Origin of the sequence: Bacillus sp. ISL-34 (genome assembly GCF_018613325.1) — a bacterium.
Taxonomy (GTDB): Bacteria; Bacillota; Bacilli; order Bacillales; family DSM-1321; genus Peribacillus.
In genome coordinates this window covers 230,686-271,428 of the sequence record NZ_JAGGQJ010000005.1, presented here as the reverse complement: position 1 = coordinate 271,428, position 40,743 = coordinate 230,686, and the positions used below count along the sequence as shown (strand labels likewise).

At 40.9% G+C, this 40,743-nt stretch carries 37 protein-coding genes, 4 tRNA genes and 1 rRNA gene; 31 read left to right on the top strand and 11 right to left on the bottom strand.

The window, feature by feature from the left end; genetic code table 11:
* The 10 genes from J7E52_RS07345 to dnaA all read right to left on the bottom strand — a co-directional run.
* Positions 1-108 (bottom strand): 16S ribosomal RNA (locus tag J7E52_RS07345); the annotation flags it as partial.
* A gap of 326 nt (positions 109-434) precedes the next feature.
* Positions 435-617, bottom strand: coding sequence for a hypothetical protein (locus tag J7E52_RS26850; protein ID WP_286197538.1), 183 nt, complete (start codon positions 615-617; stop codon positions 435-437).
* A gap of 8 nt (positions 618-625) precedes the next feature.
* Positions 626-1,141, bottom strand: coding sequence for a hypothetical protein (locus tag J7E52_RS07340; RefSeq protein ID WP_286197537.1), 516 nt, complete (start codon positions 1,139-1,141; stop codon positions 626-628).
* A gap of 224 nt (positions 1,142-1,365) precedes the next feature.
* Positions 1,366-3,915, bottom strand: a complete 2,550-nt coding sequence (gene gyrA / locus J7E52_RS07335; RefSeq protein ID WP_214744511.1) for a DNA gyrase subunit A — start codon at positions 3,913-3,915, stop codon at positions 1,366-1,368.
* Positions 3,916-4,003: 88 nt separating this feature from the next.
* On the bottom strand, positions 4,004-5,929 hold the full coding sequence (gyrB, locus tag J7E52_RS07330; protein ID WP_214744554.1) for a DNA topoisomerase (ATP-hydrolyzing) subunit B: 1,926 nt from the start codon (positions 5,927-5,929) through the stop codon (positions 4,004-4,006).
* Positions 5,930-6,004: 75 nt separating this feature from the next.
* The gene (gene remB, locus J7E52_RS07325; protein WP_214744509.1) at positions 6,005-6,268 is read right to left on the bottom strand and encodes an extracellular matrix regulator RemB; all 264 of its coding nucleotides are present in this window, start codon (positions 6,266-6,268) and stop codon (positions 6,005-6,007) included.
* 12 nt (positions 6,269-6,280) lie between these two features.
* A complete protein-coding gene (gene recF / locus J7E52_RS07320; protein ID WP_214744507.1) occupies positions 6,281-7,399 on the bottom strand; it encodes a DNA replication/repair protein RecF in 1,119 nt (372 codons plus the stop codon).
* A gap of 21 nt (positions 7,400-7,420) precedes the next feature.
* Positions 7,421-7,633 carry a S4 domain-containing protein YaaA gene (yaaA, locus tag J7E52_RS07315; RefSeq protein WP_034316192.1) on the bottom strand — a complete coding sequence of 71 codons (213 nt, stop codon included), beginning with the start codon at positions 7,631-7,633 and terminating at the stop codon, positions 7,421-7,423.
* Between the two features lie 219 nt (positions 7,634-7,852).
* Positions 7,853-8,989 (bottom strand): DNA polymerase III subunit beta, encoded by a 1,137-nt coding sequence (gene dnaN, locus J7E52_RS07310; RefSeq protein WP_061440298.1) that lies wholly within the window; start codon positions 8,987-8,989, stop codon positions 7,853-7,855.
* 192 nt (positions 8,990-9,181) lie between these two features.
* Positions 9,182-10,531, bottom strand: a complete 1,350-nt coding sequence (gene dnaA / locus J7E52_RS07305; RefSeq protein WP_214744505.1) for a chromosomal replication initiator protein DnaA — start codon at positions 10,529-10,531, stop codon at positions 9,182-9,184.
* 930 nt (positions 10,532-11,461) lie between these two features.
* Between dnaA and rpmH the strand changes: the two genes are divergently transcribed.
* The 11 genes from rpmH to J7E52_RS07250 all read left to right on the top strand — a co-directional run bounded on the left by rpmH (position 11,462) and on the right by J7E52_RS07250 (position 21,845).
* The gene (gene rpmH / locus J7E52_RS07300) at positions 11,462-11,596 is read left to right on the top strand and encodes a 50S ribosomal protein L34 (RefSeq protein ID WP_034316183.1); all 135 of its coding nucleotides are present in this window, start codon (positions 11,462-11,464) and stop codon (positions 11,594-11,596) included.
* Between the two features lie 80 nt (positions 11,597-11,676).
* Entirely contained in the window at positions 11,677-12,033 is a 357-nt protein-coding gene (rnpA, locus tag J7E52_RS07295; protein ID WP_063234313.1) for a ribonuclease P protein component, read from the top strand.
* 175 nt (positions 12,034-12,208) lie between these two features.
* Positions 12,209-12,997: a YidC family membrane integrase SpoIIIJ gene (gene spoIIIJ, locus J7E52_RS07290; protein WP_063234312.1), complete on the top strand. Its 789-nt coding sequence runs from the start codon at positions 12,209-12,211 to the stop codon at positions 12,995-12,997.
* Positions 12,994-13,614 carry an RNA-binding cell elongation regulator Jag/EloR gene (jag, locus tag J7E52_RS07285; RefSeq protein ID WP_214744503.1) on the top strand — a complete coding sequence of 207 codons (621 nt, stop codon included), beginning with the start codon at positions 12,994-12,996 and terminating at the stop codon, positions 13,612-13,614. The genes spoIIIJ and jag overlap by 4 nt, the downstream gene beginning before the upstream one ends.
* A 345-nt stretch (positions 13,615-13,959) precedes the next feature.
* Positions 13,960-15,345 (top strand): tRNA uridine-5-carboxymethylaminomethyl(34) synthesis GTPase MnmE, encoded by a 1,386-nt coding sequence (gene mnmE, locus J7E52_RS07280; protein WP_214744501.1) that lies wholly within the window; start codon positions 13,960-13,962, stop codon positions 15,343-15,345.
* Between the two features lie 21 nt (positions 15,346-15,366).
* Complete coding sequence (mnmG, locus tag J7E52_RS07275; protein ID WP_214744499.1) at positions 15,367-17,253, top strand: tRNA uridine-5-carboxymethylaminomethyl(34) synthesis enzyme MnmG; 1,887 nt, start codon at positions 15,367-15,369, stop codon at positions 17,251-17,253.
* A 30-nt stretch (positions 17,254-17,283) separates the two neighbouring features.
* A complete protein-coding gene (rsmG, locus tag J7E52_RS07270) occupies positions 17,284-18,000 on the top strand; it encodes a 16S rRNA (guanine(527)-N(7))-methyltransferase RsmG (RefSeq protein ID WP_214744497.1) in 717 nt (238 codons plus the stop codon).
* Between the two features lie 355 nt (positions 18,001-18,355).
* On the top strand, positions 18,356-19,216 hold the full coding sequence (noc, locus tag J7E52_RS07265; protein ID WP_214744495.1) for a nucleoid occlusion protein: 861 nt from the start codon (positions 18,356-18,358) through the stop codon (positions 19,214-19,216).
* Positions 19,217-19,475: 259 nt separating this feature from the next.
* Positions 19,476-20,237 carry a ParA family protein gene (locus tag J7E52_RS07260; protein ID WP_034316249.1) on the top strand — a complete coding sequence of 254 codons (762 nt, stop codon included), beginning with the start codon at positions 19,476-19,478 and terminating at the stop codon, positions 20,235-20,237.
* Entirely contained in the window at positions 20,230-21,090 is an 861-nt protein-coding gene (locus J7E52_RS07255; RefSeq protein WP_214744493.1) for a ParB/RepB/Spo0J family partition protein, read from the top strand. Before J7E52_RS07260 ends, J7E52_RS07255 begins: the two co-directional genes overlap by 8 nt.
* A gap of 53 nt (positions 21,091-21,143) precedes the next feature.
* On the top strand, positions 21,144-21,845 hold the full coding sequence (locus tag J7E52_RS07250; RefSeq protein ID WP_214744491.1) for a DUF554 domain-containing protein: 702 nt from the start codon (positions 21,144-21,146) through the stop codon (positions 21,843-21,845).
* 54 nt (positions 21,846-21,899) lie between these two features.
* Here J7E52_RS07250 and yyaC read toward each other — a convergent pair whose 3' ends face one another.
* Positions 21,900-22,535, bottom strand: a complete 636-nt coding sequence (gene yyaC / locus J7E52_RS07245) for a spore protease YyaC (protein WP_214744489.1) — start codon at positions 22,533-22,535, stop codon at positions 21,900-21,902.
* A gap of 391 nt (positions 22,536-22,926) precedes the next feature.
* On the opposite strand from yyaC, the gene J7E52_RS07240 reads away from it, so the two are divergent.
* The 20 genes from J7E52_RS07240 to J7E52_RS07145 all read left to right on the top strand — a co-directional run bounded on the left by J7E52_RS07240 (position 22,927) and on the right by J7E52_RS07145 (position 40,737).
* Positions 22,927-23,763 carry a mechanosensitive ion channel family protein gene (locus tag J7E52_RS07240; protein ID WP_214744487.1) on the top strand — a complete coding sequence of 279 codons (837 nt, stop codon included), beginning with the start codon at positions 22,927-22,929 and terminating at the stop codon, positions 23,761-23,763.
* A gap of 20 nt (positions 23,764-23,783) precedes the next feature.
* The gene (locus J7E52_RS07235; RefSeq protein ID WP_034316158.1) at positions 23,784-23,981 is read left to right on the top strand and encodes a DUF951 domain-containing protein; all 198 of its coding nucleotides are present in this window, start codon (positions 23,784-23,786) and stop codon (positions 23,979-23,981) included.
* Between the two features lie 167 nt (positions 23,982-24,148).
* Complete coding sequence (ychF, locus tag J7E52_RS07230) at positions 24,149-25,249, top strand: redox-regulated ATPase YchF (RefSeq protein WP_214744485.1); 1,101 nt, start codon at positions 24,149-24,151, stop codon at positions 25,247-25,249.
* Between the two features lie 195 nt (positions 25,250-25,444).
* Positions 25,445-25,729, top strand: coding sequence for a 30S ribosomal protein S6 (gene rpsF / locus J7E52_RS07225; RefSeq protein WP_034316153.1), 285 nt, complete (start codon positions 25,445-25,447; stop codon positions 25,727-25,729).
* A 68-nt stretch (positions 25,730-25,797) separates the two neighbouring features.
* Positions 25,798-26,325, top strand: coding sequence for a single-stranded DNA-binding protein (gene ssb, locus J7E52_RS07220; protein WP_214744483.1), 528 nt, complete (start codon positions 25,798-25,800; stop codon positions 26,323-26,325).
* Between the two features lie 48 nt (positions 26,326-26,373).
* Entirely contained in the window at positions 26,374-26,613 is a 240-nt protein-coding gene (gene rpsR / locus J7E52_RS07215) for a 30S ribosomal protein S18 (RefSeq protein WP_034316147.1), read from the top strand.
* A 235-nt stretch (positions 26,614-26,848) separates the two neighbouring features.
* Positions 26,849-27,796 (top strand): YybS family protein, encoded by a 948-nt coding sequence (locus J7E52_RS07210; RefSeq protein WP_214744480.1) that lies wholly within the window; start codon positions 26,849-26,851, stop codon positions 27,794-27,796.
* Between the two features lie 41 nt (positions 27,797-27,837).
* Positions 27,838-29,808: a DHH family phosphoesterase gene (locus tag J7E52_RS07205; RefSeq protein WP_214744478.1), complete on the top strand. Its 1,971-nt coding sequence runs from the start codon at positions 27,838-27,840 to the stop codon at positions 29,806-29,808.
* Positions 29,805-30,254, top strand: a complete 450-nt coding sequence (rplI, locus tag J7E52_RS07200) for a 50S ribosomal protein L9 (RefSeq protein WP_214744476.1) — start codon at positions 29,805-29,807, stop codon at positions 30,252-30,254. Before J7E52_RS07205 ends, rplI begins: the two co-directional genes overlap by 4 nt.
* A 139-nt stretch (positions 30,255-30,393) precedes the next feature.
* Positions 30,394-31,758, top strand: a complete 1,365-nt coding sequence (gene dnaB, locus J7E52_RS07195; RefSeq protein ID WP_034316139.1) for a replicative DNA helicase — start codon at positions 30,394-30,396, stop codon at positions 31,756-31,758.
* A 290-nt stretch (positions 31,759-32,048) separates the two neighbouring features.
* Positions 32,049-33,341, top strand: a complete 1,293-nt coding sequence (locus tag J7E52_RS07190; RefSeq protein WP_076368493.1) for an adenylosuccinate synthase — start codon at positions 32,049-32,051, stop codon at positions 33,339-33,341.
* Positions 33,342-33,613: 272 nt separating this feature from the next.
* Positions 33,614-33,689: transfer RNA gene (locus J7E52_RS07185), tRNA-Lys, on the top strand.
* 8 nt (positions 33,690-33,697) lie between these two features.
* Positions 33,698-33,769 (top strand) — tRNA-Glu (locus tag J7E52_RS07180).
* A gap of 23 nt (positions 33,770-33,792) precedes the next feature.
* A tRNA-Asp gene (locus J7E52_RS07175) sits at positions 33,793-33,868 on the top strand.
* Between the two features lie 29 nt (positions 33,869-33,897).
* A tRNA-Phe gene (locus tag J7E52_RS07170) sits at positions 33,898-33,970 on the top strand.
* A 407-nt stretch (positions 33,971-34,377) separates the two neighbouring features.
* The gene (locus tag J7E52_RS07165; protein WP_214744474.1) at positions 34,378-35,796 is read left to right on the top strand and encodes a peptidoglycan DD-metalloendopeptidase family protein; all 1,419 of its coding nucleotides are present in this window, start codon (positions 34,378-34,380) and stop codon (positions 35,794-35,796) included.
* 280 nt (positions 35,797-36,076) lie between these two features.
* Positions 36,077-36,784 carry a response regulator YycF gene (gene yycF / locus J7E52_RS07160; protein WP_034316131.1) on the top strand — a complete coding sequence of 236 codons (708 nt, stop codon included), beginning with the start codon at positions 36,077-36,079 and terminating at the stop codon, positions 36,782-36,784.
* 5 nt (positions 36,785-36,789) lie between these two features.
* Positions 36,790-38,622 carry a cell wall metabolism sensor histidine kinase WalK gene (gene walK, locus J7E52_RS07155; protein WP_214744472.1) on the top strand — a complete coding sequence of 611 codons (1,833 nt, stop codon included), beginning with the start codon at positions 36,790-36,792 and terminating at the stop codon, positions 38,620-38,622.
* Positions 38,619-39,956 carry a YycH family regulatory protein gene (locus tag J7E52_RS07150; protein WP_214744470.1) on the top strand — a complete coding sequence of 446 codons (1,338 nt, stop codon included), beginning with the start codon at positions 38,619-38,621 and terminating at the stop codon, positions 39,954-39,956. Before walK ends, J7E52_RS07150 begins: the two co-directional genes overlap by 4 nt.
* Complete coding sequence (locus J7E52_RS07145) at positions 39,943-40,737, top strand: two-component system regulatory protein YycI (protein ID WP_214744469.1); 795 nt, start codon at positions 39,943-39,945, stop codon at positions 40,735-40,737. Before J7E52_RS07150 ends, J7E52_RS07145 begins: the two co-directional genes overlap by 14 nt.
* The last annotated feature ends 6 nt before the right edge of the window (positions 40,738-40,743 follow it).

Sequence of the window (40,743 nt, the reverse complement as noted above, 5' to 3'; positions counted from 1 at the left end):
CAGTCCTCTGCTAATCTCAGGGAGCAAGCTCCCATCGATTCGCTCGACTTGCATGTATTAGGCACGCCGCCAGCGTTCGTCCTGAGCCAGGATCAAACTCTCCGAAGAAATGTTTGACTTGCTCATTTGCTTTTTTGATAGTGTGTGCTCACTTAAAATTTAACGTTGGCGCTTTGTTTTGTTCAGTTTTCAAAGAGCAATTTATGTCGTTCGTTTGGAAACGACTTTAATAATATATCAACTATATTATTTTTTGTCAACAACTTTATTCTTTCGCTGTCGACTTAGTTATTATATCTAGTATCAGGAATAAAAGCAATAGTTATTTTAAAATAAATTATTTACATGAAGTCATAGAGTTAAAATACTATGACTGCACCCCTGATCAAGAAGAAAAGGCTTACCTTTTTGGGAGTAAACTTTTTCCTTGAACATTATAGTATTTCCTCTATATATAATTCCCGGTTAATCCCTAAATTGATAATTTGCTCACTATCCATCACCTTTATGACCGGTCTTGTTTGCGAGCCGGCACCAATAAAAATGATTTCAGCAATGAATCCATTGTTCAGTTTGACCCTGCTTCCTATGGAAAAATTAGCGAAGCTTGATAACAATGTTTTAACTACCCCAATATCAAATTCACCAAAATCATCATGTAAAATATTTCTAATACCTTAAACGGTGATTGTTTCTCTCTATATGCCCTTTCGGAAGTCATGGCGTGAAATACATCTGCAACAGAGTGGTACAGCATCAAAATGTTTCCTGGTTCCTCTAAAGCCTTGTCCATGAGGGGAATCATGATTGAACGAACCATGACCACCTCGACTTTACTGCCCGCCTGCCAATTTTTAAATAATCGTTTATATGTTTGTACTGACTTAAGATACAAATCCGTAAAATCAGATGACTCTTCCATTTCATCCAATTCTTGATCTATTGATTCTTTCGGCAGAAATTTCTTTCCATCAATCAAAGTTTCATCAACGCTTACCTCTGTTATTAAAATGGCTTGCAAAGCTTCAATTAATCGTGTGGTCAATATTGTTTTTTCATACATTATGGGGCGTTTTGAAAGACCTCTACTCTCTTTTGAGAGGATGCAGCCTTCGATTAAATAGCGAGTTTTCACTAGCAAAACGTTTCACCTCGGAAGTATTTTGAGTATCTTTTTTACTTAAAAAACATGGTGAAAACTATCTTTATTATGTAAATACCTAAAAAAATCAATTTATTAGCAAGATTATCCGAAAGAGGTAAGTCTTTTAGCCCATATATGAACACTCTTGATATCATTTTGAATTTCAGCTTATGCGCAAAAAAAGACCCAGCTTAATTGCTGGGTCCTTTTTTATGAAAAGATTATTCTTCCGTATCTTTTTCAGTTTCTTCATTTTCTTCAATCTCAGTAGGTTCAGGATCAGAATCCGGATCTAGAGTCGTGACGGTTTCTATTTCCATTTCTTCTTCTTCTTCTTCTCTTCCTACGATGGCTACCGTCGAAACATATTCATTATCTGCTGATTCGAGTCGGATGAGCTTAACACCCTGTGTATTACGGCCCGTTTTAGAGATGCCTTCGACTTCCATTCGGATCAATACACCAGCTGCTGTGATCAGCATCAAATCTTCATCTTCACCCGTAACAGTTTTCACGGCTATAAGTTCACCATTTTTCTCAGTGACATTACATGTTTTTATTCCTTTGCCTCCACGGCTTTGAATACGGTACTCTTCCGCAGAGGTCCGTTTTCCATACCCGTTTTTCGTAACGATCAGGACTTCTTCATCGTCTTCAAGAATTTCCATGCCGACCACTTCATCATTCGACCTTAAGGAAATCCCTTTCACTCCGGCTGCAGTACGTCCCATTGTCCGTACATCCGTCTCAGGGAAACGAATCATCATCCCGGATTTCGTTCCAATTATGATCTGTTTCTCCCCATTCGTAAGACGGACAGAAATCAATTCATCATCTTCACGTAAACCAAGAGCAATTAAACCATTATTACGGATATTTGCAAAAGATGACAAAGGTGTACGCTTCGATATCCCATGTCTGGTCGTAAAGAATAAATACCAATCGTCAGCAAATTCCTTCACCGGTATGATTGCATTGACCCACTCGCCTTTATCGACTTCCAACAAGTTGATAAGCGGCAATCCTTTTGCCGTTCTACCATATTCAGGTATTTCATAACCTTTGGAACGATAGACTTTACCTTTGTTGGTGAAGAATAATAGAGTGTCATGAGTCGAAGTGGTCAACAAGTGACCGACAAAGTCATCTGTATTCGTTCCCATACCCTGTATTCCGCGCCCCCCGCGTTTTTGACTGCGGTACGTGGTTGCAGGCAAGCGTTTAATATAACCGTTATGCGTAAGTGTCACGATTATATTTTCCTCAGGGATTAAATCCTCATCTTCCAGGCTTTCAAAGCCGGCTAATGTGATTTCTGTTCTCCGTTTATCGTCAAAACGTTCTTTAATTTCAAGAAGCTCTTCACGAATAATTTCAAGAACCTTTTCCTCATCAGCAAGAATCGCTTTATATTCTGCAATTATAGCCATTAATGCCTGATATTCATCTTCAATTTTTTCACGTTCCAGACCAGTCAATCGCTGTAAACGCATATCCAGGATAGCTTGCGCCTGTTTTTCGGAAAGTGAGAATTGTGTCATTAAGCCTTCACGGGCAATTTCTGTCGTTTGGGACCCGCGGATCAACGTAATGACCGCGTCCAAATTATCAAGTGCAATGCGTAAACCTTCTAAAATATGGGCACGGGCTTCCGCTTTCCGTAATTCAAATTCAGTCCTGCGCCGGATGACTACCTGCTGATGCTCCAAGTAGTAGTGCAGGCATTGTTTTAAATTCAGCACTTTAGGTTGACCGTCCACCAAAGCAAGCAGATTGATTCCGAAGGTGGTCTGCATCGCGGTATGTTTATACAGGTTGTTTAAAAGAACATTTGCGTTAACATCCTTGCGGAGCTCCATGACAATACGCATGCCATTGCGGTCGGACTCATCCCGTAAATCGGTAATGCCTTCGATTTTCTTATCTCGAGCAAGTTCTGCAATTTTTTCAATCAATCTCGCTTTATTCACTTGATAAGGGATTTCCTTAACAAGGATTACCTGTTTTCCATTGGGTTTCTCTTCAATCTCGACTTTCGCCCGTTGAATGATTGACCCTTTTCCGGTTTCATAGGCCTTCCTGATTCCGCTTCGGCCTAAAATTAAACCGGCTGTCGGAAAGTCCGGGCCAGGAATATATTCCATCAACTCTGGAATTGTAATCTCAGGATTCTTGCTCAAAGCCAATACGCCGTCAATTACCTCACCTAACTGATGTGGCGGAATATTGGTTGCCATCCCTACTGCTATACCTGATGAACCATTCACTAACAAGTTCGGGAAACGTGCAGGCATAACGGCTGGTTCTCTTTCTGAACCATCGTAGTTATCCTGGAAATTAACCGTATCTTTATTTAAATCGCGAAGTAACTCCATCGAGATTTTCGACATTCTCGCTTCTGTGTACCTCATTGCGGCAGCTTGGTCACCATCGACTGAACCGAAATTCCCATGGCCATCTACAAGCATATAGCGATAGTTAAAAGGCTGCGCCATCCGTACCATCGTTTCATATACAGCTGAATCACCATGCGGGTGATATTTACCGATTACTTCCCCGACAATACGTGCTGATTTTTTAAATGGTTTATCCGAAGTCATTCCAAGATCATTCATTGCATAAAGAATTCTTCGGTGTACCGGTTTTAAACCGTCCCTTACATCAGGCAAAGCCCGCGACACGATAACACTCATCGCATAATCCAAAAACGATGTCCGCATCTCGGTACTTATATTTATTTCTTTTACACCTGATCTTTCATTTTCTGACATGGAGCCAACCTCCTATTAAAAGCATATAAAATTTAACTGTTCGTGCACTATGTAAAGAACAGGATGTAAAAAGCATCCTGTCAAAAAATCAGATATCAAGATTTTTTACATAAATTGCATTTTCTTCAATGAAGTTACGTCGCGGTTCGACCTTGTCGCCCATCAGCATCTCGAAAGTTTCATCTGCCTCGGCAGCATCTTTCAAACTGACTTGAAGCAGCGTTCTCGTTTCAGGGTTCATGGTCGTTTCCCACAATTGCTCCGGATTCATTTCCCCCAGCCCTTTATAACGCTGCAGATTAGGCTTTGGAGTACTTGGCATACTCGCCATGATTTCTTCAAGCTCACGGTCATTATAGGCATAATCGACTTTTTTCCCTTGCTGAATCTTGAAAAGTGGTGGCTGAGCAATATATATATATCCATACTCGATAATTTTTCGCATATAACGGTAGAAGAATGTCAACATCAGCGTTCTGATATGGGCGCCATCGACATCCGCATCGGTCATGATAACAATTTTATGGTATCTGGCTTTTTCAATATTGAATTCATCACCAATGCCTGTTCCAAGTGCTGTGATGATCGTACCTATTTCTTCATTATGCAGGATTCTGTCCAATCGCGCTTTTTCGACATTCAGGATTTTACCCCTTAGCGGCAAAATGGCCTGGAAATGGCGGTCCCGTCCTTGTTTAGCCGAGCCTCCCGCCGAGTTTCCTTCAACGATGTACAACTCGCTGATAGCCGGATCCTTCGATGAACAATCTGCCAATTTCCCCGGTAGATTGGATACTTCCAAAGCACTTTTCCTTCGGGTCAATTCACGTGCTTTCTTCGCTGCCATACGGGCTCTAGCCGCCATTTGCCCTTTATCTACAATTTTCCGGGCCACTGCAGGATTTTCATATAAGAAGGAATCAAGCCGTTCCGAAAGAATGGAATCAGTAACCGTTCTTACTTCAGAGTTTCCGAGTTTGGTTTTCGTCTGACCTTCAAATTGTGGTTCAGGATGCTTAATCGAAATGATTGCCGTTAAACCTTCCCGGACATCTTCACCTGAGAAATTGGCATCCGCTTCTTTTAAAAGACCATTTTTCCGTGCATAATCATTGATGACACGGGTCAAAGCAGTCTTGAACCCAGATTCATGCGTCCCGCCTTCATAGGTATGAATATTATTGGCAAAAGAAAAGACATTACTGATATAGCTGTCATTATATTGCAGAGCTAATTCAACAGAGATTCCATCTTTCTCGCCTTCCATGAAAATCGGTTCCTCATGCAAAACCTCTTTTGAACGGTTCAAATGCTCGACATAAGATTTGATACCGCCCTCATAGTGGTATTCCCTGATTTTCTCTTCTTCTTCACGTTTATCTTCAATGATCAGTTTTAAGCCTTTATTCAGGAACGCAAGCTCACGGATACGGGTTGCTAATGTATCGAAATCATATTCCAAGGATTCCGTGAAGATTTCACCATCAGGAACGAAGTGTACAGTCGTACCGGTATGATCGGTTTCCCCGATAATTTTCAAATCTTCTTTAGGGACCCCCCGGTTAAATTGCTGATAATGGATTTTACCTTCACGATGAACGTAAACTTCCAACACCGTGGATAAGGCATTAACTACTGAAGCCCCCACACCATGCAGACCACCGGAGACCTTATAACCTCCGCCGCCAAATTTTCCGCCCGCATGAAGGACCGTCATGATTACTTCTACAGCCGGGCGTCCCATTTTTTCGTGGATGCCCACTGGAATTCCCCGACCATTATCGACTACGGTTATGCTATTGTCTTCTTCGATCGTCACTTTGATTTCCGTACAGAAACCAGCTAGTGCCTCATCAATACTATTATCGACAATTTCCCAAACAAGATGGTGAAGTCCTTTTGCAGAGGTAGTGCCGATATACATCCCCGGGCGTTTACGAACTGCTTCTAAGCCTTCTAAAACCTGTATCTGATTCTCATCGTATGCCTGAGCTTGTACTTCTTTTTGTTCCATTGTCATACGTATCACCTACACTTTTCTTTTGGCATTTATCAATTTTTAGGAGTAATAATAACGTTTAGCTACAATTCAAAGAACATCTATATCATCGATTAAGAGCGATGGCTGAAGTGAACGCTTTTTCAAAGTGGACGACGCAAGCGGTGAGTAATATACCTGTTTGTCCGTCACTACAATCGATTTAACCGAGTTTTTTGCTAAATGGTAAGTTACATCAGACTTTTTCTCCAAAAATTCACTCATGATTGGAGAGGCCTGAAGCAGCTTCTTATCTAAAATGGCTATGACATCATCCGTTTTCACAAGAATGTCTTCACCAATGTGGAGATACATACATTCACCTCATCATTTAACCTTTTTTATACTGCCTTGACTAACATAAAAGGTGGACGCTTCTCTTAGGGTTTGATGATCGATTCCATCAACGGAGGGTGTCGTCACGAATGTTTGCACTTTCCCTTGTATCGTATTCAGTAAATGGGATTGACGGAAATCGTCAAGTTCCGATAACACATCATCCAATAATAAAATGGGATACTCGCCGATTTCTTCATGGATCAGCTCAATTTCGGCAAGTTTCAAAGACAGGGCCGTCGTACGCTGTTGTCCTTGTGAACCATATGTCTGGACATCACGGTCATTCACAAAAAAAACCAGGTCGTCACGATGAGGACCTACCAGTGTTACACCCCGTTCAATTTCCCTTGTTTTTATTTTATCAAATTTTTCTGTGTATACTTCTATCATTTTCGTCAAATCCATAGATTCTGATACATCAAGCGACGGTTTATATTGGATTTTCAATACTTCTAGATTTCTGGAGATCCCCGAATGAATCGGCTCTGCCCATTGCTGGAGCTTTAAAAGAAACTCGTATCTTCTTTCGACAATTTTCGCTGCATACTGAATAAATTGATCGGTCAGCACGTCAAGCATCGTCGTATCCGTTTGTTTCCGGGTCTGCAGAAGCTTTAAGTAATGATTTCTTTGTTGAAGTATTTTATGATATTGGCTCATATCATGAAGGTATACGGGAGAAACCTGGCCAATTTCCATATCTATAAAACGGCGTCTGACTAGAGGACTTCCCTTTACAAGGTTAAGATCCTCAGGCGCAAACATGACCACATTCATATTTCCGACATATTGACTCAGCTTTCTTTGTTCAATATGGTTGCACTTCGCCTTTTTCCCTTTTTTTGAAATGGTCAGCTCAAGTGGTATTGAGGTATTTCTCTTTCTAACTCTTCCCTCTATTTTAGCATACTCTTCATCCCAGCGAATAAGTTCTTTATCATTTGAGGTCCGATGAGATTTTGCCATTGCTAAAACAAAAATGGATTCCATGACATTTGTTTTTCCTTGAGCATTTTCGCCGAGGATTACATTGACTTTATTCTCAAAAGTCACATTCAATTCGGTATAGTTGCGGTAATTTTTCAAACTTATATTTTCAATATACATATTCCGCTCTTCCCTTATGTTTTAGCTTGTAATTGTGTAGGTGCCAAATCCAGGAATTTCTATTTTATCACCTGATCTTAATTTCCTGCCTCTTCTCACGTCTAATTCGCCATTAATGTAAACCTCGTATTCACTCAAGAACCATTTCGCCATTCCGCCGCTTTGGATTAAATCGGCCAATTTCAAGAATTGTCCAAGCGTAATATATTCAGTATTGATTTTTATGGAGTCCATTTCATGCTTCACTCATTTCTAAGTAGTCTTTAATATTTCATTTTACTAAATTAATCCCATTAAGACAAAGTATAGCTTTTTCAGTTCTTGTTTTTGACGATTCAGAGTTCCGTACAGCATTAAAAAACGCTAAAAACCCTTTGGAAACCTATATTTAAATATAAAAAAATTAAAGACCTGCTATACAAGCCTTTAATTTTTTTGAAATATTATTTTAGCTTAATAAGTCCTTACCGGGAGTATTAATTGCAGCATGGAATCATCATGTAGCGGACGAATGACAAACGGACGCATTGCACCAGTGAAATTAATTTTTATATCGGAACCTTCCAATGCCTTTAGAGCATCCATTACAAATTTGGCACTGAATGAGATCTTCAGGTCTTCACCTTCAATGGCTTCTGCCTGAACCTCTTCAATTACTTTACCAATTTCAGGAGTATTGGAAGAGACTTCGATTATACGGCCTTCCAGGGTTGTCAATTTGACGACATTATTTCTTCCTTCTCTCGCCAATAAAGAAGCCCTGTCGATCGCTTGAAGAAAATCCTTGGTGTGAACAGTTACATCGGTTTTGCTATCTGATGGAATCAAGCGTGATGTATCAGGATAATTCCCTTCAAGCAATCTTGAGAAGAATAATAAATTCTCAGCTTTGAAAAGTACTTGGTTTTCGGTAATGACGATTTCAATGAGTTCGTTTGTATCATCAAGGATTTTACTTAACTCATTCAGACTTTTACCTGGGATGACAACGCTATAGGTCCCGGTAATTTTATTTTCTATTTTGGCTGTTCTCATTGCAAGCCTATGACTATCTGTTGCAATACAGGTCAATTCGTCATCTTGAACCTTCAAGTTTACACCTGTTAAGATGGGGCGTGTTTCTGACGTGGACACCGCAAAGCCAGTTTGTCTGATAAGGGTCTTTAAAAGGTCGGTTGGAAGTTTGAAAATATTTTCTTCTTCAATGATCGGAAGATGTGGATATTCCTCAGGATCCAGTCCATTTAGATTGAATTCAGCTTTACCAGAGCGAATAATCGTTTGAAAGTTGTTCTCCACTTCAATTTCTACAGTATCCATCGGCAGCTTTTTGACAATTTCACTGAAAAAACGGGCATTCAGGACAATACCACCGCTGCTTTTAACTTCAACAATCTCATCTCCATCAACCTCAGCCGGAATGAATGATTGGATGGAGATATCTGAATCACTTCCTGTTAGAGTGACACCTTCACTTGTAACGCTTATTTTTATCCCCGTTAGAATCGGAATCGTCGTCCTTGATGTGACTGCTTTCATTACTTCTTGGACACTATGAACTAATCGATCTCTTTGGATTATAAATCTCATGTTTCATCCTCCAATTTTTTTATTGCCGAATAGGCATATTTATTAATAATTTTTATTAAAAAGATAGTAGTAATAGTAGTAGGGCCTGTTGATATGTGGATAAGTCCACTCAACCTAAGGAAAAACAGTCTATCCACATGTGGATAGACTGTTTGTAAGTAGTCGTCAGTTATTCACATTATCCAGAATCTATTATACCCTCAGCTGGTCCTGGATTTCTTTAACCTGACGCTGGAGCTGGGTGTCCGTTTGCATGAGTTTGGAGATTTTTTCATGCGCATGGATAACGGTCGTATGATCGCGACCTCCAAATTCATCACCTATCTTGGGCAGGGATGAGTCCGTTAACTCCCGCGAAAGATACATGGCAATCTGTCTTGGAAAGGCTACGGATTTAGTCCGTTTTTTCGCCTTGAAATCCTCAAGTTTGACACTATAATGTTCACCGACCGTCTTCTGGATTTCCAAGATGGTGATTATTTTAGGTTTTGAGCTAGGGATGATGTCTTTTAATGCTTCAGCTGCCAAATCGGCATTTATATCTTTATTAATCAATGAAGAATAGGCGACGACACGAATAAGTGCACCCTCAAGCTCACGAATATTGGAATCGATTTGGTTGGCGATATAGAGCATGACTTCATTCGGGATATCAAGACCCTCAGCTTTTGCCTTTTTACGCAATATGGCAATCCGCGTTTCTAGATCAGGAGGTGTGATATCCGTGATCAAGCCCCACTCAAACCTTGAACGGAGGCGATCCTCCAGTGTAGGTATCTCTTTTGGCGGGCGGTCACTCGAGATGACGATCTGTTTGCTTTCTTCATGCAGCGCATTGAATGTATGGAAAAACTCTTCTTGAGTTTGTTCTTTTCCCGCAAGAAATTGAATATCATCAATTAATAAAACATCCACGCTTCGATATCTATCACGGAATTCCCCAGCTTTATTGTCCCGGATCGAGTTGATGAATTCATTCGTGAACTTTTCAGACGATAAATAAACGACCTTCGCATTCGGGTTATGCTCTAGAACATAATGCCCGATTGCATGCATTAAATGAGTTTTCCCAAGGCCGACGCCCCCGTATATGAATAAGGGATTATAGGCTTTGGCCGGAGCTTCTGCGACAGCGAGAGACGCGGCATGGGCAAAACGATTGCCGGAGCCGATGACAAATGTATCGAATGTATTTTTCGCATTCAGCATATGCTGTGGAAATGCAGCATGCTCTTTATCCTGCTTTTTTGTCTTTTTAGGCTGAACAGGAACGGTAAAATCATCATCTTCTTGATTGGGGGGAATGATGAATTTTGCTTCCAATTCCTCACCGGTAAGTTCAAACAATACATCGGAAATAAGATGGGAATAGCGTTCTTCAAGCCAATCCCTGGCAAATTCATTGGGAGCGGTGACTGTTAATGTATCACCCTGCAGTAAATAAGCCTTGGTTGATTTAAGCCAAGTCTCAAAGCTTGGTTTACTGATTTTTTTTTCGATTTTTCCGAGCGCCTGGTTCCAGAGGCTATCGATGTTATCCAAACTTATCCCTCCTTTGCAAAATATTTTTAATAATTGTATCTAAATGTATAGGCACAAATAAACTCATCGATTGCCGTCTTTATATTAATTTTGACAGCAAAGGTTCGGTGAGCTGTATAAGGGATTTTTGTGTTGTGTAATATGAAGTGCCTAAAAACTATATCTTGCGCTGTACAACCTTTGTACAGACTACATCTGGTGAACCAGTGTAGATTTGAATGTTTATTCATCAACAGGTATTTTAAGAAATATATAATAAAGAAGAAAAAAGGGTTTTCGACAATATCCACCATCTGTGGACAGATTAATATACACAGGTTGGATAAACTATCCACAAGTTATACACAGTCTGTGGATAAACGTTACCTGTTGATAAAGTTATTCAGAGTGAAAACACAAATATAATATCAGAAATTCAGGCGTCTTGCAATGGGTTAGAAAACTTTATCCACAACTTACCGAGCTTGTGGGAAAAACTTTTCCACAGGCCATTGTTATGTGCAAAAGTCTATAAATTGGGATGTGGATAGAAAAAAACATGTCGAATTTTATCCACAGACCGTGATTATAGGCTCGAACCAATTTGATTTGAACCAAGTTGTTCAAGGCGGAAGGCCTGCATGGAGACCGAATGCTGATTCAGGTTCATTCTTATTATTTGTCGAATGTTGTGTCGATCAAGGGTGGAGTCATTGCGAATCTCATATTTGTGCTCATGGATAAAATGATCGAAATTTCCTTTCCCCAAAAATTTCTATATCAGTTCGGAGCAAAATCATTTACAATAGGCTAGGTAGTAAAAAAAGGCCAACTGGACATTGAGCATTAAAAAAGAAATATTTTTATGGATGAGGTTGACAAGTAGAAACCTCCATCTATATAATTGTAAAGACTGTCTTTAACTGTTATTCCTCAGGGAGGTGTCATATAATGAAAAGAACTTATCAACCGAATAACCGCAAACATAGTAAAGTTCACGGTTTCCGTGCACGTATGAGCACGAAAAACGGACGTAGAGTAATCGCTGCACGTCGCCGTAAGGGCAGAAAAGTATTATCTGCATAGACCACTGAAAAGTCTCAGTGGTCTTTTTTCGCAAAATAAGGGATTTACTGAGACTCAATTCATGTAATGAAGGTGTAAAAATGAAAAAAAAGTTAAGGATTAAGAAAGAGGACGAATTTCAGCTTGTGTTTAAAAAAGGTGAATCTTCTGCTAATCGGCAATTCGTTGTCTATGTCCTTGAAAAGCCGGGTCAGGATTATTTTCGGATCGGCCTTTCAGTCAGTAAAAAAATCGGGAACGCCGTTGTAAGGAACCAAATCAAAAGATACATACGGCAAGCGTTTTTGGAATTGAAAGAAGATATAGAAGAGGGTAAGGATTATATTGTGATTGCTCGAAAACCAGCGGCGGAGATGGACTTTTTCCAGGTGAAAAGCAGCTTGATCCATGTCCTGAAACGTTCTAAATCACTAAACTTTAAAATGAAAAAACAATAAAGTCCCCTTAATATCGAATGAGCACTCCTCAGATCATGTGGTTACTTGAGAAAGATGACATAGAAAATTCCGATTGTAGCTGTGGAAAAAGTGGATTACTTTTCCTTGAAATCTTCTATCAAACAGTTCACAATTGTTTCAAAAAAGATTGATTGCAGTTAGGAGGAAATTACGGTTGAAAAAACGAATATTACTCATTATTGGACTAGCCTCGATAATGATGTTGTTGGCAGGGTGTACGGAAATTAAAGAACCTATTACTGCGGATAGTGAAGGTTTTTGGAATTCATACATTGTCTATCCATTATCAGCCCTGATCATTTGGCTTTCTGAAGCATTTGGCGAGAACTATGGTTTGGGAATCATCGGTGTTACGCTAATCATTCGCTTAGCATTACTTCCATTAATGATCAAACAGGTGAAAAGCTCGAAAGCAATGCAGGCCATTCAGCCTGAAATGAAAGAACTTCAAGCAAAATACAGCTCAAAAGATGCTGCCACACAACAAAAACTACAGCAAGAAACAATGGCTCTATTTTCAAAATATAATGTGAATCCATTGGCGGGATGTTTGCCGATATTGGTACAAATGCCGATTTTGATCGGATTTTACCATGCAATCAGCCGTACGGAAGAAATTGCTTTACATAGTTTTCTTTGGTTTGATTTAGGTTCCCCGGATCCTTATTATATTTTACCCGTCGTTGCAGGTATCACGACTTTTATCCAGCAAAAGATGTCCATGGTTGGAATGAACTCCAATCCACAAATGGCGGCACAAATGACGATGATGCTTTACATCATGCCAATCATGATTGTTGTTTTTGCTATTAATTTCCCTGCTGCTCTTTCTCTTTACTGGGTAGTTGGTAACCTTTTTGGTATCGTTCAAACATATTTCATCAAAGGTCCGGATCTTAGAAAAGCAGCTGCGGAAAACGCGGGAGGGGCAAAGAAAAAGTGAAAAAAGTAACTGCTACAGGACAATCTGTCGAAGAAGCAGTAAATTTAGCTTTAGCTCAACTGAACAGCACTAAGGATCGCGTAGAGATTGAAATAGAAGATGAAGGAAAAAAAGGATTTTTTGGTTTATTCGGTGCAAGGAAGGCAATCGTCCATGTGACATTACCTGCCGATCCCATTGAAGAGACACTTGGATTTTTGAAGAAAGTCAGTGTCGAAATGGGAGTCCATGCAAAAATTGATGTCACCCGTAAAGGTAAGAACGTAACATTCCATTTATCAGGTGATAAAATTGCATTATTGATTGGAAAAAGGGGTCAAACACTGAATTCCCTTCAGTATTTGGCGCAGCTGGTTGCAAATCGATATTCGAAGCAGTATTTGAATATTACCGTAGATGCAGAGGATTATCGAAACCGCCGCAATGACACTTTAATCCAATTGGCTGAAAGAATGGCAAATAAAGCCGTGAAAACAGGTAAAGCTGTTTCACTGGAGCCGATGCCATCCTATGAACGTAAGGTCATCCATAATGCTCTTTTGGATTATCCAAAAATAAAAACGACTTCTAGTGGGACGGAACCTTATCGCCACTTGGTCATTACTCCACTTAAATGAACCTTCTGCTTTTAAGCAGGGGTTCTTTTTTTTTGGTCATGGTATCGTTGTTTGTCGAATATTTTTTTACAAAGGATCAATTCAACAATAAGTGACATATTTCTTTTTATTTTTTTGATCCGTAAAGGGAATGGAAGAAAGGAAAGCAGGCGACATTTGTTATTCACATGTGGATAAGCTAAAATGGATGTTACAGAATATGGATTAGTGGCATGTGGATAACTCTTGAGAGGAAGGAGTATCTACTTTTTTTCATCTATATACTGTGGTATTGTAGTAATTTAGGGATTCGACGATTTTATTATCAGAAAAAAATAGAAACATCAATATATAAGAGGTGAAAGCATGGAATTCGATACAATCACCGCTATCTCTACTCCCTTAGGGGAAGGGGCAATCGCCATCGTTAGAATCAGCGGTGATGAGGCCATAGAAATAGCCGATGGGATCTTTAAAGGACCGGGTGGAAAAGGATTGCTTGATGTGAAATCACACACGATTCATTATGGCCACCTTATCCAGCCTAAAACAGGTGAAATCATAGAGGAAGTCATGGTTTCGGTCATGATGGGTCCAAAGACATTTACAAGAGAAGATGTAGTTGAAATAAATTGTCACGGTGGAATCGTTTCGGTCAATCGGGTATTGCAGCTTATTCTCTCACAAGGTGCTCGTTTAGCGGAACCTGGTGAATTTACGAAACGGGCTTTTTTGAATGGCAGGATCGATCTTTCTCAAGCTGAGGCCGTTATGGATTTAATCCGCGCTAAAACGGATAAAGCGATGAATGTTGCATTAGGTCAAATGGAAGGCCGGCTTTCGAAATTAATCCAAAACCTGCGTCAAGAAATTTTACAGACCCTCGCTCAAGTCGAGGTAAATATAGATTATCCGGAATATGATGATGTCGAAGAAATGACGCATCGTTTATTTTTGGAAAAGGGCAGTTATGTGAAGAATGAAATAGAGAAGCTGCTTCACACGGCCCAACAGGGGAAAATACTTCGGGATGGGCTTGCGACGGTTATCATAGGGCGGCCTAATGTCGGAAAATCTTCTTTGCTTAACAGCTTAGTTCATGAAAATAAAGCGATTGTCACTGATATTCCAGGTACAACACGTGACGTGATTGAAGAGTATGTCAATGTTCGCGGTGTACCGCTTAAACTTGTCGATACAGCAGGAATTCGCGAAACGGAAGATATCGTTGAACGAATTGGAGTTGAACGGTCTCGTGCAGTATTAAAAGAGGCTGACTTAATATTGCTTGTATTGAACTATTCCGATGATTTCACGGCTGAAGACGAGAAACTGTTTCAAGCGGTTGAGGGTATGGATGTTATCGTTATCATCAATAAAACCGACCTTCCACAAAAAATCGATATGGCAAAGGTTAAGGAAAAGGCGGCATCCCATAAAGTTGTTTCCACTTCATTACTGGAGGATCGAGGGGTCGATGAATTGGAAGAAGCCATCGCTTCTTTATTTTTCGAAGGTTCTTTAGAAACGGGAGACCTGACCTATGTTTCCAATGCCAGGCATATAGCTTTGCTGGGACAGGCATTACAGTCTATCGAAGACGCAATCGAAGCCATTGAAATGGGTACGCCGGTTGATTTGGTTCAAATCGATTTCACGAAGGCATGGGAGATCCTTGGAGAAATCATTGGCGAAAGCGTTCAGGATAATTTGATCAATCAATTGTTCTCTCAATTTTGTTTAGGAAAATAAGCGTAAAAGGAGGAAAAGGAAATGCAATACGAAGCAGGTAGCTATGATGTCATTGTTATTGGTGCCGGTCATGCTGGCAGTGAGGCAGGCCTTGCAGCTGCAAGAGTCGGAGCTAACACGCTGATGATCACCATTAACTTGGATATGGTCGCCTTTATGCCATGCAATCCCTCCGTTGGCGGGCCGGCAAAAGGGATAGTCGTTAGGGAAATTGACGCTTTAGGCGGTGAAATGGGAAAAAATATCGATAAGACCCATATTCAAATGAGGATGCTCAATACGGCTAAAGGTCCGGCTGTTCGTGCGTTGCGGGCGCAGGCAGATAAATTTCTCTATCAACAAGAAATGAAAAAGACGATAGAAGACCAAGAAAATTTGACATTGATTCAAGGAATGGTAGAGGAATTAATTGTTGAAAACGACGTATGTACGGGTGTCATCACTAAAACAGGCGCGGTATACCGTGCGAAAACTGTCGTAATCACGACGGGAACATATTTACGCGGTGAAATCATTTTAGGGGAATTGAAATATTCAAGCGGCCCTAATAATCAGCAGCCTTCCATCAGGCTTTCTGAACATTTAGAGCAGTTAGGATTTGACTTGGTCCGTTTTAAAACAGGAACGCCGCCACGTGTGAGTAGCTCTTCCATAGATTACAGCAAAACGGAAATTCAGCCTGGCGATGAAGTGCCACGTGCATTTTCTTATGAAACAACAAAGTTCATAACGGATCAATTGCCATGCTGGTTAACGTACACGAATGAGGGGACACATCAGCTCATTGATGAGAATCTACACCGTTCGCCAATGTATTCCGGAATGATAAAAGGAACTGGACCGCGTTATTGCCCATCGATAGAAGATAAAGTCGTTCGCTTTAATGATAAACCACGGCATCAAATTTTCCTGGAACCTGAAGGCCGCAATACAAAGGAAGTATATGTGCAAGGTTTATCCACCAGTCTGCCTGAAGATGTACAAGTGAAAATCCTGCAAACAATTCCAGGACTTGAAAAAGCGGAAATGATGCGTGCTGGCTATGCAATTGAATATGATGCCATCGTTCCTACGCAGCTATGGCCTACACTTGAAACGAAGAAAATCAAAAATCTGTATACTGCTGGCCAAATTAACGGGACATCCGGCTACGAGGAAGCAGCAGGACAAGGATTGATGGCAGGTATTAATGCGGGATTGAATGCAATGGGTAAAAAAGAACTGATTTTAAGCCGTTCGGATGCCTATATTGGTGTTCTCATTGACGACCTCGTAACGAAAGGCACGAATGAACCATACCGTTTGCTGACTTCACGTGCAGAATATCGTTTATTATTGCGTCATGATAATGCCGATTTACGCTTAACGGAAATTGGATTCAATATCGGGATGATCAAAGAAGAACGCTACAATCGTTTCCTTGTGAAAAAAGAAGCGGTTGAAATGGAAAAAGAACGACTCAAATCAAACTTCATCAAACCGACCAAAGAGGTACAAGAAGTCATTACTGCAAGTGGCGGAAGTGAGTTGAAGGATGGAATCCGTGCCTCCGATTTATTGAAACGGCCTGAAATGGATTATTCCCATATTCAGAAGTTGGCGCCAAGTGATGTCGAACTGAGCGATGAAGTGACGGAACAGGTCGAAATCCAGATCAAGTATGAAGGATATATCGAAAAATCCTTGCAGCAAGTCGATCGCCTGAAAAAAATGGAGAATAAAAAGATTCCAGAGAATATCGATTATGATGCAATTTCTGGTCTTGCAACGGAAGCACGTCAAAAATTAAAGCAGGTCCACCCGCTATCAGTAGCTCAGGCTTCAAGAATTTCCGGTGTGAATCCCGCTGATGTTTCCATTTTGCTTGTATATTTGGAACAAGGTAAGATTGCCAGAGTATCTCAGTAAAGGAAATACCCGAAAAGGATTGAAGCAAACATGAATATTGAACAGTTCCAACAAGCACTGCTGGAGAAAGGGATCGAGCTTTCTCCTCAACAGCTTGATCAGTTTGACACTTATTATCGATTATTGGTGGAATGGAATGAAAAGATGAACTTAACAGCCATCACTGATAAAGATGAAGTTTATCTTAAGCATTTTTATGATTCAATCAGTGCAGCCTTCTATTTTGACTTTAATAAATCGTATCGAATTTGCGATGTTGGGGCTGGAGCTGGATTTCCGAGTATTCCATTGAAGATTTGTTTCCCTGATATCCACGTCTCGATTGTGGATTCCTTGAATAAGCGAATTTCTTTTTTGAATCACCTTGCGGATTCCTTGCAATTAAAGGGAGTTTCCTTCTATCATGACCGGGCTGAAACCTTCGCCCAAAAACCGGAGCATCGCGAATCCTATGATATTGTCATGGCAAGGGCAGTAGCCAGGATGTCTGTTTTAAGTGAACTATGTTTGCCGCTTGTTAAACCGGATGGGACGTTCATTGCCATGAAAGCGGCTAGTGCACAAGATGAAATGGACACAGGGAAGAAGGCGATTTTTACGTTAGGCGGAGAAATCGAAGAAATTCATCCTTTCACATTGCCAGAGGAAAATAGTGAAAGAAACATCATTACTGTAAAAAAAGTGAAGAGGACTCCTAAAAAATACCCGAGAAAACCAGGGACACCAAATAAACAGCCTATTGAATGACCTCTGCATGAGGAGTATGTTTTCATAGTAAGCGTAGATGATCCAAATATATGGCTGGTACTTGCCCTTATTTTCTTTTACTATAAATGTATGACCTTATTATTTTCACTCAATACTGCATTTGCCAACAAGAAGGCATTTTTGTGCTGGCTGATTCAGGGAAATAATTCTTGGGCATACCGGCCGATATTTTAATAACTGGCCGTCCATTCCTCATTATTGCCTTGATGGCGCCAGTCGACATGTTTTTTACAGTGAAGGGCCATATGTATAACCATGTCGGGAAATGTATGCAGGACTTGTCCTTTAAATAGAGAATATGTTATTTGGGAGTTTTAAAAGGTGGTGTAGGAAGATGAAGCATCCTTTTTCGCGGTTCTTTGGGTTTGGCGAAAAAGAAGAAGAGCAACTAGAGATGGAGACACCTAGCAATAATAATGAAGAAATAAGAAAAATTTCCATTTCTGATATTGTGCCTAATCGATTTCAACCAAGGACCGTTTTTAATGACGATAAAATTGCTGAATTGGCTCAAACGATTCATACACATGGGATCATTCAACCAATTGTAGTAAGGGCTTATGGTCAGGGAAAATATGAAATCATTGCAGGCGAGCGTCGTTTCCGGGCCATGCAAAAGCTTGGCTGGGAATTGGCACCTGCTATAATCAAAGATTTCACAGATACAGAAACGGCTTCCGTTGCGCTGATAGAAAACCTTCAGCGTGAAGAACTGACACCGATTGAAGAAGCTTTGGCTTACGGAAAACTATTGGAACTGCATAGTTTAACCCAAGAAGCACTGGCACAAAGACTGGGAATAGGTCAATCTACCGTGGCGAATAAGCTTCGGCTGCTTAAGCTGCCACAGGAGGTTCAGGATGCACTTCTTCAAAAGCAAATTACGGAACGCCATGCCCGCTCGTTGATACCGTTAAAGAGTCCTGAAAAGCAGCTTAAACTGCTTTTGGAAATCATCGAAAAAGGGTTGAACGTCAAGCAGACCGAAGAGCAGGTCGTCAAGCTCCTATCGGGTACTGTGCAGAAGCCGAAACCTAAGAGAAAAGCGTTTAGTAAAGACATGAGGATTGCCGTGAATACCATACGCCAATCACTCAATATGGTTACAGACAATGGAATAAATTTGGATGCAGAGGAAGAAGAATTCGAGGAGTATTATCAGTTCACGATAAAAATACCCAAGAAAAAAACTTGATTCCCTATCCTTAGCCCGCTTGGTAGTCTCCGATTACCAAGCTTTTTTATTTTCTCTCCAAAACTTGTATTTTCCACCTTGAAAACATTCAACTTTCCCCGAATTTATAATGCTTTTAGATATATTTCAAATTTTAAGAGGAATTTCAGAAAACGATTTCTTCCAGTAACATTCATGATAAAATAGAAAGAAATAAATGGATTTACGGTAAAAATCAATAGATATAGCGTGATGAAGATAGTTGAAAGCAGGTGAATTCGTGGGTAAGATTCTCGCCATTGCAAATCAAAAGGGCGGTGTTGGAAAAACGACAACTTCTGTCAGTCTAAGTGCTTGTCTTGCATATATAGGACAGAAAGTCTTAATGGTCGATATTGATCCGCAGGGAAATGCGACAAGCGGTGCAGGTATTGACAAAGCGGATGTGGAACAATGTATTTATGATGTATTGGTTGATGATGTCGAGGCCAGTACCGTTATCATGGAAACAAAGGTAGAAAACCTATATGCCATACCTGCGACAATTCAACTAGCAGGTGCAGAAATTGAACTTGTTCCGACCATCTCAAGGGAAGTCCGATTAAAAAGGGCATTAGAAGAGGTGCAAAGCCAATATGATTACATTGTGATTGACTGCCCTCCATCATTGGGTTTGCTTACGCTTAATGCCTTAACGGCTGCGGATGCCGTTTTGATTCCGGTACAATGTGAATATTATGCATTGGAGGGTTTGAGTCAACTGTTGAATACGGTCCGCCTCGTCCAAAAGCATTTGAACCATGATTTGAAAATCGAGGGTGTGCTCTTGACGATGTTGGATGCAAGAACAAATCTAGGTCTCCAGGTCATAGAAGAAGTCAAAAAATACTTTCAGGATAAAGTCTATCAAACCATCATTCCCCGCAATGTCCGTTTGAGTGAAGCACCGAGCCATGGAGAACCGATAATTATATATGATCCAAAGTCACGTGGGGCGGAGGTCTATCTAGAACTGGCAAAGGAAGTGGTATCAAATGGCTAAAGGACTTGGCAAAGGACTTAACGCACTTTTCAACAGTGGGGAGATCAGTAAAGATGAAATCGTGCGCGAAATCAAAGTAAGGGAATTAAGGCCAAATCCTTATCAGCCCCGAAAGAATTTTCGGCTTGAAGCTATAGAGGAATTAAAGCAATCCATCATGGAACACGGGATCTTACAGCCGATTATTGCCCGGGAAAGCATTAAGGGATATGAAATCGTGGCTGGGGAAAGGCGTTATCGTGCCGCAAAGGAAGCTGGTTTAAAGACAGTTCCGGTCGTTGTGAGGAAATTGAACGAACAGCAGATGATGGAACTGGCGATTTTGGAAAACCTGCAACGGGAGGATTTGAATCCGATCGAGGAAGCTATCGCTTATCAAACACTTCTTGAAAAATTGGAATTCACCCAAGAGCAGTTGGCCAATCGGCTGGGTAAAAGCCGGCCCCATATAGCAAACCATGTTAGATTACTATCTTTGCCTGAAGGGATTAGGAGATATATCTCCGACGGGGAAATTTCCATGGGGCATGGCCGGGCATTGCTAGGTTTAAAGAAAAAAGAGATGCTTAAGCCGGTAGTGGATAAAATCCTCAAAGAAGGTATGAATGTCAGACAGCTAGAGCAATATATACATCAATTGAATGATACCGTTTCACGTGAAACCAAACCTAAGAAACAAGAGAAAAAAGATATATTCATAAAGCAGCGCGAGACAAGCCTGCGTGAAAGACTAGGAACGAGCGTAACGATAAAACAAAGCAAGAAAAAAGGAAAAATAGAAATAGAATTCTTTTCAAAAGAAGATTTAGAGAGAATTTTGAACTTGATCGATCAAGAGAACCTCTCCTCTTAGATCCCCTTTATGAAAAGACCATGACGACATATGCAGAAAATTAGGTGGATGAGATGGTATTATTAGGGGCTTTGGTGAATGGTGCCTGCATTTTAATCGGTTCGATTTTAGGAAGGTTTTTACAACATATACCTGAAAAGATAAAAGAAACGGTCATGAGCGGTATCGGTTTGGCCGTCATGGTCTTAGGTTTGCAGATGGGGTTTAAAAGCGATAATTTCCTTGTTGTCATTTTAAGTATTGTCGGAGGGGCTGTCCTGGGTGAATGGATGAATCTTGAGGCTAGGCTCAATTCTTTAGGCAATTGGCTTGAACGCAGGATGAAAGCGAAGGAAGGAACTTCGATATCTCAGGGGTTTGTAACGGCTACGCTCATATTTGGCATTGGGGCGATGGCCATTATCGGTGCCCTGGATAGCGGTATCCGGAATGATCATGACGTTTTGATAACAAAAGCGATCATCGATGGATTTACAGCATTGGTCCTCGCCAGCACGCTTGGCATAGGTGTACTTTTTTCAGCATTTCCGATCATTCTTTATGAGGGGTTCATAGCGATTTTTTCAAGGCAGATCAATACGATGATCCCAACTGCTTTAATGGATTCCTTCATATTGGAAATGACGGCAACTGGGGGAGTCATGATTTTGGCAATTGGCTTGAATATTATCGGTGTCACCAAAATAAGGGTGGCGAATCTGCTTCCAGGGATAATGATCACCGCCATTTTGGTTACTTTCATGTATTATGTATAAAAAAGAAGGAAGGGGATGATCCCTTCCTTCTTTTTTATAATAAGCAAAAACCGATCAAAGGGTTTTTTCTTGCTTGAATGACCATGTGAAAGGAGTGATGGAAGGTTTTATTGGATAATGATTTTGTGCTTCATAAATCCCCTCGGCAATGGTTTTGGCCATTTTCAGCACAAGATTAAGACGCGTATTCTGCAAGACCATGAACTCCATGAATCCACTCACATTCACGATTCCTGTAATATGGGCATTTCCAACTGAAGGAAGATCTTTATTGACACCAGCGCCTGGCTTCACTGGTCCCTGACCGATTTGAACGATGCCGACGCTTTTCATTTTCCCTAAGCAAGCATCGATTCCGACTATAAAGGGATTGGCATGAATCTTTTTAATTTCATTTAATTTTTCCTGTAAATTCATCGCATGTATAGGGTCATCCAGAGTTCCATAAACATGGAATGAAGAAGTGCTGTTTTCAGCTTTCTCACTAAGCAGAGTGCCGACAAGTGGTCCGAGTGAATCGCCTGTGGAACGGTCTGTGCCTATACAGACGATGACGATTGGCTGAAGCTTTCCGGTAGGTAGGAGGTTGATCAATTCCTGGGAAATTTGTTTGGATGCATCCGTATCTTCATGCAGGATGCGACTCAATCTATTTTTGTTATTATTAAATAGACTAGAATTCAGATTCATCGGCTCAACTCCTTTACTTTATTTGGTATTACAGTATACGGATAAAAGGGGGAAAATATACGGTATTTAACATTATGGATGAGGGAATTTTTTGTAGAACATGCAAACAGGTGAAGGGGATATGAATCGACTTCATCCTCTACCAATTGCTTTTATTTATACTTTCTAGTAAATAATTACTTGAATATCTGGGTAAAAACTTCTAATTATTTTACCTATATACCCATAATTTTTTTGTACAGAAACCATTATTTATTGATAAAATAGAGAAAATCTCTCTAATTCATGGTTATCTCAATTCATGAAGGGTAGAGGAATAAGTCTTTATGGGAAAAAATCATATAGAAGATATAATAGTTTTACAGTTATTTGCATTAAGCAGGAGGAAAATATGGATCGCATTTATGATAACGTTACAAAAGAGATAATGGATGAAAAGATATGGCTGCTGATGGGAGAGGGCATTATTAAAATCTTCCTTGTTCTGTTGTTATCGCGTATTATTATTACAATAGGAAAGACTATTCTGAATAAATTTTTCAAAGCACGTTTAAGAAGTCCGATTCGGGTATCGGAGCGCAGGGAAGCGACACTCATTAAATTGCTGGAAAATATCATCACCTATGTCATCAATTTCATTGCCTTGTTGATGATTCTGGAGATTTTTGGACTTCACGTAATGCCATTACTCGCTGGTGCTGGTGTTCTCGGTTTGGCGATTGGGTTTGGTGCCCAAAGTTTGGTCAAGGATATAATTACTGGGTTTTTTGTAATTTTTGAAGATCATTTCTCGGTTGGCGATTATATTAAAATCAATACATTTGAAGGGGAAGTCATTGAAATCGGACTTCGTACTACAAAAATTAAAAGCGGTGCAGGTGAATTGCACTTCATACCCAACGGAAGCATCGTCCAGGTCACGAATTATTCCATTTTAAACAGTATGGCTGTTATTGATGTGACCATACCTAACGATGGATCGGCCGAGCGTGCCGAGAAGGTGCTGATCGATCTTTTAAACAGTATGGAAGGCAAATACGAAGCCTTGGTCAAAGCACCTGAATTTTTGGGAATTGAAAAAATCAGTCCTGAAGAAATCGTCTTTCGGATTAAAGCGGAAACAAAGCCGATGCATCACATCGAAATCAGCAGGATATTAAGAAAAGAAATAAGTGCTGCGCTTGATTCAAGTGGGATAAAATCTACGTACAATGGCAGCGAGTCATAGGAGTTAGGGGGCTCATGGTTATGGAAGAAAAGGAATTTGCACTAAAGGATATTGTGGAAATGAAGAAACCGCATCCCTGTGGAGTGAACAAGTGGAGAATCATACGGCTCGGTATGGATATCCGGATAAAATGTGAAGGGTGCGGTCATAGCGTGATGCTGCCCCGACGTGAATTCGCGAAGAAAATGAAAAAAGTTCTGCAAAAGCATGAGGAGTGATCATGCTTTTTTTTTGGAGTGAAAGTAATCCTACGTTTCTCATGATTTACTTGTCTTTTTAGGAAGCGAAATCTATAATTGGGAAAGGTTTAGGTAATTGGAGGGTCTTTATGGAAGATCAGTTCTTTTCCCATATGTACGAATCATCTTGAAGGAGTGAAATATAAATGGCTTTAACAGCTGGTATAGTCGGTTTGCCTAACGTAGGTAAATCCACTTTATTTAATGCAATTACTCAGGCAGGTGCGGAATCTGCCAACTATCCTTTCTGTACGATCGACCCTAATGTCGGGATCGTGGAAGTGCCAGATTACCGTCTGCAAAAATTGACTGAATTGGTTAAACCGAAAAAGACGGTTCCGACAGCATTTGAATTCACGGATATCGCCGGGATCGTAAAAGGAGCAAGTAAAGGAGAAGGATTGGGTAATAAATTCCTTTCCCATATCCGTCAAGTGGATGCCATTTGTCAAGTCGTCCGTTGTTTTGCAGACGATAACATTACACATGTTTCCGGAAAAGTTAATCCAATCGATGATATTGAAGTCATCAACCTTGAATTGATCCTTGCCGATTTGGAATCTGTTGTCAAACGCATCGACCGTGTCGGAAAAATGGCCAAGCAAAAAGATAAAGCCGCTGTGGCAGAACATGAAATCCTTGTGGCTTTAAAAGAAGCATTGGAAGATGAGAAGCCTGCACGTACCGTCGAGTTTACTGAAGAGCAGCAAAAAATCGTGAAGGGCATGCATTTACTTACTGCGAAGCCGACGCTTTACGTGGCGAACGTGAGCGAAGATGAAGTGGCTAATGCTGACGATAATGAATATGTACAGCAAGTTCGTGAATATGCTGCGAAGGAAAATGCCGAAGTAATCGTGATTTGTGCCAAAATCGAAGAAGAAATTGCAGAGCTTGAAGGTGAAGAAAAGGAAATGTTCCTATCTGAACTTGGCATCGAGGAGTCAGGTCTTGATCAGTTGATCCGTGCTTCTTATAATCTGCTTGGATTGGCAACATACTTTACAGCTGGTGTACAGGAAGTGCGTGCTTGGACATTCCGCAAAGGAATGAAAGCCCCTCAATGTGCCGGCGTCATTCACACGGACTTCGAACGTGGTTTCATCCGTGCCGAAACGGTTTCTTATACCGATTTACTTGAAGCGGGCAGTCATGGTGCTGCAAAAGAAGCGGGTAAAGTTCGCTTAGAAGGAAAAGAATACATCGTTAACGATGGCGATGTTATCCATTTCCGTTTTAACGTTTAAGATTCAAAGACCCTACCGTTCCATATGTAGGGTCTTTTTTTTGAGACTTAAATCATTAAATTACAATTAATTGTAATAAGTCGATCCGTTCGTTGCAAAGCCTCTATAACTATGCTATAATTTTATCTTGTGAGTAATTATAAATAATTGCTCCTTGCCCAATAGGGCCGCTTAGACCAAAAGGAGGTGACAGTGATGAGAAAATACGAAATTATGTATATCATCCGTCCAAACATTGAGGAAGAAGCTAAAAAAGCTTTAGTTGAACGTTTCAACACAATCCTTTCTGATAATGGTGCGGAAGTAGAAGCAAAAGAATGGGGTAAACGCCGTCTTGCATATGAAATCAATGATTTCCGTGATGGTTACTACATGCTTCTTAAAGTTAACGCTGAAAGTGCTGCGATTCAAGAATTCGATCGTCTTGCTAAAATCAGTGAAGACATTATTCGCCACATGGCTACTAGAGAAGAAGTATAATTCGATATTAATATAAATTCTAATCTTGTTTCACATGAAACAAGATTGAAACCTAGGGGTTGATTCTGATGATGAATCGCGTAGTTTTGGTAGGACGCTTAACTAAAGATCCTGAATTACGATATACACCTAATGGAGTTCCCGTAGCTACCTTTACTTTAGCTGTGAACCGTAGTTTTACGAATCAGCAGGGTGAACGTGAAGCGGATTTCATTAACTGTGTAGTTTGGCGTAAACCGGCAGAAAATGTAGCTAACTTCTTGAAAAAGGGCAGTTTAGCTGGCGTGGATGGACGTGTCCAAACACGTAATTATGAAGGACAAGACGGCAAACGCGTATATGTGACGGAGATTCTGGCTGAGAGCGTTCAATTCCTTGAACCACGAAGCAGTTCAGCGGGTGAAAGAAATGAAGGCGGTTCTTACGGTGGGGGTCAAAGAAGTTATGCCAATAATAACGGAAATGACAACAATTCGTATGGACAAAATCCTAATCAGAATCAACGGAGCAATAACAACTACACTCGTGTAGATGATGATCCATTTGCAAATGACGGTAAGACAATCGACATTTCAGATGATGATCTTCCATTTTAAACAGCCGTTTAAAATGAAAATTCAAAAAAGCAGGGAGGGAAATTTATTATGGCAATGGGTGGACGTAAAGGACGCGGTAAGCGTAAAAAGGTTTGTTATTTCACATCTAACGGAATCACTAAAATTGATTACAAAGATGTAGATCTTCTTAAAAAATTCGTCTCAGAACGCGGTAAAATTTTACCACGTCGTGTAACTGGCACAAGCGCTAAATATCAACGTAAATTAACGATTGCTATTAAACGCTCACGTACTATGGCTTTACTACCATATGTATCTGGTGAATAATAAATTGGCACATTGAGGAGTTATCCTTAATGTGCCTTTTTTATAAGTTGTCACTTATTCCTGAAAACCGCTAATTGCGGTTTTTTTTAATTTCAAAAAGGAAGTTAACCGGATGTTTTCCTCAGAAAAAATAATCATATCCTAAAAAAGAATGTGTTGTTTGAAATATCCTGGCCGTAACGGATACAATATAAAGATGGAGATAAGACATAAATAATAACAGGGGGTGAAAAAGATGAATAGCGGGAGACGGATTGCCGAGGGCGGAGCACTTCTGGCACTATATTGCATTTTATTGTTCATCACCATACAAGTCCCACTATTGGGTATTTTCACTACTTTCTTTTTACCCATTCCATTCATACTGGTCACAATCAAACAAAAGTTATCGTGGAGCCTTGGTTACTTATTTGTAGCCTCGTTATTGTCGATCCTCATCGGGACGATATTATCTGTTCCGCTGACCTTGCTCATGGGGGCAACGGGAATTGCGATTGGCTATTTTTTGAAAAGGGACAAACCGATGGCACCTATGTTCATAAGCGCAGTCCTTGTTTTCCTGGGAGGCATTTTATTAATATATGCAGCTTCAGTGTTGATAACGGACGTTAATTACATAGAAGAATCGATGAACATGGCTGAGAGGTCCCTCGAAAATACAATCGGCATCATGGATTCTTTGGGACAGGCACCGACGGAACAAGTCAAAAAGGGCTTGTATGAATCAATCGATATGATGAACACGCTGATGCCAAGTTTGTTCGTCTTGATGTCCGTCATCATGGTTTTATTGATTTTCTTCGCTGCGCATCCCATTGTGAAGAGATTCAGTGATAAGGCGTTAAAATGGCCCCATTTTCGGAATCTGCGACTTCCGAAAAGCCTTTTATGGTATTATTTAATTACGATGCTTCTTGCTCTTTTTGTGAATACGGACAAGAACAGTTTTGTATATATGGCCATAACGAACCTATTTTTCATACTGCAGTTCTTCATTTTGTTACAAGGATATTCCCTGATGTTCTATATCGCTCATGTTAAGTCATGGGCTAAGGCCATACCTGTTTTAATCGTGGTTTTTTCTTTGCTTCTGCCGATTCCGATTATTACGACGGCCGTCCGATTTTTAGGTATAATAGATTTAGGCTTCCCATTTAGGGAGACAATCAAGAAAAAGGAATAGAAGACTTTTTTGTAAAACAGATGCTTTTAGGAGCTGAAACTATGCCATCTTATTTGAAAGAATACTCGATTAAGTCCCCATTGTATGGGGTGCTGGCCGCGGTCGTTTTACTATTGGGCGTATTGGCTTATTATAATTGGGTTATTGCACTTGTTGGATTATTGATTCTTGCTGGTTTATTTTATTTAACATTAAGAATGGTAGAAAAAAAGCAACGAAAGACTGAAGAGTATATAACGACTTTATCCTACCGTTTAAAGAAGGTGGGCGAGGAAGCGTTATTGGAAATGCCGATTGGGATCATGCTCTTTAATGAGGATTATTACATTGAATGGACCAATCCATTCCTGGCTTCTTGTTTTAGTGAAGACTCCTTGGCAGGAAGATCGCTATACGATGTTGCGGACTCGATAGTACCGTTAATCAAGCAAGAGATCGAGACAGAGACACTTACGCTCCACGATCGGAAATTCAAGGTGGTCCATAAGCGTGATGAAAGGCTTCTGTACTTTTTTGATGTGACGGAGCAAGTGGAAATCGAGAAATTATATGAAGATGAGCGAACGGCAATTGCGATCATTCTTCTTGATAACTATGATGATTTGACACAGGGTATGGATGATCAGCGTAAAAGCAGCATTAATAGCTTGGTTACCTCACTTCTTGATAAATGGGCAAGGGATAATGGCGTTTTCTTTAAACGGGTATCCTCGGAACGATTCATCGCTGTCTTCAATGAGCATATCCTTCATCAGCTTGAGAAGGGCAAATTCTCGATTTTGGATGAAATCAGGGAAACGACGGCCAAGCAAAATGTACCATTGACCTTGAGCATCGGGGTCGGTTCGGCCGTGTCATCCTTGCCGGAACTAGGTACGCTTGCACAGTCCAGCTTGGATCTCGCCCTAGGGCGGGGCGGTGACCAGGTAGCCATAAAGCAAGCGAATGGAAAAGTGAAATTCTATGGCGGCAAAACCAATCCGATGGAAAAACGCACGAGGGTCCGTGCACGTGTCATTTCCCATGCATTGAAGGATATAGTCCTCGATAGTGATAAAGTCATTGTCATGGGCCATAAAAACCCGGATATGGACGCAATCGGTTCAGCGATCGGCATTCTGAAAGTTGCCCAAATGAATGAACGTGAAGGGTATATTGTCATCGACACCCAGCAGCTCGATAGCAGCGTCCTTCGTTTAATGGAAGAGATCAAAAATAAAGAAGAGCTGTATGGCCGGTTCATAACACCTGATGATGCATTTGAAATGATTACGGATGAGACCTTGCTGGTCGTGGTCGATACACATAAACCATCCATGGTGATTGAAGAGCGGTTATTGAATAGGATCGATAAGGTTGTAGTCATCGACCATCATCGAAGGGGTGAGGAGTTCATCAAGAACTCATTGCTCGTCTATATGGAGCCATATGCATCTTCAACGGCAGAACTTGTGACCGAACTGCTTGAATATCAGCCGAAACGCTCAAAGATTGATATGCTGGAGTCGACGGCCCTTCTTGCGGGTATCATCGTCGATACGAAAAGCTTCACCTTAAGAACGGGTTCACGTACTTTCGATGCAGCCTCTTATCTAAGGGCGCATGGAGCTGATACGGTGCTTGTACAGAAATTCTTAAAAGAAGACGTGGACACCTATATCAAACGTTCGAAGCTCATTGAAGAAGTCATCTTTTATAAAAAGGGAATTGCCATTGCCGCGGCAAAAACCGATCAGGTTCATAATCAGGTGCTCATTGCTCAGGCTGCGGACACCCTATTGACCATGGATGGCGTTGTCGCTTCCTTTGTAATGGCTAAGCGATCTGATGATACAGTTGGCATAAGTGCACGTTCTCTTGGTGACATCAATGTACAGGTGATCATGGAAATGTTGAATGGAGGCGGGCATCTTACAAATGCCGCCACTCAACAGGTATGCTCCATAGATGAAGCCGAAAGTCGATTAAAAGCAGCAATTGATGAATATTTAGAAGGGGGACATAAAGAATGAAAGTAATATTTCTAAAAGACGTTAAAGGTAAAGGGAAAAAAGGGGAAGTTAAAAATGTTGCAGATGGTTATGCACATAATTTCCTGCTTAAACAAGGATTGGCCGTTGAAGCAAATAATACAAATGTAAAAACTTTGGAAGCTCAGAAAAATAAAGAAGAATCACTTGCGGCAGAAGAGCTGCAGCATGCTGAAGAATTGAAAGTGCAGCTGGAGAAATTAACGGTTGAACTATCCGCCAAAGCCGGTGAGGGCGGGCGTTTATTCGGTTCCATCACGACTAAACAAATTGCATCGGAGCTTCAGAAAAAGCACGGTATCAAGGTTGATAAGCGTAAAATGGAGCTTGCAGAGGGCATCCGTTCTTTAGGGCATACAAAGGTTCCAGTCAAGCTTCATCCTGAGGTCACTGCGACACTGACTGTGCATGTGAAAGAAATTAACTAATTTTAGCTGTTTCATATCTGTGAAAAATTGATAAAATAGAGATAGACAAAAAATGTGATTGGGCACGTTGTCCTTTCACTTTTTTCTTTTTTACTAGAAACATATAAAGGTATCCTCTTAGAATGGGAGGTTTTAAGATATGATAGAACAATTTCAGGATAGGATTCCCCCTCAAAATATAGAAGCCGAACAGGCTGTACTAGGCGCCATTTTTCTTGAGCCCTCTTCATTGACCGTTACGTCGGAAGTTTTGATTCCGGAGGATTTTTACAGAAGCTCTCATCAAAAAATCTTTAATGTGATGCTTAAATTGAATGACGAAGGAAAAGCTGTCGATTTGATCACGGTGACAGAGGAACTGGCTGCGACTAAAAACCTTGAAGAAGTTGGCGGAGTGTCTTATTTAAGTGAATTGGCCGGATCGGTGCCTACCGCGGCCAATATTGAATATTATGCCCGCATCGTCGAGGAGAAGTCATTGCTGCGTCGTTTGATCAGGACAGCGACGAACATCGCTCAGGAAGGCTACAGTCGCGAGGACGAGGTCGAGGAGCTGCTCGGGGAAGCAGAAAAAACGATCATGGAAGTGGCCCAGCGTAAGAATTCCGGGTCTTTTCAAAATATTAAGGATGTATTGGTTGCGACGTACGATAACATAGAAATTTTGACTACCCGTAAAGGGGATGTCACGGGAATACCGACAGGATTTGCTGAACTGGATCGAATGACGGCAGGGTTCCAACGTAATGACCTTATCATAGTGGGTGCCCGTCCTTCGGTTGGTAAAACCGCTTTTGCATTGAATATCGCTCAAAACGTTGCGACCAAAACGGAGGAGAATGTAGCGATTTTCAGTCTTGAAATGGGTGCAGAGCAGCTCGTTATGCGTATGCTCTGTGCTGAAGGAAATATCAACGCCCAGAATTTACGGACAGGTTCCTTAACTGATGAGGATTGGCGTAAACTGACGATGGCGATGGGAAGCTTGTCGAATGCCGGCATTTATATCGATGATACGCCAGGTGTGAGGATTGGTGAAATCCGTTCAAAATGCCGTCGTTTGAAGCAGGAACATGGCCTTGGCATGATATTGATCGATTACCTGCAGCTGATTCAAGGCGATGGTCGTTCAGGCGACAACCGTCAGCAAGAGGTATCCGAGATTTCACGTTCACTCAAAGCGCTCGCCCGTGAACTTAAAGTGCCCGTCATCGCCCTTTCCCAGCTATCGCGGGGAGTGGAGCAGCGTCAGGATAAGCGCCCGATGATGTCTGATATCCGGGAATCAGGGAGTATCGAGCAAGATGCTGATATCGTCGCATTCTTATACCGTGATGATTATTATGATAAAGAATCCGAGAACAAAAATATCATTGAAATCATTATAGCGAAACAGCGTAATGGTCCAGTAGGCACGGTTTCGCTTGCATTCGTAAAAGAATATAATAAATTCGTTAACCTCGAACGCCGCTTCGATGATGATTCGATGTCTCCCGGCGCATAGGGAACTGCCTGCCATTCATGCAATGGCGGGCTTTCTATGTTTTGGGAAAAAGAAACGGCCTTGTGATAATAGAAATAGTAATCTAAGGGCACAATAATAATTGACAATCCAAAACCCAATGTAAAACCGGAAAGAATTTTTCTTATATTTACGAACAAAGTATTTATTGAAAAGTGTATTGTTCGGATTTTGTATTGACTTCCAGTTTGGATTATTGATAAAATAGGTTTGTTTGATAAGAACCGGTTTATGATCGGTATTACGTGAACCTTTGGAGGTGCTTTATTCAGATGTCATCAGTTGTAGTAGTCGGTACACAATGGGGAGACGAAGGTAAAGGTAAAATAACAGATTTTCTATCCCAGAATGCGGAAGCCATCGCTCGTTATCAAGGTGGGAATAATGCAGGGCATACAATAAAATTTAACGGCGTTACCTATAAACTGCATTTAATTCCGTCAGGGATTTTTTATAGTGATAAGATTTGTGTCATTGGAAATGGTATGGTGGTTGATCCAAAAGCTCTTGTAGAGGAGCTTGCTTATTTACATAGCCATGGGGTGAGTACGGATAATCTTCGTATCTCGAACCGTGCACATGTCATTCTGCCTTACCATATCAAATTGGATGAAGTCGAAGAAGACCGTAAAGGCGCCAACAAAATTGGAACGACTAAAAAGGGAATCGGCCCTGCTTACATGGACAAAGCTGCTCGTAACGGAATCCGCATGGCAGACCTTTTGGACCGTGAAATTTTCGAGGAAAAATTGTCTCAAAATCTTGTCGAAAAAAACCGTATGTTTGAACGTTTCTATGAAACGGAAGGTTTCAAAATCGAAGATATCTTGGAAGAATACTATGAGTACGGACAACAAGTGCAGAAATATGTTTGTGATACATCCGTTGTATTGAATGACGCACTTGATGAAGGAAAACGGGTATTATTCGAAGGGGCACAAGGTGTTATGCTTGATATCGATCAAGGAACATACCCATTCGTCACTTCATCCAACCCGGTTGCAGGCGGAGTTACGATCGGTTCTGGTGTAGGTCCTACGAAAATCAACCATGTGGTTGGAGTATGTAAAGCATATACAAGCCGTGTGGGCGATGGTCCTTTCCCTACAGAATTGCATGATGAAGTCGGCAATCAAATCCGGGAAATTGGCCGTGAATATGGTACAACTACAGGCAGGCCGCGCCGTGTAGGCTGGTTTGACGCTGTTGTCGTCCGCCATGCTCGCCGTGTCAGCGGGATTACCGATCTATCATTGAACTCGATTGACGTATTATCAGGTCTTGATACGGTCAAAATTTGTGTGGCTTATGACTACAAAGGCGAGATCATTCATGAGGTTCCAGCGACTTTGAAAGCGATTGGCGAATGTAAACCAGTCTATGAAGAGCTACCAGGCTGGTCAGAAGACATCACAGGTTGCAAATCATTGGATGAGCTTCCAGAGAATGCTCGTCACTATGTAGAGCGCGTATCTCAATTGGTGGGCATTCCTTTGACCACTTTCTCTGTCGGTCCTGACCGTAACCAAACTAATGTCGTGAGAAGCCCTTGGCGTCTAGCGTAATTCAAGAAAAAGGAGCTGGCTTTTTTGCCGGCTCTTCTTTCGTTATTAACATCCATGCGTCACCTGTCACGATCGTTAGAATGGATAAAGCGGAAGGAAAATGAAAAAAAATAAGAAAAAAATAATTTTATTTCAAAAAACTATTGCCTAAACTATATTAACCATGATATTATCAAAAGCGTCGTCACAATAGAACAAGCCATTAACAAGCTGCAGATGTTAAGTTAACATCCTGCAAAGAAACATCCTGCAAAGAAACATTTCATTAGAACGAGCCATTAGCTCAGTTGGTAGAGCATCTGACTTTTAATCAGAGGGTCGAAGGTTCGAATCCTTCATGGCTCACCATTTTTTCCGGCCCATTGGTCAAGCGGTTAAGACACCGCCCTTTCACGGCGGTAACACGGGTTCGAATCCCGTATGGGTCACTTCTTTATATAAATGCTTTACTGGTCCCGTGGTGTAGCGGTTAACATGCCTGCCTGTCACGCAGGAGATCGCGGGTTCGATTCCCGTCGGGACCGCCATTTTATTTTTATTCTAAAATAGAATATTTGGCTCAGTAGCTCAGTCGGTAGAGCAAAGGACTGAAAATCCTTGTGTCGGCGGTTCGATTCCGTCCTGAGCCATCCTTTTATAAACGCCTTTCCTTTAGGGCGTTTTTTTGTTTTGCATCCAGATGTATTTTGAAAGAAATCTTGTTATTAGATTGTTAACGATTTGTAACATACCAATTTAGACCAATTCGGCATATAACTCGCTTTTAACCTTACCAGGCTTAGGTCCACCCCTCTTTCCGCAGTTTATTGAACCTTTCCCATTACCATATTTATTGGTACATGTTGTCACCATTTATACAGTTCTATTACATTATGAAGTCTGTTTCTTGTTTTTTTTCCTAATATGGTAGAGTTATGAGTGATAAAAATCATTAAATCAGTCATGAGCATTTGGATATTTAAATTGGACTAATAAATCTCAAAATAAATTTGATTAGTTTCTTAATTGGTGACTGAGCCGTTAAGGAGGACAATATATGTTTAGCTCAAAAGGCAAGGGGATCATCCTGTTGATGGTTTCCGTCATTTTAGTGCTTGCAGGAAATCGGGCAACTGCTGCTGGGCTATCGGAAACTGCGACCATACAGCATGTTTATCTTAACGATGAGTTCATCGGAAGTGTGACGGATGAAACGGAAATCGAAAAGATCGTAGCCGATAAGGTAGAAGAAGCACAGGAAGATTATCCTGACTTTACATTCGATAAGGAGACACAGCTGACGTTTGTACCTGAAAAGGTATTCAATGAAGAGGTAAAAGAGGACCAGGCTGTTAAGGGAATCCAGGATCAGTTGAATGTGAAGGCAGAGGCGTATGAAATCGACATAGATAATCAGGCTGTCGCTTATGTTGCGTCAAAGGAAGATGCCGAGGACGTTCTGAAGAAAATCACGTTATTATACGTAAATGAAGAGGAATACGCTGAATACGAATCAGGTAAAAAAGTAAATGAAAAAGATGCGGATTCGTTAGAAGAGCCAGGAAGTAGAATTCTGGACATCGAATATTCACTTCCCGTTACGTTTAAAGAGACAATGGTATATCCAGACGAAATCAAGAGTGTCGATGAAACCCTTTCCATGATAGAAGAAGGAAAGGAAGAAACGACGATCTATGAGGCTAAGGAAGATGAGGATCTTGAAGCCATTGCCACTAGGCATGATATGGACCTGGATCAACTGCTGGAGCTAAATCCGGGACAGGATGAGAACAAGGGTGTTAAAGAGGGCGAGCGTCTCTATGTGACCCAGCGTGCCCCCTATGTGAACGTTATGGTAGAAAGAGAAGTATTTAAGGAAGAGAGAATTCCTTTTGAAAAGAAAGTGAAGGAAGATGACGAACTTCCTAAGGGCGAACTCATTACTGAACAAATAGGGAATGAGGGGATTCTTGGGTTCACCTATAATGTATCTGAAACAAACGGAAAGAAAATCAGTGAAACGATCGTAAAAAAAGAAGTCACGGAAAACGTCAAAACAGAAATCACCAGAAAAGGCACGAAGGTCATTCCTTCACAGGGCAGCGGTACATATTCATGGCCTGCAGATGGGGGCTATATTTCCAGTAAGCAGGGCCAGCGCTGGGGGAAACTTCATAAAGGTATTGATATTGCCCGGCCAACCACCAGGACCATATCGGCAGCAGATCATGGGATAATCGAAACTGCCGGAAACTCCGGAGGATATGGTAACAAGATAACGATCAATCATAATAATGGGTATAAGACAATATATGCCCATTTGGATTCAATAGATGTAAAAGCAGGACAAAAGATTGAAAAAGGCATGAAAATTGGCATGATGGGTTCAACAGGGCACTCGACTGGTGTCCACCTCCATTTTGAAATATATAAAAATGGGTCTCTCGTTAATCCCTTAAACTATATAAGTCAGTAATCGATGGAAGTCTTCGAAAAATATTCGAAGACTTCTTCTGCATCCATACATAGATGAGAATAATAGGAAAAAGGTGATTTAATGCCTATAAAATGATAAAGTAGAATAGAGACAATTTGCTTTCATTCCGGTGTTCAGCCCCTTTTATTGGGTATATGTATATAACTTTGCTGAACTAGGTTGCCAGGATGGTGCAAGCAGAAGGAAAAGTGAATAAGGTCCCGGATAAGGACACGGTTTTTAATAGATTCAGTTCAGTTATTAAAAAGGAGATAAGTACATGGATAAAAAGATTCTGGTAGTGGATGACGAAAAGCCAATTGCTGATATATTACAATTCAATCTAAAAAAAGAAGGCTATGAAGTTTTTTGTGCTTATGATGGCAATGAAGCCCTCAAAATGGTGGAAGAACGGCAACCTGATTTGATTTTACTAGATATCATGCTGCCGCAGCGCGATGGGATGGAAGTTTGCAGGGAAGTAAGGAAGAAGTATGAAACGCCGATCATCATGTTAACGGCAAAAGATTCAGAGATAGATAAGGTCTTAGGATTGGAACTTGGTGCAGACGACTATGTGACAAAGCCATTTAGTACCCGGGAAATAATTGCCCGTGTTAAGGCGAACTTAAGACGTCAGCAAGCTGTTCCGGTTCCCGATCAAGAAAATGAACCGAAGGAAATTACGATAGGAACGCTCACTATCCATCCGGATGCCTATGTCGTATCCAAGCGGGGCGATACGATTGAATTAACGCATCGCGAATTTGAGTTGCTTCATTACTTAGCAAAGCACATCGGTCAGGTCATGACAAGGGAGCACTTATTACAAACCGTGTGGGGCTATGATTATTTTGGTGATGTACGGACGGTCGATGTAACGGTCAGACGTCTTCGTGAGAAGATTGAAGACAATCCAAGCCATCCTGGCTGGATTGTAACTAGAAGAGGGGTCGGTTATTACCTGCGTAACCCTGAACAGGAGTAGTTTCTATGAAAAAGGTTGGTTTTTTTCGCTCAATTCATTTTAAATTTGTTCTGATTTATGTTTTGCTCATTTTCGTAGCGATGCAAATAATCGGGGTATATTTTGTTGGGGAATTGGAAGAAAATCTTGTCGGGAACTTTACGAAATCAATAAAAGGCCACGTTAACCTGCTTACCTACAGCATTGGTGAGGAAATGGAAAAAGAGAGGGGAGAGGAAGATCCAACCCTCGAAGAAGCGATTGATACGATATTGAAAGACCGGGATAATTCATCGAATGATATTTCGGAAGTACGTGTCATCGACACCCGCAGCAGACGCGTGATCGGAACTTCAGCCCTAAGTAACCAGGATATTGTAGGGAAGAAGACAACAGAGGTCCTTATTAAGAATACGCTCATCTATGGGAAAGAATATAGTGATGTATTTCGGGATCAGAAAACAGGCAGGCGGCTCTGGGTCCTTTCGACACCCGTTGAAGCAAATGGGGAGGTCATTGGCGCCGTCTATGTAATAGCAGAGATGGAAAATGTCTTTGAGCAGATGGATGAAATCAATAGTATCTTCATGACGGGTACGGCAATCGCCCTGGTCATTACGGCCATCTTGGGGATCCTGCTCGCACGAACGATCACCAGGCCAATGTCTGATATGAGAAAACAGGCACTGGTGATGGCGAAAGGGAATTTCTCCAGAAAAGTCAGGGTATATGGCGATGATGAAATTGGCCAGCTTGCCGTCACTTTCAATAATTTGACCAAAAAGCTTCAAGAGTCGCAATCAAGCACAGAAGGAGAGCGGCGCAAGCTTTCTTCTGTCCTTTCCAATATGACGGATGGCGTAATTTCAACGGACAGGCGCGGTCGGGTGAACTTGATTAATGAACCGGCGGCACAATTATTGAATGTCTCGAGTGAAACCGTCATGAACCAACCGATCATTGAGGTTTTGGGTCTTGAAGAAGAATATAAATTTGAGGATTTACTGGAAGAGCGAGAGTCCATTATCCTTGATTACAGCAAAAAAAATCGGCCTTTCATTTTGAGGGGGAACTTTTCGGTCATTCAAAAGGAAACGGGATTCGTTAATGGTTTGATTACTGTTTTGCATGATATAACAGAGCAGGAAAAAATCGAGAGTGAACGCAGGGAATTTGTTGCCAATGTATCACATGAACTGCGAACTCCGCTAACGACGATGAGAAGTTACCTGGAGGCATTGGCTGAAGGAGCATGGAAGGACGAGGAAATCGCTCCATCCTTTTTAAGTGTGACCCAAAATGAAACGGAGCGAATGATCAGGCTTGTTAATGATCTGTTACAGCTTTCGAAAATGGACAGTAAAGATTACAGGCTTAAAACTGGCTGGGTGAATTTCAATAAATTCTATGACCATATCATCGATCGTTTTGAAATGACGAAAAATGATGACATCACGTTTAAGCGTGACTTGCCGAAGGAAGCTTATTTTGTGGATATTGATGAAGATAAAATCACCCAGGTTCTCTATAATGTAATCTCCAACTCATTAAAGTACTCACCTGAAGGGGGTCAAGTGACTTTCCGCGTCAGGGCATCCGATGGCTTTATCATTGTGAGCATTACAGATCAAGGAGTGGGTATCCCGAAAAACGTCATTGATAAAATATTCGACCGCTTCTACCGTGTGGATAAAGCAAGGGCCCGTAACTTAGGCGGGACAGGGCTTGGTTTAGCGATTGCAAAAGAGATGGTCGTGGCGCATGGCGGGAAAATATGGGCGGAAAGTGTGGATGGAAAAGGAACTACCGTGTTCTTTACACTTCCTTACGAACAGGAAGAAGAGGATGATTGGTCATGAATTTTGAACGTGCAAAAAGTATCATACTGATTATTTTGGTTGGGACAAGCATTTTTTTGACATGGAGCATTTGGACGTACGAGCCTGAGTATGATCCATTTGAACAATCGTCGGAATTTATAAAGATTAAAAGCGATGTCCAGATTGTCAGTGATGTCATTAAACCAGTCAGTATCCTTTTCCATGGCAATGGGCAGCATTTCCAGACTTCCAATCCGGTAGAAATAAATGAAATGGAAAAAGAATTTTCGCAATGGCGTTTCAGCGGCATAAAAGAGGTATCCGTAAAAAGGCTGCAAAGGAAATTTGACGATTTTGTCCATGAAGATGGATCGATTGAAATCGAATTTTCCGATGATATTCCCATTGCCCTTTATAAAACGGTATTGAATATAGCGGATAAGGAAGTGCCTGAATTTTCGTTTGATCGAATCATCATAAAACAAAAGGATATCAGTGGTAATGAATCTGCCGTTTATTTTGTTTCCTACGATCAAGAGAAGATTTATCAAGGTATGGTCGACTCTAAAAAACTAAGGAATTTCATGGATTCATTTTATAGGGGTTCTTACGATAAGCACCCTGAATACACGGCCGAAACGATAAACAGCAAAAGGACGCTGTTCGTCCCGGAAAATCCAGTGGAGATCAACAGACTTGAATATTATATTGACTATTTAGATATTGTAAACTTGAAAAATGCGTTATTTAATTTTCCGAAGTTCGTCCGCCAGGAACCCGTTTCGGTCGGTGAGGAATACACGGACGGAACAAGACTTATGACGGTCAATAAAGAGAATTACCTAATTTCTTATATCAATCCGGCACAAAAGAGCAAGTTATTTGACAGTTCCAGTGACCTTTTGCAAAAAAGCATTGATTTCATCAATGATCATGCCGGTTGGGAAAATAACAATTACCGCTTTGCCTATATGTCGGAGAATGAACAACGAGTGGTATTCCGATTATTCGTAAATGGTTATCCGACCTTCAATGAATCTGGAATGACAGAAATCGAGCAAATTTGGGGGAAAGAAGAAATTTATAGCTATGAACGCCCATACTTTTCACTTGACTCAGTCCTCCCGTCAGAAGGATCACCAAAGACTTTAAAAAGCGGTAAAGAAGTATTGAATCAGCTGAAATCGAAAGATAATATCGATTTCAAAAGTGTGGAGGACATCTCGATTGGCTATAAACTGAATAAATCCCTGGATTCCAAACTTGTAACTCTAGTTACACTTGAGCCCACTTGGTATTATCGTATCGGCGATAAATGGTTTATTGTGCCTTTTGATGAAGATACGGGAGGCGATCAAAGTGGATTGGAATAATACAAAGTCGATTTTCATCATGGTTTTCTTCATTTTGAATATTTTTCTTCTTTATCAATTCCTGGAAAAGATTAATGACTCACAATATGAAAGTTTCACGGAGTCCTCTACGGATGAACTTTTGAAAGAAGATGAAATTTCAATAGAAACCCCACTTCCGAAACAAAAGTCGGATCAATTCCTGATTGCCCAAAGCAAGACTTTCGAGAAGAAAGATATACAGAACCTGAAAAATCAAAAAGCAAAAATCATCGATGATAAGAAGCTTGTGGGTACATTTAAAACACCGATTGGCATGAAGGAGGAAATTCAAGCTGCAGACGTGGATATATTCCTGAAGGAGTATATATTAAATGGAAATGAGTATCATTTTTGGAGCTATGATGAAATCAGTCAGACCATCACCTGCTATCAAGTGGCAGATAAAAAGATGTTTTTCAATAATAGTAAAGGGAAGGTCACTTTATATCTGAACAAGAAGGGTGAAATCGTTTCCTATGAACAGATGTATTTAGAGGGGATCGAAAAATTCAATAAACCTAAAGAATTGACATCTGCTTTAAATGCCATTGGAGCATTGTATCAGAATGGTGATATTGACCCCAAAAGCGACGTCACGAATGTAAAATTGGGATATTACAATTCGCTGCAGACGACATCTGTGTCACATTTACTTGTGCCAACATGGTGGGTGGTCATTGATGACGAAACGGATCTCTTCGTGAATGCTTTTGATGGAGAGGTCATTGAATTGAATACAGAAGAAAAAATACTGGAGTGAGTATAG

What these genes read in the sequence shown, in the direction of transcription:
- remB (WP_214744509.1), bottom strand. Translation starts at nt 6,268, where the DNA reads ATGTATCTCCACATTGGTGAAGACATTCTTGTGAAAACGGATGATGTC.
- rsmG (WP_214744497.1), top strand. Translation starts at nt 17,284, where the DNA reads ATGAATATTGAACAGTTCCAACAAGCACTGCTGGAGAAAGGGATCGAG.
- J7E52_RS07190 (WP_076368493.1), top strand. Translation starts at nt 32,049, where the DNA reads ATGTCATCAGTTGTAGTAGTCGGTACACAATGGGGAGACGAAGGTAAA.
- dnaB (WP_034316139.1), top strand. Translation starts at nt 30,394, where the DNA reads ATGATAGAACAATTTCAGGATAGGATTCCCCCTCAAAATATAGAAGCC.
- gyrB (WP_214744554.1), bottom strand. Translation starts at nt 5,929, where the DNA reads ATGGAACAAAAAGAAGTACAAGCTCAGGCATACGATGAGAATCAGATA.
- yycF (WP_034316131.1), top strand. Translation starts at nt 36,077, where the DNA reads ATGGATAAAAAGATTCTGGTAGTGGATGACGAAAAGCCAATTGCTGAT.
- rplI (WP_214744476.1), top strand. Translation starts at nt 29,805, where the DNA reads ATGAAAGTAATATTTCTAAAAGACGTTAAAGGTAAAGGGAAAAAAGGG.
- J7E52_RS07150 (WP_214744470.1), top strand. Translation starts at nt 38,619, where the DNA reads ATGAATTTTGAACGTGCAAAAAGTATCATACTGATTATTTTGGTTGGG.
- walK (WP_214744472.1), top strand. Translation starts at nt 36,790, where the DNA reads ATGAAAAAGGTTGGTTTTTTTCGCTCAATTCATTTTAAATTTGTTCTG.
- rpmH (WP_034316183.1), top strand. Translation starts at nt 11,462, where the DNA reads ATGAAAAGAACTTATCAACCGAATAACCGCAAACATAGTAAAGTTCAC.
- ssb (WP_214744483.1), top strand. Translation starts at nt 25,798, where the DNA reads ATGATGAATCGCGTAGTTTTGGTAGGACGCTTAACTAAAGATCCTGAA.
- noc (WP_214744495.1), top strand. Translation starts at nt 18,356, where the DNA reads ATGAAGCATCCTTTTTCGCGGTTCTTTGGGTTTGGCGAAAAAGAAGAA.
- rpsF (WP_034316153.1), top strand. Translation starts at nt 25,445, where the DNA reads ATGAGAAAATACGAAATTATGTATATCATCCGTCCAAACATTGAGGAA.
- yaaA (WP_034316192.1), bottom strand. Translation starts at nt 7,633, where the DNA reads ATGGACTCCATAAAAATCAATACTGAATATATTACGCTTGGACAATTC.
- dnaN (WP_061440298.1), bottom strand. Translation starts at nt 8,989, where the DNA reads ATGAGATTTATAATCCAAAGAGATCGATTAGTTCATAGTGTCCAAGAA.
- rnpA (WP_063234313.1), top strand. Translation starts at nt 11,677, where the DNA reads ATGAAAAAAAAGTTAAGGATTAAGAAAGAGGACGAATTTCAGCTTGTG.
- mnmE (WP_214744501.1), top strand. Translation starts at nt 13,960, where the DNA reads ATGGAATTCGATACAATCACCGCTATCTCTACTCCCTTAGGGGAAGGG.
- mnmG (WP_214744499.1), top strand. Translation starts at nt 15,367, where the DNA reads ATGCAATACGAAGCAGGTAGCTATGATGTCATTGTTATTGGTGCCGGT.
- rpsR (WP_034316147.1), top strand. Translation starts at nt 26,374, where the DNA reads ATGGCAATGGGTGGACGTAAAGGACGCGGTAAGCGTAAAAAGGTTTGT.
- recF (WP_214744507.1), bottom strand. Translation starts at nt 7,399, where the DNA reads ATGTATATTGAAAATATAAGTTTGAAAAATTACCGCAACTATACCGAA.
- J7E52_RS07210 (WP_214744480.1), top strand. Translation starts at nt 26,849, where the DNA reads ATGAATAGCGGGAGACGGATTGCCGAGGGCGGAGCACTTCTGGCACTA.
- J7E52_RS07250 (WP_214744491.1), top strand. Translation starts at nt 21,144, where the DNA reads ATGGTATTATTAGGGGCTTTGGTGAATGGTGCCTGCATTTTAATCGGT.
- yyaC (WP_214744489.1), bottom strand. Translation starts at nt 22,535, where the DNA reads ATGAATCTGAATTCTAGTCTATTTAATAATAACAAAAATAGATTGAGT.
- J7E52_RS07165 (WP_214744474.1), top strand. Translation starts at nt 34,378, where the DNA reads ATGTTTAGCTCAAAAGGCAAGGGGATCATCCTGTTGATGGTTTCCGTC.
- J7E52_RS07240 (WP_214744487.1), top strand. Translation starts at nt 22,927, where the DNA reads ATGGATCGCATTTATGATAACGTTACAAAAGAGATAATGGATGAAAAG.
- gyrA (WP_214744511.1), bottom strand. Translation starts at nt 3,915, where the DNA reads ATGTCAGAAAATGAAAGATCAGGTGTAAAAGAAATAAATATAAGTACC.
- ychF (WP_214744485.1), top strand. Translation starts at nt 24,149, where the DNA reads ATGGCTTTAACAGCTGGTATAGTCGGTTTGCCTAACGTAGGTAAATCC.
- J7E52_RS07255 (WP_214744493.1), top strand. Translation starts at nt 20,230, where the DNA reads ATGGCTAAAGGACTTGGCAAAGGACTTAACGCACTTTTCAACAGTGGG.
- J7E52_RS07205 (WP_214744478.1), top strand. Translation starts at nt 27,838, where the DNA reads ATGCCATCTTATTTGAAAGAATACTCGATTAAGTCCCCATTGTATGGG.
- J7E52_RS07235 (WP_034316158.1), top strand. Translation starts at nt 23,784, where the DNA reads ATGGAAGAAAAGGAATTTGCACTAAAGGATATTGTGGAAATGAAGAAA.